General features: G+C 36.3%; 60 protein-coding genes (2 of these 60 only partly in view). 20 read left to right on the top strand and 40 right to left on the bottom strand.

What is annotated here, in order from left to right; genetic code table 11:
* Window positions 1-437: the 3' portion of a peptidylprolyl isomerase gene (locus SFA27_RS19710; RefSeq protein WP_407294399.1), read on the top strand. The gene continues 64 nt to the left of window position 1, outside the view; 437 of the gene's 501 nt are visible here — the last part of the coding sequence; the start codon falls outside the window, past its left edge; it ends in the stop codon at window positions 435-437.
* Window positions 438-642: 205 nt separating this feature from the next.
* Here the strand turns inward: SFA27_RS19710 and SFA27_RS19705 are convergent, their stop codons facing one another.
* Together SFA27_RS19705 and SFA27_RS19700 are read right to left on the bottom strand one after the other, a co-directional pair.
* Window positions 643-1,020, bottom strand: coding sequence for a YchJ family protein (locus tag SFA27_RS19705; RefSeq protein WP_264519187.1), 378 nt, complete (start codon window positions 1,018-1,020; stop codon window positions 643-645).
* Between the two features lie 171 nt (window positions 1,021-1,191).
* A complete protein-coding gene (locus SFA27_RS19700; RefSeq protein WP_047377713.1) occupies window positions 1,192-3,333 on the bottom strand; it encodes a M3 family metallopeptidase in 2,142 nt (713 codons plus the stop codon).
* Window positions 3,334-3,590: 257 nt separating this feature from the next.
* Here SFA27_RS19700 and SFA27_RS19695 point away from each other — a divergent pair, with 257 nt between their 5' ends.
* Window positions 3,591-4,418: a GIN domain-containing protein gene (locus SFA27_RS19695; RefSeq protein ID WP_047377714.1), complete on the top strand. Its 828-nt coding sequence runs from the start codon at window positions 3,591-3,593 to the stop codon at window positions 4,416-4,418.
* Window position 4,419: 1 nt separating this feature from the next.
* On the opposite strand, the gene SFA27_RS19690 is transcribed toward SFA27_RS19695, so the two are convergent.
* The 5 genes from SFA27_RS19690 to SFA27_RS19670 all read right to left on the bottom strand — a co-directional run bounded on the left by SFA27_RS19690 (window position 4,420) and on the right by SFA27_RS19670 (window position 8,864).
* On the bottom strand, window positions 4,420-6,309 hold the full coding sequence (locus SFA27_RS19690) for a monovalent cation:proton antiporter-2 (CPA2) family protein (RefSeq protein ID WP_407294396.1): 1,890 nt from the start codon (window positions 6,307-6,309) through the stop codon (window positions 4,420-4,422).
* A gap of 3 nt (window positions 6,310-6,312) precedes the next feature.
* Window positions 6,313-6,834, bottom strand: a complete 522-nt coding sequence (locus SFA27_RS19685; RefSeq protein ID WP_034693331.1) for an NAD(P)H-dependent oxidoreductase — start codon at window positions 6,832-6,834, stop codon at window positions 6,313-6,315.
* A 196-nt stretch (window positions 6,835-7,030) separates the two neighbouring features.
* Window positions 7,031-7,846 carry a TPM domain-containing protein gene (locus SFA27_RS19680; RefSeq protein ID WP_407294393.1) on the bottom strand — a complete coding sequence of 272 codons (816 nt, stop codon included), beginning with the start codon at window positions 7,844-7,846 and terminating at the stop codon, window positions 7,031-7,033.
* Window positions 7,827-8,255 (bottom strand): TPM domain-containing protein, encoded by a 429-nt coding sequence (locus tag SFA27_RS19675; protein ID WP_185097844.1) that lies wholly within the window; start codon window positions 8,253-8,255, stop codon window positions 7,827-7,829. Before SFA27_RS19675 ends, SFA27_RS19680 begins: the two co-directional genes overlap by 20 nt.
* 3 nt (window positions 8,256-8,258) lie before the next feature.
* Window positions 8,259-8,864, bottom strand: a complete 606-nt coding sequence (locus SFA27_RS19670) for a LemA family protein (RefSeq protein WP_047377718.1) — start codon at window positions 8,862-8,864, stop codon at window positions 8,259-8,261.
* Between the two features lie 73 nt (window positions 8,865-8,937).
* On the opposite strand from SFA27_RS19670, the gene SFA27_RS19665 reads away from it, so the two are divergent.
* The gene (locus SFA27_RS19665) at window positions 8,938-9,435 is read left to right on the top strand and encodes a dihydrofolate reductase (protein WP_047377719.1); all 498 of its coding nucleotides are present in this window, start codon (window positions 8,938-8,940) and stop codon (window positions 9,433-9,435) included.
* A 148-nt stretch (window positions 9,436-9,583) separates the two neighbouring features.
* Entirely contained in the window at window positions 9,584-10,153 is a 570-nt protein-coding gene (locus SFA27_RS19660) for a DUF2892 domain-containing protein (RefSeq protein ID WP_149388540.1), read from the top strand.
* Window positions 10,154-10,218: 65 nt separating this feature from the next.
* Here SFA27_RS19660 and SFA27_RS19655 read toward each other — a convergent pair whose 3' ends face one another.
* The 4 genes from SFA27_RS19655 to SFA27_RS19640 all read right to left on the bottom strand — a co-directional run bounded on the left by SFA27_RS19655 (window position 10,219) and on the right by SFA27_RS19640 (window position 12,846).
* Window positions 10,219-10,851 carry a trimeric intracellular cation channel family protein gene (locus SFA27_RS19655; RefSeq protein ID WP_047377721.1) on the bottom strand — a complete coding sequence of 211 codons (633 nt, stop codon included), beginning with the start codon at window positions 10,849-10,851 and terminating at the stop codon, window positions 10,219-10,221.
* Between the two features lie 183 nt (window positions 10,852-11,034).
* Window positions 11,035-11,283, bottom strand: a complete 249-nt coding sequence (locus SFA27_RS19650; RefSeq protein WP_407294390.1) for a four helix bundle protein — start codon at window positions 11,281-11,283, stop codon at window positions 11,035-11,037.
* A 22-nt stretch (window positions 11,284-11,305) separates the two neighbouring features.
* Complete coding sequence (coaD, locus tag SFA27_RS19645) at window positions 11,306-11,770, bottom strand: pantetheine-phosphate adenylyltransferase (RefSeq protein ID WP_047098871.1); 465 nt, start codon at window positions 11,768-11,770, stop codon at window positions 11,306-11,308.
* Window positions 11,771-11,862: 92 nt separating this feature from the next.
* Window positions 11,863-12,846, bottom strand: coding sequence for a D-alanine--D-alanine ligase (locus SFA27_RS19640; protein WP_047377875.1), 984 nt, complete (start codon window positions 12,844-12,846; stop codon window positions 11,863-11,865).
* Between the two features lie 156 nt (window positions 12,847-13,002).
* On the opposite strand from SFA27_RS19640, the gene SFA27_RS19635 reads away from it, so the two are divergent.
* The 5 genes from SFA27_RS19635 (at window position 13,003) to murI (ending at window position 18,311) form a co-directional block, all read left to right on the top strand.
* The gene (locus SFA27_RS19635) at window positions 13,003-14,094 is read left to right on the top strand and encodes a PASTA domain-containing protein (protein ID WP_407294387.1); all 1,092 of its coding nucleotides are present in this window, start codon (window positions 13,003-13,005) and stop codon (window positions 14,092-14,094) included.
* A gap of 73 nt (window positions 14,095-14,167) precedes the next feature.
* On the top strand, window positions 14,168-15,241 hold the full coding sequence (locus tag SFA27_RS19630; protein WP_047377724.1) for an RluA family pseudouridine synthase: 1,074 nt from the start codon (window positions 14,168-14,170) through the stop codon (window positions 15,239-15,241).
* A gap of 51 nt (window positions 15,242-15,292) precedes the next feature.
* On the top strand, window positions 15,293-16,243 hold the full coding sequence (locus SFA27_RS19625) for a PorP/SprF family type IX secretion system membrane protein (protein WP_047377725.1): 951 nt from the start codon (window positions 15,293-15,295) through the stop codon (window positions 16,241-16,243).
* Between the two features lie 51 nt (window positions 16,244-16,294).
* On the top strand, window positions 16,295-17,419 hold the full coding sequence (gene hemW, locus SFA27_RS19620) for a radical SAM family heme chaperone HemW (protein ID WP_407294384.1): 1,125 nt from the start codon (window positions 16,295-16,297) through the stop codon (window positions 17,417-17,419).
* Window positions 17,420-17,480: 61 nt separating this feature from the next.
* Window positions 17,481-18,311, top strand: coding sequence for a glutamate racemase (murI, locus tag SFA27_RS19615; RefSeq protein WP_047377727.1), 831 nt, complete (start codon window positions 17,481-17,483; stop codon window positions 18,309-18,311).
* Window positions 18,312-18,574: 263 nt separating this feature from the next.
* On the opposite strand, the gene SFA27_RS19610 is transcribed toward murI, so the two are convergent.
* Window positions 18,575-19,174 carry a nitroreductase family protein gene (locus tag SFA27_RS19610; protein ID WP_407294382.1) on the bottom strand — a complete coding sequence of 200 codons (600 nt, stop codon included), beginning with the start codon at window positions 19,172-19,174 and terminating at the stop codon, window positions 18,575-18,577.
* Window positions 19,175-19,258: 84 nt separating this feature from the next.
* On the opposite strand from SFA27_RS19610, the gene SFA27_RS19605 reads away from it, so the two are divergent.
* Entirely contained in the window at window positions 19,259-19,606 is a 348-nt protein-coding gene (locus SFA27_RS19605; RefSeq protein WP_047377729.1) for a helix-turn-helix domain-containing protein, read from the top strand.
* Here SFA27_RS19605 and rsmD read toward each other — a convergent pair.
* From rsmD to SFA27_RS19575, 6 genes are all read right to left on the bottom strand, one after another.
* On the bottom strand, window positions 19,603-20,175 hold the full coding sequence (rsmD, locus tag SFA27_RS19600) for a 16S rRNA (guanine(966)-N(2))-methyltransferase RsmD (RefSeq protein ID WP_407294380.1): 573 nt from the start codon (window positions 20,173-20,175) through the stop codon (window positions 19,603-19,605). The two genes, SFA27_RS19605 and rsmD, sit on opposite strands and share 4 nt — an antisense overlap.
* Window positions 20,176-20,260: 85 nt before the next feature.
* Window positions 20,261-20,977: a DUF3822 family protein gene (locus SFA27_RS19595; protein WP_047377732.1), complete on the bottom strand. Its 717-nt coding sequence runs from the start codon at window positions 20,975-20,977 to the stop codon at window positions 20,261-20,263.
* 18 nt (window positions 20,978-20,995) lie between these two features.
* Complete coding sequence (locus SFA27_RS19590; RefSeq protein WP_213278066.1) at window positions 20,996-21,490, bottom strand: Smr/MutS family protein; 495 nt, start codon at window positions 21,488-21,490, stop codon at window positions 20,996-20,998.
* Between the two features lie 120 nt (window positions 21,491-21,610).
* On the bottom strand, window positions 21,611-22,108 hold the full coding sequence (locus SFA27_RS19585; RefSeq protein WP_264519178.1) for a metallophosphoesterase: 498 nt from the start codon (window positions 22,106-22,108) through the stop codon (window positions 21,611-21,613).
* Window positions 22,108-22,557: a hypothetical protein gene (locus tag SFA27_RS19580; RefSeq protein ID WP_407294377.1), complete on the bottom strand. Its 450-nt coding sequence runs from the start codon at window positions 22,555-22,557 to the stop codon at window positions 22,108-22,110. Before SFA27_RS19580 ends, SFA27_RS19585 begins: the two co-directional genes overlap by 1 nt.
* An 83-nt stretch (window positions 22,558-22,640) precedes the next feature.
* On the bottom strand, window positions 22,641-23,105 hold the full coding sequence (locus SFA27_RS19575) for a hypothetical protein (protein WP_407294375.1): 465 nt from the start codon (window positions 23,103-23,105) through the stop codon (window positions 22,641-22,643).
* 88 nt (window positions 23,106-23,193) lie between these two features.
* Here SFA27_RS19575 and SFA27_RS19570 point away from each other — a divergent pair, with 88 nt between their 5' ends.
* Complete coding sequence (locus SFA27_RS19570) at window positions 23,194-24,738, top strand: serine hydrolase (RefSeq protein WP_407294373.1); 1,545 nt, start codon at window positions 23,194-23,196, stop codon at window positions 24,736-24,738.
* Window positions 24,739-25,017: 279 nt separating this feature from the next.
* Here the strand turns inward: SFA27_RS19570 and SFA27_RS19565 are convergent, their stop codons facing one another.
* Together SFA27_RS19565 and SFA27_RS19560 are read right to left on the bottom strand one after the other, a co-directional pair.
* Window positions 25,018-25,911 (bottom strand): Zn-dependent protease, encoded by an 894-nt coding sequence (locus tag SFA27_RS19565; RefSeq protein ID WP_407294371.1) that lies wholly within the window; start codon window positions 25,909-25,911, stop codon window positions 25,018-25,020.
* Complete coding sequence (locus tag SFA27_RS19560) at window positions 25,892-26,368, bottom strand: histidine phosphatase family protein (protein WP_047377738.1); 477 nt, start codon at window positions 26,366-26,368, stop codon at window positions 25,892-25,894. Before SFA27_RS19560 ends, SFA27_RS19565 begins: the two co-directional genes overlap by 20 nt.
* Window positions 26,369-26,483: 115 nt before the next feature.
* Between SFA27_RS19560 and ruvX the strand changes: the two genes are divergently transcribed.
* The 6 genes from ruvX to SFA27_RS19530 all read left to right on the top strand — a co-directional run bounded on the left by ruvX (window position 26,484) and on the right by SFA27_RS19530 (window position 30,920).
* Entirely contained in the window at window positions 26,484-26,900 is a 417-nt protein-coding gene (gene ruvX / locus SFA27_RS19555) for a Holliday junction resolvase RuvX (RefSeq protein ID WP_407294368.1), read from the top strand.
* On the top strand, window positions 26,897-27,469 hold the full coding sequence (gene def, locus SFA27_RS19550; protein ID WP_047377740.1) for a peptide deformylase: 573 nt from the start codon (window positions 26,897-26,899) through the stop codon (window positions 27,467-27,469). The genes ruvX and def overlap by 4 nt, the downstream gene beginning before the upstream one ends.
* A 75-nt stretch (window positions 27,470-27,544) precedes the next feature.
* On the top strand, window positions 27,545-28,099 hold the full coding sequence (locus tag SFA27_RS19545) for a DUF5606 domain-containing protein (RefSeq protein WP_047377741.1): 555 nt from the start codon (window positions 27,545-27,547) through the stop codon (window positions 28,097-28,099).
* A 254-nt stretch (window positions 28,100-28,353) separates the two neighbouring features.
* Window positions 28,354-29,121 (top strand): nucleoside triphosphate pyrophosphohydrolase, encoded by a 768-nt coding sequence (gene mazG, locus SFA27_RS19540; protein WP_047377742.1) that lies wholly within the window; start codon window positions 28,354-28,356, stop codon window positions 29,119-29,121.
* Between the two features lie 55 nt (window positions 29,122-29,176).
* Window positions 29,177-30,052, top strand: a complete 876-nt coding sequence (locus SFA27_RS19535; protein ID WP_407294365.1) for an SdiA-regulated domain-containing protein — start codon at window positions 29,177-29,179, stop codon at window positions 30,050-30,052.
* Window positions 30,053-30,110: 58 nt separating this feature from the next.
* Window positions 30,111-30,920, top strand: a complete 810-nt coding sequence (locus tag SFA27_RS19530; RefSeq protein WP_407294363.1) for a hypothetical protein — start codon at window positions 30,111-30,113, stop codon at window positions 30,918-30,920.
* Between the two features lie 78 nt (window positions 30,921-30,998).
* Here SFA27_RS19530 and SFA27_RS19525 read toward each other — a convergent pair whose 3' ends face one another.
* Window positions 30,999-31,721 (bottom strand): hypothetical protein, encoded by a 723-nt coding sequence (locus SFA27_RS19525; RefSeq protein ID WP_407294361.1) that lies wholly within the window; start codon window positions 31,719-31,721, stop codon window positions 30,999-31,001.
* A 301-nt stretch (window positions 31,722-32,022) separates the two neighbouring features.
* Entirely contained in the window at window positions 32,023-35,739 is a 3,717-nt protein-coding gene (locus SFA27_RS19520; RefSeq protein WP_407294359.1) for a metallophosphoesterase, read from the bottom strand.
* A 26-nt stretch (window positions 35,740-35,765) separates the two neighbouring features.
* Here SFA27_RS19520 and SFA27_RS19515 point away from each other — a divergent pair, with 26 nt between their 5' ends.
* A complete protein-coding gene (locus SFA27_RS19515) occupies window positions 35,766-36,941 on the top strand; it encodes a Pycsar system effector family protein (RefSeq protein WP_047377747.1) in 1,176 nt (391 codons plus the stop codon).
* Between the two features lie 16 nt (window positions 36,942-36,957).
* The gene (locus SFA27_RS19510) at window positions 36,958-37,881 is read left to right on the top strand and encodes a bestrophin family protein (RefSeq protein ID WP_264519170.1); all 924 of its coding nucleotides are present in this window, start codon (window positions 36,958-36,960) and stop codon (window positions 37,879-37,881) included.
* Between the two features lie 14 nt (window positions 37,882-37,895).
* Here SFA27_RS19510 and SFA27_RS19505 read toward each other — a convergent pair whose 3' ends face one another.
* From SFA27_RS19505 to SFA27_RS19420, 18 genes are all read right to left on the bottom strand, one after another.
* Window positions 37,896-40,208 (bottom strand): GAF domain-containing protein, encoded by a 2,313-nt coding sequence (locus SFA27_RS19505; RefSeq protein ID WP_407294356.1) that lies wholly within the window; start codon window positions 40,206-40,208, stop codon window positions 37,896-37,898.
* Window positions 40,209-40,497: 289 nt separating this feature from the next.
* The gene (locus SFA27_RS19500) at window positions 40,498-41,877 is read right to left on the bottom strand and encodes an NADH-quinone oxidoreductase subunit N (protein WP_047377750.1); all 1,380 of its coding nucleotides are present in this window, start codon (window positions 41,875-41,877) and stop codon (window positions 40,498-40,500) included.
* A gap of 16 nt (window positions 41,878-41,893) precedes the next feature.
* Window positions 41,894-43,387 carry a NuoM family protein gene (locus SFA27_RS19495; RefSeq protein WP_047377751.1) on the bottom strand — a complete coding sequence of 498 codons (1,494 nt, stop codon included), beginning with the start codon at window positions 43,385-43,387 and terminating at the stop codon, window positions 41,894-41,896.
* A 2-nt stretch (window positions 43,388-43,389) separates the two neighbouring features.
* The gene (gene nuoL / locus SFA27_RS19490) at window positions 43,390-45,303 is read right to left on the bottom strand and encodes an NADH-quinone oxidoreductase subunit L (RefSeq protein ID WP_047377752.1); all 1,914 of its coding nucleotides are present in this window, start codon (window positions 45,301-45,303) and stop codon (window positions 43,390-43,392) included.
* Window positions 45,304-45,305: 2 nt separating this feature from the next.
* On the bottom strand, window positions 45,306-45,635 hold the full coding sequence (gene nuoK / locus SFA27_RS19485; RefSeq protein WP_002983557.1) for an NADH-quinone oxidoreductase subunit NuoK: 330 nt from the start codon (window positions 45,633-45,635) through the stop codon (window positions 45,306-45,308).
* Between the two features lie 4 nt (window positions 45,636-45,639).
* On the bottom strand, window positions 45,640-46,137 hold the full coding sequence (locus tag SFA27_RS19480; protein ID WP_264519167.1) for an NADH-quinone oxidoreductase subunit J: 498 nt from the start codon (window positions 46,135-46,137) through the stop codon (window positions 45,640-45,642).
* Entirely contained in the window at window positions 46,137-46,694 is a 558-nt protein-coding gene (locus SFA27_RS19475) for an NADH-quinone oxidoreductase subunit I (RefSeq protein ID WP_040996950.1), read from the bottom strand. The genes SFA27_RS19480 and SFA27_RS19475 overlap by 1 nt, the downstream gene beginning before the upstream one ends.
* 124 nt (window positions 46,695-46,818) lie before the next feature.
* Entirely contained in the window at window positions 46,819-47,883 is a 1,065-nt protein-coding gene (gene nuoH, locus SFA27_RS19470) for an NADH-quinone oxidoreductase subunit NuoH (protein WP_047377754.1), read from the bottom strand.
* 74 nt (window positions 47,884-47,957) lie between these two features.
* A complete protein-coding gene (locus tag SFA27_RS19465) occupies window positions 47,958-48,962 on the bottom strand; it encodes a 2Fe-2S iron-sulfur cluster-binding protein (RefSeq protein ID WP_047377755.1) in 1,005 nt (334 codons plus the stop codon).
* Window positions 48,963-49,003: 41 nt separating this feature from the next.
* Window positions 49,004-49,915, bottom strand: a complete 912-nt coding sequence (locus SFA27_RS19460; protein ID WP_047377756.1) for a hypothetical protein — start codon at window positions 49,913-49,915, stop codon at window positions 49,004-49,006.
* A 5-nt stretch (window positions 49,916-49,920) separates the two neighbouring features.
* On the bottom strand, window positions 49,921-51,279 hold the full coding sequence (nuoF, locus tag SFA27_RS19455; RefSeq protein ID WP_047377757.1) for an NADH-quinone oxidoreductase subunit NuoF: 1,359 nt from the start codon (window positions 51,277-51,279) through the stop codon (window positions 49,921-49,923).
* A 96-nt stretch (window positions 51,280-51,375) separates the two neighbouring features.
* On the bottom strand, window positions 51,376-51,885 hold the full coding sequence (gene nuoE / locus SFA27_RS19450) for an NAD(P)H-dependent oxidoreductase subunit E (RefSeq protein WP_047377758.1): 510 nt from the start codon (window positions 51,883-51,885) through the stop codon (window positions 51,376-51,378).
* Window positions 51,886-51,988: 103 nt separating this feature from the next.
* Window positions 51,989-53,212: an NADH dehydrogenase (quinone) subunit D gene (nuoD, locus tag SFA27_RS19445; protein ID WP_047377759.1), complete on the bottom strand. Its 1,224-nt coding sequence runs from the start codon at window positions 53,210-53,212 to the stop codon at window positions 51,989-51,991.
* Between the two features lie 65 nt (window positions 53,213-53,277).
* Window positions 53,278-53,772, bottom strand: a complete 495-nt coding sequence (locus SFA27_RS19440; protein ID WP_047377760.1) for an NADH-quinone oxidoreductase subunit C — start codon at window positions 53,770-53,772, stop codon at window positions 53,278-53,280.
* Window positions 53,773-53,778: 6 nt separating this feature from the next.
* Window positions 53,779-54,339: an NADH-quinone oxidoreductase subunit B gene (locus tag SFA27_RS19435; protein ID WP_047377761.1), complete on the bottom strand. Its 561-nt coding sequence runs from the start codon at window positions 54,337-54,339 to the stop codon at window positions 53,779-53,781.
* A 99-nt stretch (window positions 54,340-54,438) separates the two neighbouring features.
* A complete protein-coding gene (locus tag SFA27_RS19430; RefSeq protein WP_047377762.1) occupies window positions 54,439-54,810 on the bottom strand; it encodes an NADH-quinone oxidoreductase subunit A in 372 nt (123 codons plus the stop codon).
* A gap of 252 nt (window positions 54,811-55,062) precedes the next feature.
* Window positions 55,063-55,239: a hypothetical protein gene (locus SFA27_RS19425; RefSeq protein ID WP_167510753.1), complete on the bottom strand. Its 177-nt coding sequence runs from the start codon at window positions 55,237-55,239 to the stop codon at window positions 55,063-55,065.
* 220 nt (window positions 55,240-55,459) lie between these two features.
* A complete protein-coding gene (locus SFA27_RS19420) occupies window positions 55,460-56,590 on the bottom strand; it encodes a GNAT family N-acetyltransferase (RefSeq protein WP_047377763.1) in 1,131 nt (376 codons plus the stop codon).
* Window positions 56,591-56,694: 104 nt separating this feature from the next.
* Between SFA27_RS19420 and SFA27_RS19415 the strand changes: the two genes are divergently transcribed.
* A protein-coding gene (locus SFA27_RS19415; RefSeq protein ID WP_185097845.1) for a zinc metallopeptidase crosses the window boundary here: on the top strand, window positions 56,695-57,289 show its 5' portion. Its footprint extends 116 nt past the window's final position; only the first 595 of its 711 coding nucleotides appear in the window; the start codon lies at window positions 56,695-56,697; its stop codon lies off the right edge, out of view.

Genomic DNA, 57,289 nt, shown 5'->3' with positions numbered 1-57,289 from the left:
GAACTAAAGTCCTTGTAGAAGAAACAACAGCAGAAAATCCACTTACATTTTTGTATGGTGTAGGAATGATGATTCCAAAGTTTGAAGAAAATATCTTAGGTTTGAAAGCTGGTGATAAAGCTGATTTTACTATTCAACCTGAAGAAGCTTACGGTGAAAGACAGGCGGATGCTATCGCACAATTGCCGATTGAGATGTTTAAAGAATCAGGAACTCCACCGGTTGGAGCTATTTTACCTTTGTCTGATAACCAGGGGAATAATTTCCAGGCTTTTGTGGTAGAAGTAACACCAGAAGTAGTAATAGCAGATCTTAACCATCCAATGGCAGGAAAAGTTTTAGATTTCCAGGTGGAAGTTCTAAACACTCGCCCGGCAACAGAAGAAGAGTTGGCTCATGGTCATGCTCACGGAATTGACGGAAACGAAGCTCACTAAAAAATAATATAAATGTCCGTTTTTTCGGACATTTTTTAGATAAAAAAATAAGCCACGGATAATTCTGTGGCTTATTTTTATTTATAAGGTTACAATAGTTATTGAATGCTTGGCATTCCCCTCTTCCGGAGGGTAGCAAAAATTCAAAGAAATTTTTGACGGGGTGGTTTTATACACAAAGCATTACATTTTCTATATCCGTTTATTAATCTAAAAATTCTCCTGAAACATAATACCAGCGTTCATGCATTTTCTGGAAAAGAGAAAACTCATGATGAATTTGCGGATGACCATCCTGATCTGTATAATAAGCTTTAAACTCTACGTGATTTAAAGTGGGAGTCCGGATGATTTCCAGTTTTGTCCATTGATTGATTTCTCCCCACTCCTGAAGGTCTTTCTTGTTGTGGTATTTTCTTTTTCCCGGAAGGGTAGTCTCCATCAGATATTCACCATTCGGAATAGCAAAAGCAGAGAACCTTGAACGCATCAGAGCTTCAGCTGTAGGAGCATGTTTTTCTCCGGTATGATAAGGTTTGCAGCATTCTTCGTAGGATTTTCCTGAACAGCATGGACAGTTCATATATTGTATTTTAAATTTTGAACTGCAAAAATAGTAAAATTCAATAGGAACAGGCTATAATCCTGAGTGGAGACGAAGGAAGCCCGTTAAAAAATGAACAAAGAAAAATCCATCGGCCTTAGCCAAAACATAAAAAAGAAGCATTCTGATTAAAGAATGCTTCCCATTGATTTATTTAATAAAACCTCTGTTTCTTAATAAAGGTTTGATATCCGGGTCGTGTCCTGTAAAGTCTCTGAATGCCTGATTCAGGTCTACAGAATTTCCTACGGAAAGGATGTATTTTCTGAAACGGTCACCATTTTCTCTGGTTAATCCACCATTTTTACTGATCCATTCCCATGCATCATTATCCAATGTTTCAGACCATAAATAAGCATAGTATCCTGCAGAATAACCACCTCCCCAAATGTGTGCAAAATAAGGAGTGTGATATCTTGGTGGAACCGTTGCTAAATTAAACCCATGGCTGGCTAGAGACTGCTTTTCAAAATCCAGAACTGGAATAAACTGGCTGTCGTTGCTTACTGTATGCCAATCCATATCAAGCTCGGCGGCAGAAACCAATTCAGTAGTCATGTATCCCTGATTGAAGGTAGATGCTTTTTTGATCTTGTCTACCAAAGCCTGTGGAATAGGTTGCTTAGTCTCATAGTGTACTGCATAATTCTTCAGAACCACAGGATCTAAAGCCCAGTGCTCATTGATCTGAGACGGGAATTCTACAAAATCTCTTGGTACATTTGTTCCTGAAAGAGAAGGATATTTCTGGCTGGCAAACATCCCGTGAATAGAGTGGCCAAATTCATGGAAGATGGTTGAAACATCATCATAACTGATTAATGAAGGTTTGCCAGGAGCCGGTTTCTGGTAGTTGTAGCAGTTAACGATTACAGGTTTTGTTCCTAATAAATAAGACTGCTCAACAAAATTACTCATCCATGCTCCACCGTTTTTAGAATCTCTGGTATAGAAATCTAAATAGTAAATCGCGATAGATTTTCCATCATGATCAAAAACTTCATACGTTACAACATCTGGATGGTAAACAGGAAGGTCCGTTCTCTTTTTGAAAGTCAGTCCGTAGAATTTTTCGGCAGCGAAAAAAACACCTTTTTCAAGAACTGTTGTGATTTCAAAGTAAGGTTTTATTTCACTTTCATCAAGATCAAATTTAGCTTTTCTTACCTGTTCAGCATAGAAGTTCCAGTCCCAAGGCTCTACTTTGAAACCTCCTTTTTGCTGATCGATAAGATCCTGGATATCTTTGGCCTCACGTCTGGCTGTTTCCACTGCCGGAGTTGCAATCTGGTTCATCAGATTAGTAGCGGCCTCAGGTGTTTTTGCCATTTGGTCTTGAAGTTTCCATTCAGCAAAGTTTTTCTTTCCTAAAATCTGAGCTTTTTTCAATCTCAGTTTAGCCAGTTTTTCAATGGTTGATCTCGTATCGTTGGCATCTCCTTTTTCAGCTCTTGTCCATGAAGCTTTGAACAGCTTTTCTCTGGTAGCTCTGTTTTTTAAGTTTTGAAGAAGAGGCTGCTGTGTTGTATTTTGTAAAGCCAGAAGGTATTTTCCGGGCTGTCCTGCCGTTTTAGCATCAGCTGCTGCCGCTGCAATTTCATCAGCAGAAAGTCCGTCCAGTTCTTTTGCATCAGAGAAAAATACACCTCCCTGTTTTCTTGCTTCCAATAATTTATTGGAATACTGTGTAGAAAGGGAAGCCAGTTCCTGATTAAGTTGCTTTAATTTTTCTTTATCAGCTGCAGAAAGATTAGCTCCTGCGATTTCAAAATTCTGCTTATAATATTGTACTAGTCTTTTGCTTTCAGAATCAAGACCATCTTCTTTGATGGCTTGTATTCTTTTATAAAGATTTTCATTCAGGTACAGTTTATCAGAATGTGCAGCAAAAATAGGTGCATATTCTTCATCCAAAGCCTGCAAAGTAGGGTTTGTGTTCGCACTTGTAAGATTAGAGAATACAATTTGTGCTCTTCTTAATACTTCACCACTTTTTTCCAGTGCCACGATTGTATTTTCAAAAGTAGGGGCAGCCGGATTGTTGGCAATTTTTACAATTTCAGCTTCGTGCTGCTTCAAACCATATTCAAAAGCAGGTTTGAAGTGCTCATTTTTGATTTTGTCAAACTCCGGAGCTTCGTACTGAAGCTTGCTTTTCTTCATAAAAGGGTTTGAAGATAAAGAGGGATCAGGTGCAGGAAGCTCCTGTTGAATATCGGTCTGTTTCATTGTAGTACAAGATTGATTGAACGCCAAGGCAGAAATTAATAATACCGATGAAATATTCTTCATAAATATAGTTGTTATTAAAGCATAAAGATATTAAAAACTTGTATCATAGAATCTATTTTGGGAGATGTATTTACTGAAACAGTTTTGTGAGTGATTTTAAAATGAATAAGTTAAGCATTGTGGGGGTATCAGGTTCTTTCTGAAAAATCTGGATTGCAGACAATTGCAGTATTTTTAAATGTAATGTAATATTTTTTATAAATTAGTTGTTATTTAATTAAAGAAATCAAAAAAAATAATTAACAAAAGAAATAAGCATGAAAACAAGGACTTTATTTATTTTTTCAGCCTTAGCGGCATTAGCCTCATGTAATGATAAACATGAGAACAGAAACAGAGATAGAGATGGAGACAGAAGTAACTGGGTAGAGAAAGTGGTGACCAAAGAAAGCGGCCCGATACAGCATAAAGAATTTAACGGAGATTTTGATGAAATTCAGGTTTCCCAGGCGATAGAAGCTGAAATTATAAAATCTGAAACAGAAAAAGTGGAAATATCAGCACCTCAAAGTATCATCAATGAAATTCTTGTAGATAATGATGGCGGAAAGTTGCATATTCATTATAAACCTGGTATCAGAGTAATGAATATCAGTAAAGTGACTGCAAAAATTTATACAAAAGATTTTAATAAACTTCTTGCTGATTCAGCTGCGAGGATTATCATAAAAGATAAATTTACTCAGGAGAAAACAGATGTAGAAGCATCAAGTGCAGGAAGTATTTCCGGAGATCTGGAAGCTAATGATATGGATATCAATATAAGCAGCAGCAGTAGCTTCGATGGTAAAATATGGGCAGTAAACCTAGATATTGAATCTTCATCAGGATCCACTCTGGATATTTCCGGAAAAGCGAAAAAGGCTGATATCAGTGCATCTTCAGGCAGTAGTGTTTCTGCTAAAGGGGTTATCGCTGAGAATGTAGAAGCAGATGCTTCCAGCGGTGCAAGCATTCACATAAGTGCCGTTTCCAGTGTGAAGGCAGGTGCATCATCCGGTGGAAGTGTGGATATCTCTAAAAAAGGAGAGCTTAAGAATGTAAGCAAAGAAGAAAGCAGTGGCGGAAGTGTAAACATCCAATAAACTAATCCCGGGATTCTTCCTCATCTTCTTCATCGGCAGATGAAGAACCCTCCCAATTTTTATTATCAAAATTAAGATTATCATATGCTAATAAATCCTCCTCTCGCTGGAGGATTTCTTTTGTGGTAAACAGGGTAATATCTTCATCATTTTCTTTCATTTTTGCCAGTTTTCTGATGGATGCCTTATCAATAGCCATAAACCTTTGTCCCATACGCCTTGCTGCATATTTTCTCATTCCCGTTTCATGAAGTACATCAACAGCCATATCCACTGCTGTTCCTAATGTTTCACGGTAAATATGATTAACTCCGTTGTTAAGATAATCATACGCATCAATCCTGTTTTTTGCCCTCACAAAAATTTTCACCTCAGGATAATGTTCACGTACCAATTCTGCAATAAATTTATTATCATCCGGATCATCCAGACACAAAACCAAAATTTCAGCATCTTCAATTCCGGCAGCTCTTAAAATAGGAATTCTGGTAGCATCACCATAATAAACTTTAAATCCATAGCTTCTGAGCAGTTTTACACGGTCAGAATCACGATCTAACACAGTAGCTGATATTTTATTGGCCTTTAAAAGACGTCCCACTGTACTTCCAAAGTGCCCAAAACCTACAATAATGATCTTCTTTTGAACAACATCACTGTCGAGAATATTATAATCATGTTCTTCTTCCGGAATTTCTTTGATGAATTTTGGCGTAATAAACTTCTCATTAATGATCAAAAGAATTGGAGTGATACACATAGTGATTGCAGTAACAGCCATCATTTGAGCATTCATTTCGGGTCCTAAAAGATAAAGATCCGATGCATAATTAAGCAGTACAAATGCAAATTCTCCCACCTGAGACAGAGCAAATGCATAAAAAAAACTTTGAGGAGTATCTATCCTGAAAAACTTTCCAATAGTGTATAGAACAATAAATTTTACAGCCAGTACAGCAAAAACAGTACTGAAAATAAATAATGGATCTTTCTGAATAACATTGAAATTGATAGTTGATCCTACACTAACGAAGAAAACGGCTAACAGCAGTCCTTTGAATGGATCGATCTGTGCTTCCAGCTCATGCCGGAATTCACTGTTGGCGAGCATTACACCTGCAAGGAAAGCTCCTAATGCGGGAGAAAGACCAATAACAACCATCAGTTCCGAAACCCCGATAACAAGGAATAGGGAAGAGGCTGTCAACAGTTCTGTCATTCCCGATTTTGAAACATAGCGCAGAAAAGGAACAAAGACATATCTGCCTAATAAAATAAGCAGGACAACTCCGAAAATTACAGTCCCGGCCTGAAGCCACTCCGGTAGTTTCTGGATCAGAATCTGAATTTCATTATCATGGTGCTTGGCTTTATAGTTCGCTACAATAGGCAGTATTGCCAAAATAGGGATTACCGAAATATCCTGAAACAGTAAGGTCGAGAATGAGGCTTCTCCTGCTGTGGTTTTGAGATTATTCTTTTCTTGCAATGTCTGCAGAACAATTGCCGTTGAAGATAATGCAAAACACATGGCAATAGTAATTGCTTTGTCTACCCTCCAGCCTACACTGATGAATATTAAGAAAAGTAATAAAATAGTGAGTGCCATCTGAGAAAGTCCTAAACCCATTATTTTCTTTCGCATTTCCCAGAATTTTCGGGGCTCGAGTTCCAGTCCTACCAGAAATAACAACATGATGACCCCAAACTCGCTGGCATGCATGATGTCATTGACATTGTTTCCAGTAAGTTTAAGTACGTAAGGTCCTATAATAATTCCCCCTAAAATATAGCCGATTACAGAACTTAACCCCAGTTTCCTGGCTAATGGAACCATAATAATAGCTACACCCAGGAAAATTAATGTGTTCATCGCTAAGCTGGATTCCATAGATTATTGATTGAGGAGTTCTGTAAATTCTTTTTTATGTAGGATAATTTCTTTTTTAGACAGCTTGTTGGCTTCGTATACGATCTTGATATGCTTGATATCTGCTTTGAAAACCTTTAAAGAAACAATGAGTCCGCTGATCAGCTCATCTATGGTGTATTGATAGGTGCCGGTTTTGCTGAATGATCTTTCTTTTCCGCCGGTGGTTACCAGGATATAGACTTCTTTTCCTTCCAGGGGATTGTGCTCACCTTCTTTCAGCCAGTCTCTGTCGAAAACTTCATCAATCCATAATCTGAGAAGGGGAGGCATTCCAAACCATATCAGGGGAAACTGGAAAACAAAGCGTTCGTAATTTTTAAGGCGCTTTCTTTCCCGGAAAGCTGCAATATGAAAGTCAGGATATTCTTCGTAAAGATCTCTTAGGGTATAATGCTGGTGGCGAACGTAGAAATTGATGAGCTCTACATTCGAATTGGAGTGCTCCAGATAAGGGTGTGCAAATACTACCAGCGTCTTCTTCATAATCCTGTTTTCAGTAAATATAGTGAAAAATATTGAATAAAAGTTGGGTTTTTGGTGCTTTTGTTAATTTTTTAATATGAAAAGATCAATTTAACATTAAGAAAAGTTAAAGAATCTGTGTTATTTTAGGTTTTTAAATAAAAAATCAGGTCGTGATGACCTGATCTGTTATATATTTGAAAAATGATTGACTGATTTACCATCCGCCGGATGCACCACCGCCTCCAAAACTTCCGCCACCGCCAAAGCCACCGAATCCGCCACCACCGCCGCCGGAACTTCCACCGCCAAAGCCGCCGCCTCCAAAGCTGCCAGGGAATGGGAAGAAACCACCGGGATAATTTCTACGTCCTCTTCTTGTAATGATCACATCATCATCATCATCATTATTTCCACCACGTCCACCTCCTCTGTTACCGAAAAGTATGGCAATAATGATGAAAATAATAAAAGCGATAATAAGAACTTTAAAAGCGCTCCCGTTACCGGAAGGAGCCGTTGTCGCTACAGGTTTGAATTTTCCCTGAACAGCCTCCATAATGGCGGAAGTTCCCCCATTAATTCCATCGTACCAAAGCCCTTTCTTAAAGTTAGGCGTTACAATATAATCTAAAATCTGTCCTGCTACTGAAGCGGTAAGGTATTGTTCTACAGCACGTCCTTGCTGGATAGACATTGTTCTGTCTTCTGTTGCGATAAGGAAAACGACACCGTTGTCCACCCCTTTTTTTCCGATTTTCCATTTCTGGCCAAACATGGTCGCCAGAAAGTTGATATCCTCTCCTTTGGTAGAGCGGATGATCACTACTTCAATTTCCGTTGAGGTAGTATCTGCAAACTTGATCAGTTTATTATTAAGGGCATCTTTTTCCTGCTGAGAAAGCAGATTGGCTTCATCAAAAACAGGATAAAGAACGGCAGGTTTTTCGGGAATAGTATACTGTGCTGATACAAAAGTGTAAAAGCAAAGCAATAAAAATGAAAATACTATTTTAAGAGAACGTAATTTCATTTGAGAGTTGGTTTGGATTTTCTCCTTCTACAGGAAAATGTTTTTTGAGTTCAAGTCCTGTTTCCAGGATAGCACTTTTCAGTGCCTGGTAATAATGTCCTTTGGCAAATTCAGCAGTAATATAGTCGTGAAGGTGATCCCAGTAAGACTGTTTTACCTTTTCATGGATTCCGATATCTCCAATAATGGTTAAATATTTTTGTTCGAAATTGACATGAAAAAGAACAGCATTCCTTTCAGCAGTTTTGTCCATATCGAGTTTTTTGAAAACCTCAAACGCCGTCTTGGCATCACGGCTATCCGTATTGGAATCAATATGTACCCTGATCTCTCCCGTAGAATGATCTTCCGCAGACTGAATCGCTTCCACTAGGGAAGCGATCTGTTGATTTGTTAGGAAATTACCCATTATTTATTTGAATACTTCAGGGGCTTTCTGAGCTCCTGCGTCAGCTTTGAAATAAGGTTTTTCTTTAAAGTTGGTGAAATTCGCCAGAATATTATTTGGGAAAGTCTTGATAGAGGTGTTGTAATCCTGTGCAGCTTCGTTGTAATAAACAGTTTCTGTTCTGATGCTGTTTTCAATAGCGGTATATTCTCTTTGGAAGTTGATATACTGCTGGTCTGCTTTTAAATTAGGATAAGACTCTACTACGGCCATCAATCGGCTCAATGCTCCGGATAGTTCACCCTGTGCTGCCTGAAACTTAGCAATGTCAGCCTCAGTCATGTTTGTAGGGTCAATGTTGATAGAAGTAGCTTTAGAACGTGCTTCCACAACCTGCGTTAAAGTTTCCTGTTCAAATTTTGAATATGATTTTACAGTTCTTTCCAGGTTAGGAATAAGGTTCGCTCTTTTCTGATATACAGTCTCTACGTTTGACCATTTTGTGTTGACTGTCTGTTCTTTGGTTACGAAATTATTATATCCGCTTTTTCCCCAGAAGAATAGAACAGCAACAATGATAAGTAGGGCAATACCAATTGTTCCGGCGCCCAAACATCCTTTATTTTTCATAGTTTATTTTTTTAAATTTTTTGTGCTAACCAAATATACAAATTATGTGCTAATTTTGTAAAAAATTATTTGAATGACAACAATAGTGGTGGCAATGGGAGAGAAAAATGAAATTGGTTTTGATAATCAGTTGCTTTGGCATCTTCCTAAAGATTTAAAACATTTTAAAGATATTACTTCAGGGCATCCGATTATAATGGGAAGAAAAACATATGAAAGTATTGGGAAACCTCTTCCGAATCGTACCAATATTGTTGTGTCAAGAAAAAAAGACTGGTTTGAGGAAGGAATCCTTATTGTAGGAAGCATTAAGGAAGCATTGAAGTTTGCTAAAAAGATTGATGAAGAAGTTTTTGTTATCGGTGGAGGAAATATTTATGAGCAGACTATGGATGTAGTAGATAAACTGGAGGTTACTTTAGTGAAAGCAGATCTTGAAGCAGATACATTCTTTCCGAAAATAGATCCGAAAATCTGGAAAAAAACAAACGAAATCTGTCATGATAAAGATGAAAAGAACGGCTATGATTTCTGCTTCCAGACGTTTGAAAAAATTAAAAAAGAAGCATAAATGTCAATAGTGAATTTTTGCTTCGCAAAGTGAATAGTGAATTTCTCACAGGTACAAAATTAACAAGCGTAGCGAATTGACCATTCACCACTGACTTTTTGAACTTTAAGCTCTAAATTTATTATCTTTGCACTTCTAAAATTTAATAATGAATAAATACATAAAAATTGCAATAGCGGCACTTCTTATCCTGGCAGGACTTTATCTGATGATTTTCACAAGAAATCTTGGATGGGGTATTGTTGTTTTTCTTTTAGCTGCAATCCCGATCTTATTATTCTTTAAAAATGAATATATCCTATTGGCATTCTGGCAACTAAGAAAACAAAATATGGAAAAAGCCGGCGAGTGGTTGTCTAAAATAACTGATTACAAAGGACAGCTTCATAAAACCCAATATGGATATTTTCACTATTTACTAGGACTAACACAAGCTCAGGATCACCCGGCAAAAGTAGAACCTTTCATGAAGAAAGCTTTGGAATATGGTTTGAATATGAAACATGACAGAGCGATGGCTACTTTAAATCTTGCAGCAGCAGCTATTTCTAAAGGAAGAAAACAGGAAGGGCAGAAATTACTGGAAGAAGCCAAAAGATTAGACAGCGCTGGAATGATGACGGATCAGATCAAAATGATGAAAGATCAGCTGAAGATGCCAACCATGCAGAAGCATATGCACAATCCTAATATGAGAAACAGAGGGAAATTCTTCTAATCAGAAAAAAATAAGATAAAAAGCACCTGAAAAAGGTGCTTTTTTTATATCTGTGAAAATATATTTTACATTTCTGAGTTCTGATCATAACCATAAAATTTAGGCATCTGCCAATGGTATTTGACAGCAAATGTTCGGATGGCAACAATCAGTATAATGGTAAAAACCTGTACAAAAGTATAAGAAAGCGGAGTGTATTTGGTCATCAGGAGAAATGCCGCTCCTCCCACAATACATGCTGTAGCATAAATTTCCTTTCTGAATATCAAAGGAATCCTGTTGAGCAATATATCCCGGATAATCCCTCCGAAACAGCCTGTTATGGTTCCTAATGCAATACAGATCATAGGATGTATACCCGCATTTAGACCTTTCTGAACTCCGATAATAGTAAATAATCCAAGACCAAAGCTGTCGAAGATAAACAAGGTTACTTTAAAGTTTTTCTCAAGAGATTTGAATATCATCGAAAAAATGCTGGTCACCAGGATCAGGGTACACATCAGAATATCATGCATCCAGAATACAGGAATATCAAGCAAAAGATCTCTTACAGTTCCACCTCCCACAGAAGTTACAAATGCAATAATAAGCACTCCGAACGGATCAAGCCGTTTCTGCATGGCTGCAAAACTTCCAGACATGGAAAAAGCAATGGTCCCCAGGACTTCTATGGCAAAATTGAACTGTTCGTGCATATCTATTATAAGTATGAATGATAAGTAATGAGCAATGAATAATAAAAATTATGCCATTTAAATTTGAGAAAGTTTAAACTTATATTTAGTCATAACCTTTACAAGTTCTTCACATTCTGCTTTTAAATGTAAAATTTTTTCCGGATTTAAATATTCTAATTCTTCAATAATTTCAAGCCAAAGTTAAGTTTCATCAATTTCTTCGACTACTATGCACATTTTAGCGAATTTTTCTTTCTCTGATCTGGCCCGGGATACCGCTCTGTAATTGGCTGCTACAGAAGTGGCTGATCGGATAATTTGTTTCCTTATTATTGAAATATCGTCCGAATAGGGTAATGAAGAAAGTGTTTTAATGATAGCAATAGAAAAGGTTTTTGTTCTTTCTCTGAAAATCTGGTTAAAATCTATCCTATCAAAATTATTCATCATTTATTGCTCATTACTTATATATTTATCTCTCCACTCTCACCGAGTCAGGAACCATCAGTTCATACTCACCGCCGTGGGTGATAATTTCCCTTACGATGCTGCTGCTGATGAAAGATTTCCCTGAAGAGGTCAGTAAAAATACTGTTTCCAGTTTTTTGTGGGCTAAAGTTCTGTTGGTATGAGCTATCGCTTTTTCAAATTCAAAATCGGCAGGGTTTCTTAACCCTCTGATAATGTATTGGGCATTTTTTTCAAAACAGTAGTCTACCGTTAAGCCTTCAAATGAATCTACTTCCACATTGGGAAATTCTGCTACGGAATTCTGGATAAATTCCATTCTTTTTTCAAGAGGGAACATATATTTCTTTTGAGAATTCTGCCCTATGGCGATGATTAATTTATCAAATAGCGGGGCTGCTCTTTCTATAATATCGTAATGTCCTAGTGTAATCGGGTCAAATGACCCTGGGAAAACAGCAATTTTCATGTTGTACGAGTTATGATTTTGAATTGTAAATTATCCGTTAAAAGCCATGGATTTTGTATCTAACTTCTAACCTCTAATTTCTAACTTCTATATTATTTATTAAGGGCTTTTTCAACTTCATTTCCACAAAGATCCATAATAGAAATTCCATAGTGTTTTGCCTGTTGTGGAAGAATACTTGCAGGAGAGAATCCCGGATTGGTATTCATTTCAAGCATATAAGGAATTCCATTCATTAAAATATATTCACTTCTTGAAAAACCGCTCATTCCTAATGAATTGTATGCTCTTTTAGCAATTTCTTCCACTCTTTTTGTGGTTTCGTCATCAATTCTTGCTGGGGTAATTTCTTCAGAAGCACCTTCATATTTGGCTTCATAATCGAAAAATTCATTGGTAGGAACAATTTCTGTAATTCCCAGAACGATAGTTTCTCCTTTAAAATCAATAACTCCCACAGAAACTTCCATTCCATCTAAGAAACTTTCAATCAGAATTTCATTATCTTCTTTGAATGCAATTTCAGTAGCGGCAATCAGTTCAGATTTTTCTTTTACTTTAGAGATTCCCAGAGAAGATCCGGATTGGTTGGGTTTTACAAATAACGGAAGATTTAATTCTGATACAATCTCATCTACATTGATTTCTTCCCCTTTTCTTAAATAGATGCTTTTCGCGGAAGGAATTCCATACTTTGATAATACGGCAAGAGTATCTTTTTTATTGAAAGTAAGAGCACTCTGGTAAAAATCACACCCTGTATATTTTTGACCTATTGCATCCCAGTATGCCTGAAGAATTCCGTTTTCTCCCGGAGTTCCATGGATGATATTGAAGCAGGCATCAAACTTTAAGGTTTCTCCATTATCTAATGTTACAGAAAAATCCCCCCTGTTGATCTCGTATTTTTTATCATTTTCTCCTAAAAAATACCATTCATCTTTAAGGACTACTACTTTATATACATCATAGAGATTTCTGTCTAAAGAATCATAAATCAATTGTCCGCTTTTTAAAGAAACGACATATTCATCAGAATAGCCTCCCATTACTACGGCAACACTTTTTTTGTTCATAACCATATAGTATCAATTAAGGCAAATTTAAACATTTTATGTAATGCAATATGGGAAATCGGCAAATTTTAAGATCAAAAATGAATTGTGTTAAATAAAAAGTCCATTCTAAAATTATTAGCTATATTTGCGGTTATAATTAAAGTATTTTTAAGTATGCTTAAATCACTTTTCAATTGGAAAGTTTTACTGAATTTAGTAATAGCCATCGGTGTTTTTGCAGGGTTGGTATGGCTCACATTTCGCTGGTTGGAACACCATACAAATCATGGTCAGGAAATACCTGTTCCTAATATTGTTAATAAATCTATACATGACGCTGTTAAAATTTTAGATGATACAGGATTGGAATATGAAGTAGACAGTGCCAACTATAATCCTAAATACAGACCCTTCCAGGTTCTTCAGGTTTATCCTGCACCGGGTTCCCGTGTAAAGGACGGAAGAACAGTACACCTTACAGTAAACCCGAGAACATGGGCTCCGATTGCCGTTCCGGATGTTATCAATAAATATTCAGGGCTGGCATTCCAGAGACTGGATCAGGTGGGTCTTAAAATTGGAGATACCATTTATGAACCGAGTATTCAGAAGGATGCCCTTTTAAGAATTTTATATAAAGGAAATGCTGTAAATCCAGGGGCACGTTTACCTAGATTCTCAGTTATTGATGTAGTAGTAGGATCAGGACCTATGAGAAATATTTCTATTCCAAATGTAGTAGGGCTTACGGTAAAAGAAGCCAGAGCTGTCATTACTAAAAGTATGTTTGAAGTTGGATTGGTAGAGCATGAAGATGGAAGCACAGACGAATCGGATATTATTTATTATCAGGATCCTGCTTCAGGGGATGTTCGTGACCAGGGAATGCAGATTGACCTTTGGGCCAGTAAGAAAACTCCGGCAGAATTAAGAGCAAAAATAGAGCAGCTGAATTCTATTTACCGTATGAAGGTGGATACTTCACTTCCTCCGGTACGATATGAAGAAGTACATAATGAGCCAAGTTATGATGCGCCCGTAGTCCCTGCTCCGGTACCTAGAAGAGAAACTCCAAAACCAGAAGTGCCAAAAACTGAGACTCCTAAGACTCAGACAACGATTTCTAAACCTGCAGCTTCAGGAACAGAGAAGCCTAAAACTTCTACTGCTGCCCCTGCTACAGGACACACAGCTAAACCAGCTGCTTCCACAACGACACAACAGCCTGTTCAAAAGCCAAAAGCTAAGAAGGTAGTCGTAGAATAAGATCAGATTAATATCAAAAATACAGGCTTCAACTGCAAAATGTTGAGGCCTTTTGTGTAAAAAATATAAAACAATGTCAGAAGATAACGAAGATTTTTTAGATGAAGAATTATTAGATTCCAACAGTATTGAAAACATCGATATTGACGAGGAAAATAAGGGATTGTATGAACATCTTAATATCACTGTTGACAGCAAACAGGAGCCATTAAGAATTGATAAGTTCCTTTTGATCTACAGACAGAATTCTTCAAGGAATAAAATTTCACAAACCTGCAGAGCAGGAAACGTTGTAGTGAACGGTACTCCGGTGAAACAGAATTACCGTGTGAAACCGGGAGATCAGATTTCGGTACTGCTTACCCATCCTCCAAGAGAGAATGTCATTATTCCGCAGGATATCCCTGTAAATATTATTTATGAAGATGATGATCTTGTGGTAGTGGATAAAGAAGCCGGAATGGTGGTACACCCGGGATTCGGAAACTGGGACGGAACATTGGTGAATGCGCTGGCTTTCCATTTTGAAAAGAATGGAGCAAAGTCTGATCTTGATAGAGTAGGGCTTGTTCACAGGATTGATAAAGATACATCCGGACTGCTGGTGATCGCCAAGAATGAGTATGCGTTGAGCTTTCTGGCAAAACAATTCTTCAACAGAACAACCAAAAGACTGTACTGGGCTTTTGTATGGGGAAACCCTCAGGATGAAGAAGGTACAATCAGAGGCCATATCGGAAGACATCCTAAAAACAGAATGCAGATGTCTGTTTATGAAGATGGCAGCCAGGGGAAACACGCTGTAACCCATTATAAAGTCCTTGAAAGATTCAAATACATGACATGGGTAGAATGTAAACTTGAAACGGGAAGAACCCATCAGATCAGGGCGCATTTCAGACATATTGGTCATACTTTGTTTAATGATGAAAGATATGAAGGACACACTCCTTTAAGAGGGGTAAATCTTCCTAAATACAAACAATTTATTAAAAATGTTTTTGAAATTTTACCAAGACATGCCCTTCATGCCCATACCCTCGGATTTATACACCCAACGACTAAAAAGGAATTATATTTTGAGAGCCCAATGCCCAAAGATATGGCGGATGCTGTAAAAAAATGGAGAAATTATTTGGAAAACTAAAAATATATTGAGAATTTTTTTATATTTGTTGAATTGAAATCAAGATTTGTTATGAGAAAACTATATGCTATCGTATGTTTAGCTCTTTTGTCAAATGCATACAAAGCACAAGAATCACTACCATACTATCAGCAATATCTTTTGGATGGTGAGTTCCTGTTCAACCCAGCTCAATACGGAAAAACAGATTACGTACAGCTCAACGCCAATTATCAACAACAATTTTCAAAGTTCAACAATTCTCCGAATGTACAGTCAATCGGGATTAATGCGAATATCTTTGATAGAGTAGGTGCTGGTATTTCCGTATTCAGAGATAGTAATGGACCTATTTCTGCAGGGGGAATCACAGCTGGTGCTTCATATTTTATTCCTCTAAGTAGTGAAGGAGATAGAAAAGACCAGTTCTCTTTCGGTACAAGTGTTAACTTCTATAACATGAACTTTGATTATTCTAAAATTAATACTGAAGAAGGAGGCGACCCATTGTTGAGAGGTGAAGAAAGTAATATCTTCATGGTGTATGCAAACTTCGGTTTGGCTGCTACCTACAGAGGGTTATTCGGGGGTGTTTCCGTAAATGATATCGCATTAAGTAATGATGCTTCTATCGTAAACAACTACGAGCCTTCTCCAATTAAATTCTTCTTAAACTTAGGATATAACTGGAATATTGCTGATAATATTACAATTGCACCCTCAGCATTGATCAACCTTAATACAAACTCAACGAGAATGATAGACTGGAACCTTATGGCTACATTCTCTAACGATATCAATGCATTCTCTTTCGGGGTAAGCTACAGAACGGTTCAGAACAGATTTGATAATCAGAACCTGAGTATCTCTCCAATTGTAAAAGTGAGATTCAACAAATTTATGATCGGAGCAACTTATAACCTTGGAATATCTGATATCCAGAGCTATGGTGGAAACAGCTTCATGATTGGTCTTGGTTATAACTTTGACAACTTTATTAATGCTAGAGGATTTAGATACTAATTAATTTAATTTAAATAAATTTGAGCTCTGAAAAATTTCAGAGCTTTTTTTATGATATATATTCACATTCCGTTCTGTAAACAAAAATGCAGTTATTGCAATTTCCACTTTTCAACATCCCTGAATTTCAAGGATGAGATGCTTCGTGCAATGAAAACTGAACTGATGCTCAGAAAAGATGAATTACAGAACAGAACTCTGAAATCCCTGTATTTTGGTGGGGGAACACCTTCTATTCTTTCCGTTGATGAAATCAATTCCTTAATTGATGAGGCGTTACGGTATTTCAGTTTTGAAAAAGATATTGAAATTACGCTGGAAGCCAATCCGGATGATTTAGATAAAAGTTTTTTAAAGCAGCTAGCTGGAACACCAGTGAACAGATTGTCTATTGGTACCCAAAGTTTTTTTGAAGAGGATCTAAAATTAATGAACAGAGCACACACTGCTTCCGAGGCAGAAGGCTCTATCAAACGGGCACAGGATTTTGGCTTTGAAAACCTGAGTATTGATTTGATCTACGGTTCACCAACCTCCAATCTTGAGATCTGGAAAGAAAATCTGAATAAAACAATTGCGTTGGAAGTTCCTCATATTTCGTCTTATGCTTTGACAGTTGAGCCTAAAACAGCTTTGGAAAACTGGATTTCAAAAGGAAAAGTAAAAAGTCCAAAAGAAGAAGAACAGAACAGAGAATTCTATTATTTATCTGACTTTTTAAAAGATAACGGCTTTGAGCACTATGAAGTTTCCAATTTCGCAAAACCGGGATTCTATTCCCGTCATAATTCTTCCTATTGGAAATACCAGGAATATCTGGGAATAGGACCTTCAGCACATTCTTATAACGGCTTTGATGTCAGAAGCTGGAATGTGGCTAATAACCAGCAATACATTAAAAAGCTTAATGATAAATTGTTAGCCAAAGAAGAAGAAATTCTCTCTAAGGAAGATCAGTTCAATGAAATGATCATGATTGGCCTACGTACTATCTGGGGGGTGGATCTTACGAGCTTAAAAAATAAATTTTCAGATCGATTGCTGGAACATTTTCAGACAGAAATCAAAACAAAACTAGAAGAAGGTATTTTAATCGTTGAAAATGATCATTTGAAAATTCCTGAAAAACATTGGTTTATGGCAGACGGAATTGCCTCAGATTTGTTTATTGTATAATGTTTGTATGTATACAGATATGCCATAAAATTCACTATTTTTGTATAAAATTTCAGTTCATTTGAAAACTAAAAAACAAGATTATTCACATCTTTCACCAAGCCAGCCTATCGGAATTTTCGATAGCGGGGTGGGAGGCCTTACCGTTGCCAAAGAAATTAAAAGACTTCTGCCTAACGAAGATCTGATTTACTTTGGAGATACAAAGCACCTTCCTTACGGAGAAAAATCCAAGGAAGCCATTATTGAATATTCTACAAAGATTACCAATTTTCTGCTGGAGCAGAACTGTAAAGCCATTGTGATTGCCTGTAATACGGCAACAGCTAATGCTTTAAACGAAGTAATGCAGTCTGTTGCAGGGAAAGTTCCGGTCATAGACGTTATTAATCCTGTTGCCGAAAAAGTATCTTATGAAATCCATACTAATGTAGGAGTGATTGCTACCAAAGCAACTGTGAATTCAGGGCTTTATAAAAAAAGCATCCGAAAGCATAATAAGTGGATCAAAGTAGATGAATTGGCAACACCATTATTGGTTCCTGCTATTGAAGAAGGATTTAAAAACCATCCTATCACCCATGCTATTATTTATAATTATTTAAGCAACAGTAAATTAAAAAATATTGAAACACTCATCTTGGGTTGTACCCATTATCCTCTTCTCATTGATGAAATCAAGCAGTATTACGGAAACAGAGTTCGTGTTATTGACTCTCCGAATATTGTAGCCAATCATCTGAAGATTATTCTGGATAAATACAATCTTTTAAATGATAACAATCCCAAACCGAATTATCACTTCTACCTTTCCGATCTTACCAAGAATTTTGAAAAGATCTCTAAGAAGTTTTTTGGAAAAACAATAGATTTAGAATTGAAAGTATTATAAAAAAGTCTGCTTCACTATGAGGCAGACTTTTTTATTTGTTACATGTTGCCGTTACAAAATCATGTTTTTAAGGCACGAAGATTTATTTTCGATAAAGCTTTATGCTTCATTTAATTCCCACGGATTTCACAAATCCCACAGATGATAACGCTTTTAGAATTAAAGGGTACCTAGAAATCTGTGTCCTTTATGAAATTCGTAGGAAATAATATTCACTTTTATTTGTGTTCTTAGTGAAATAATTGGTGAAATTTGTGTTTAAATTACGCTTCCACAATTACTTTTTCAGCTTTCAGTCTCGTCTTTGGATTAAACTTTGGCTGATTGGTATCTGTCTCATCTTTCTGTCCGATAGCAACTGCGAATAAGGTTTCATATTTTTCATTATTCAGAATAGCATCATATCCTTCAGGTTCAATTCCTTCCATCGGTGTGGAGTCTATTCCCATAGCAGCACATGCAGAAAGTAGTACTCCTAATGATAAATAAACCTGATGTCCCAACCATGATTTTATTGCATCTTCTCCTTTAGGCTTTACCATAGTCCGGTAATAGTTCACAGATCCTTCCGGAAGATTTTCTTCAATCTGCTTCTCAAAGTTTTCTATGTTTTTGATCACCTGAAAGACAATGACATGGTTGCTGTCCAAAACTTTTCCTTTATTAAAATAAGATTTGTCACCCAATTGCTTTTTTAGTTCCGGATCATTTACAAAGATAAAATTCCATGGCTGGCTGTTAATGGATGATGGGCTCAGATTCAGGATTTCTTTTAGTTCTTCAATCTGTTTTTCACTGATTTTTCCTTGAGGATTATACTTTTTTACAGTATACCTGTTTTTCATTTTGTCTAAAAAGTTCATAATTTTATACTATCATTTTTATAGTTACAAAATTAATTTAAGTTTGTTAACTTTGCAATAACGGTAAAAAAGGATAGTATAAAAATGTATACAATAGATGATAAAACATACCCATGCTGTACGAGTGTTACCATGAGGTTTATAGGTGGAAAATGGAAGGCGGTTATTTTATATCACCTCATAGATGGTGCCAAAAGATATAATGAATTAAGAAAAGTAATCCCTACCATTACGGAAAGGACATTGAGTCTTCAGCTTAAACAGCTTGAAGAAGACAATATTATTGACAGAAAAGTGTTTACAGAAAAACCTCCGTTAATGGTAGAATATACCTTAACTGACTTTGGAAAAACTCTTCTTCCCGTATTGGAAGCGATTACAGATTGGGGAAAAACAGCTCCGGAAAAATCAAAAAAAATAATCAGGAATTAAAGTTCCTGATTATCTTCTTTATTCGGTTCAAAAAAACTGAAACTTACGTTCCCGTATTTTCGGGTATCTATTAGATTGGGATGCTCCAGTTTCATACGGCTTTGGTGTTCTACAATAAGAACTCCGTTTTCTTTCAGGTATTTATTGTTTAAAACCAGAGAAATCAGTTCATAATATTTTTTCTCTTCCATTTCAAAGGGAGCATCTGAGAAAACAATCTCAAATGACTTTTTATTTCTGAATTTTTTAAGCCAGTCAAATACATCACCTCTCTGCACATTGACCTGAAGTGCCATATCAAGCTCAGAAGCGGTAGTGTTGATAAATGCCGTATGCTTTGGATTCATTTCTACAGAAGTAACACTCTTGCATCCTCTGGAAGCAAATTCAAAGGTAATAGAGCCAATTCCTGCAAAAAGATCAAGAACGGAGATCGACTGCATATCGTATTTGTTTTCCAGAATGCTGAATAAAGCCTCTTTCGCAAAATCGGTGGTAGGCCTTACATCAAAGTTTTTAGGAGCGGCAATTTTCTTGGCTTTCCATTTGCCTGATATTATTCTGAACATATTTTTTGTTAGGGTTTAGGTGATAGATTATAGACGGCAGGTGATTATTTGGGGATTCTAATCCCTGTTACCTACAGCCTGCAACCTAATTAAGTATAAAATTCTTGTTTGGAATATTGTCAAAAACAATTTTCAGATTTTTAACAAATTTCTGAAGCTCGGAGATGAATGTTTCATTTTCCGTAGTTTCTCCATAAGCATAAAAGTTTGTCTCGTTGATTCCAAAATTTATCTTGCTCAATGTAAACATAATGAAGTAAAGGAAATCTACTTCTGAGTTGACATCCAGGTTATTATAAAGAATAATTTTTTTATTGTCAATCGCAAAAAACTCACACTGATTATGGTAAAGATTAATGTGAATTTCTTTATTGGTTTTGTTATTGATTGAGCTTAGGAACTTTTCTCCTGAGAAATTAAAATGAACAGGTATGGCCAGCTCTTTTATTTTTTTATAGTAATTCTTCGGGAAAGTATAATAAAACTGAATGTTGAATTTTTTGTTGATAGAAAGCATCAGCTCTTCCTTTTCTCTGTCGGTAGGAGCGTTGAAGGCAATCAGATCAAATCCTGTCTCATGCTCAGAAAAACCTTCCGGCATCAGGGTAAAATGATTAAAAGCCGAAATCACCTGGATCTCGTCATAGCGCTGCTTAATAAGAACTTCATCCAGCTTCTGCTCAATAAGATTGGCTGGTGTTTCTTCAGTAACGAAATAAGACTTTTCTTCCAGAATGCTTTTGTTCTTTACAATCTGGCAGATCAATCCGTCTTTGGTAAAAAGTAAATTAAGTACGTTCATATTTCAATTGCTGCAAATTTAGTGAAATTCTACCATTACCGCACCCGATTGATGGTGAAGTATTTCCTTATTATAAAAATCAATATTAACCTGGCTTTCCAATACATCCCGAACCATCCTCTGTAAGGTCCCATCACCGATACCGTGAACAATCTCAAGTCTCTTCAGGTTGTTCTTTCTGCAAAATTCAATCACTTCAATCAGTTTTTCCTTTTGAATAAACAATCTTTCAAAACTGTCATAGTCATTGGGATTCTTCACCAAATTATGAAAATGCAGGTCTAAAACCAAATGATTTTTCTGGTGTTTCTTAGAAATGATCTTTTTAGGTTCTGCTTTTCTTACTACTCTGATATTTTCATAAAGATCCGAATCCTTGGGAACCAGTTTTTCTTTTGCATACTGGTGAGTGAAACCATATTCATCCTTAAAAACGACAATATTTCCCTTCACGGAAGTAATTACTCCGCTTAAATCTTCATCTACTACCGAAACCTTATCGCCGATCTTCATAATTTTTTAAGACTTGTCTGAACCCAATATTAGTGCAAAGGTAGAAAGTAAAATGTATTGAAGGCAAGCTCCTCTATCCTAAAACTCTAAAACCCTCCAACACTCGTATGCTTTCACTCATCAAACTCTTGGTCCTAATTCAATAATTTCCAGATCTTTGATTTCCTCACCGTCTACCACAAAGCGCATCATTGTTCTTACTTTATGCCAGCCCTGTTTTCCACAGGCACCGGGATTGAGGTGCAGCAGATTATTTTTCTCATCATACATGGCTTTCAAAATATGAGAGTGCCCTGAGATAAATAATTTCGGAGCTTTTTCTGCTATTTCTTTTTTAGTGAGTGGAGTATATTTTCCGGGATAACCTCCGATATGTATCATCAAAACTTCCAGCTTTTCACAAAAGAAACGGTTGACTTCCGGAAACTCAGCCTGAATTTTAGCATCATCAATGTTCCCGTACACTCCCTTCAGTGGTTTTATCTTTTCCAGCTGTTCAATGACATCCAGATTTCCAAAATCTCCGCAGTGCCATATTTCGTCGGCCTGAGAAGCATATTCCAGGATCCGGTCATCAATATAGGAATGGGAATCGGAAAGGAGAAGGATCTTTGTCATTATCTTAGGGTTCTTTCTGTAATATTTTCGTGGTATTTATCTTTGAATATCGCTAAACGGTCAGGATTCAGCTCTCCGTCATGATTGATCACTCTTTCTTTTAATAACCATTTTACCAGCTTTTCCATTCCTTTTTTGGAATTCATAAAATTGGCAATTTTAGCTATATCTGTAGATTCTACTTTTGTTTTTTCAGGCAGAAAATTCAGGATAAAATAATCATCACTTACATAGCTTGGAGTTTCATTATCCATATATCGGTAAAGAAGAATCTCTTCATCATCCTTCATGGAAAAAAATGAATATTGGGCAACGTTGATTTTTTCAGCCTTCAGAATCTGCTTTCCATCCAATAAAACTTTATCATCTTTGATAGTGATGTCCTGAGAAAAATATAAATTACATCCTGCTATCAGTAAGAAGAAAGCCAATAATCTGTTGAATACCATTTTTACTATTTTTTAAGACTGCAAATATAAGAAGCTTTAATAAACTTCTCAGATCTGATTGTTTTCAGAAGTAATCACTATTATCAGTCAGTAATATTTTTCGTTCTTCGGATAGAATCCAGTTTCTTTTCTATAGCTGCATTGAAAACCTTTTTTAGCTTCAGCTGATTCTCCGTAAGCTTTGAAATAACAAAAGTACCGGTCATATTCGTATTGGAAGGAAATACCAAAGTCACTGTAGAATCTGAGGCTTTTTTCCAGCTCCCGATATAACGGTCTGGTTTTTCATTTTTAGTAACAGGGGCTTCCAGGGTATCATATCTTAAGGTAGATTTAATCAGATTCCCTGTGATCTTTCCATTTTTCTGAAACCTTATTCCTTCTCTTCTTGCTTCAAAACCATCCTGCTTTTCGTAGGTATAAATATAAGTATCCATTTTACTGAGATTCCAGGTTTGTAAAAGTAAAGGATTGGCAGTTCTGTCCTGGGCTTTGATGCCACTGATAGCGAAAAGAGAGAAAATACAGATACAAATAGGCTTTTTCATGAATACAACTGATTTATCATAAAGTTTTAACACTGCTAAAATTAGCATCACTTAATATTTAGTAAATTTGGGAAAATTAAAATAAACAATGAAACAGAAACTTTCTTTTTTCATTTTTCTTTTGACCGTAGGATTGGCCAATGCACAGGTTGAAGAAAAAAAGCTGGATGAACTGATCCAAAATACCCTGAAAACCTTTGATGTACCAGGAATGTCCGTAGGAATTGTAAAAGACGGGAAAATGATTTATTCCAAAGGCTTTGGAGTGCGTTCTCTTACCACAAAACAACCTATGGATGATAATACACTGGTGGGTATTGCTTCCAATTCCAAAGGTTTTACATGTACAGCATTAGCCATTTTAGCAGATGAAGGAAAACTGAACTGGGATGATAAAGTTTCAAAATATATTCCTGAATTTCAAATGTATGATCCCTACGTTTCTCAAAATGTAACGATCAAAGATCTTATCACGCACAGAGCAGGATTGGGACTTGGACAGGGAGATTTAATGTTTTTTCCTGAAGGAGGAAGTATGACAGTGAATGATATCGTTCATAATGTGAGATACCTGAAACCTGAAAATCCTTTCAGAACAAAATTAGATTACAATAACATTATGTTTATTGTGGCCGGAGAAGTAATTCACAGGATTTCCGGATTAAGCTGGGCAGAATTTATTGAGCAGAGAATTATGAAACCTGTAGGAATGACTTCAAGTTTCGGAAGCTATAACAGAGCAAAAGCTATAGCCAATAAAATTGATGCACACGCTCCTGTAGACGGAAAAGCTATAGCTGTTCCTCATGACTGGAATGAAACAGGAAATGCTGCAGGGGGAATAATGAGTAACATCAAAGATATGACGACCTGGGCAGAATGTCTGCTAAACAATTTTACTACTAAAGATGGGAAAAAATTAGTTTCAGATAAAAATGTTCAGCAGCTTTGGAGCCTGCAGATTCCAGATAGAGTTGCAGCAAAAAATCCGTATGATACAAGCTTCTATGGATATGGTTTAGGGTGGTTCCTGAGTGATGTTAAAGGCCACAAGCAGGTACAGCATACCGGTGGATTGATCGGAACGGTTACTCAGTTTACTTTAATTCCGGATATGAAACTGGGAATTGTAGTCTTGACGAACCAACAGTCTGGAGCTGCCTTCAATACGATTACCAATACAGTGAAAGATTCTTATCTTGGCGTAGCAGACAGAAACTGGCTGAAAACGTATGGCGACAGAATGTCTAAGATGGAAGCAGATTTTAATAAACAAAAGAAAGATGCCTTTGCAAAATCAGAAGCCTTTAAAAAAGAAAAATCTCTTCAGCCAAAAGCAGAACAGTTTACAGGAACTTATAATGATGTCTGGTTTGGTGATGTAGAAATTTCACAGCAAGGAAATACTTACAGAATTTCATGCAAAAACTCTCCAAGATTAAAAGGAGAACTGCTTCCTTATTCCAACAATTCTTTCATTGTCAAATGGGATGACAGAAGCTATGACGCAGATGCTTATATTATTTTCAGTTATGACGAAAACGGAAAGGCAGAATCTGCAAGATTGAAGGCGATTTCTGATGTGACAGATTTCAGTTTTGATTTTGATGATCTGGACTTAAAGAGAAAATAATAATATTAAAAAAATATTCAATAGGAACGGGCTTAGGTTCGTTCTTTTTTTATTATTTAAACACGAATGACACTAATTTATTCACAGATAACACTAATGTTTAATATAAATTGAAAATGAGTGTTGATACAATTCTATAGGAACGGGCTAAAGCCCGTTTTTTCATTTTTACAATGATAATGGCTTTAGCCGAAACTCACCCCCCGTCAAAAAATAAATTTTTTGCCACCCCTCCGGAGGAGGGGAATGTGTAGTCGGTAAAATATATATAAGTTTAGTTTACTGAAGAAGGTTTAGATCTTGCTGTGCTAATGAAAGTTCCATATTAAGATGTTGCTTTTTAAAGAAATTTTTCAATTCAAGAAGTCTTTTCTTGTTGTCATAATGTATGCTGGAATTCAGTTTTCTCTGACACAATGAGCATGCTCTTGCGAGGTGATAATCTGTTTCTGAAAGTGAATTGGTTCCATTCATCACGCAGTTGGCATTCAGACAATGGCTGATTCCGAACATATGCCCGATCTCGTGGGAACTGATCTTTATTAGTCTTAGAAGGGTCTCATTGAAATTGGAATCCGTTAAATGACCATTGGCAAATCTGTACATAGACGTTACTCCTACACCGTCTTCATAAGATGCAAGCCCGAAAATATAGTTCCATTCCGGTTTTGGAAAAAGGTCTTTTTCTGTAATTCCCATGAGTACTACAGCATCTTTAGGCTTTCTTTTGATCAGAATGCTGTCCAGTATATAACCTGCCAGAACTTGCTTCTGTCCTTCTTTTGAAATTCTTTTGACGTTTTCAGGAAAGATTGTATTAGGCAAAACGGGAAGGATTTTTGTTTCCAGCTGGAAATATATTTTTAAATATTCTGTGGTGAGTGCTATTTCTTTTTTCTGAAGTTCATTAAATTTTCCGATGGGTTGAAGATAAATTGTGTTTTTCCCGGGTTCAGGTTTTATCTTTTTTAATTTCTGAAAATCTTCAAATGTCTGAAAATGCTCATCATGGTTATACCGCCAGCTTCCTGGCCTTGGAGAAGCGGAGAGTTTTATATCATTTAGTGCAACTGATTCAAAATAAGATTTCTTCTGTTTCTGACATGAGAAAAGAAGGATAAGTATTGTGACATAAAAAAATAATGAAATGAAGTTATATTTTCCCTGGTTCATAAAAGAACAGAAGTTTCTTTTTGGCACCATCAAATTCGGACCAGGATTCACAGTCTACTTCAAAACCAGCGACTCCGCAGGTAGGGAAATGAAAAATATCTTCAGAAATAGAATTGGCAAAATTGGAAATTCCATTATTGTGAGAGAAAAAAGCAACTGAATTCAGGGTGTCATCCAGATCATAAATTACAGATTCAAAACTTCTTTCCGAAGGATTATACAATTTTTCATCAGTAGAACAGTTAAGCTGATAAGCCTGATTGAAAATTTTACATGTATTCAGTGCACGTACCGCGGGGCTGGACACAAAGTGATCAATGGAAATGTTATTGTTTTTAAGGAATCTGGACATATGCATAGCGTCTGTCAAACCTTTGTCTGCCAAAGGTCTGTCAAAGTCCTCCGTTTCCTCCGGCCAGTCGCTTTTTGCATGTCTTACGAGGATGAGTTTCTTCATATAATTGTTTTTTGGAAGATTAAAATTATAAAAAAAATAATGGAATAAAACATGATTTATATAAAAAAACTGCGTTATGAATAAAATCAGTAAATTTTACTAAATTTGCAGACTTATGGGACAAATCCTTGCAATAGACTACGGAAAGGCTCGTTGTGGTATCGCAGCAACAGATGATATGCAGATTATAGCCAGCGGGCTGGAGACTGTGGAGAACCGTTTTTTAATGGAATTTTTGAAAAAATATTTCCGTGAAAATAAGGTAGATGAAGTAGTGGTTGGGCTTCCCATAGATTTGAAAGGAAACGTTTCGGAAGTAGAAACCGATATTTTAAGATTCATTGAAGAATTTAAAAAAGAATTTTCGGATATTGCGGTTCATCGTTTTGATGAAAGATTTACGTCCAAAATGGCTTCATTTTTTATTTCTCAAAGTGGAAAAAACAAAAAAAAGAGGCAGGAAAAAGGATTAATAGATAAAGTAAGTGCAACCATCATATTGCAGAATTTTTTAGAACAAAGATTAAGATGATATTACCGATAAGAGCTTTTGGGGATCCTGTTTTGAGAAAAGTGGGAAAAGATATAGACAAAGATTATCCCGAATTACAGGAACTGATAGATAACATGTTTGAAACGATGTACAGCGCAAATGGCATAGGTCTTGCAGCGCCTCAGATCGGTTTGGATATCCGTGTATTTATAATAGATGTGACACCTCTTGCCGAAGATGAGGATTACGAAGATATTAAAGATGAATTGGCAGAGTTCAAGAAAGTATTCATCAATGCCAGAATTCTTGAAGAATCAGGTGAAGAATGGAAGTTCAATGAAGGATGTCTTTCTATTCCGGATGTAAGAGAAGATGTAAAAAGAAAGGGTACAATCGTTATTGAATATTATGACGAAAATTTTGTGAAACATACAGAAACTTTTTCCGATATTAGAGCCCGCGTAATTCAGCATGAATATGACCACATTGAAGGGATACTGTTTACTGACCACCTGAGTGCTCTGAAGAAGAAACTGGTAAAAGGTAAGCTGACAAAAATCTCTCAGGGTGACGTAAACATAGGTTACAAAATGAGATTTCCAAAATAATTTAAACAAGGATAAAAGAAATAATATAAAGCAAAAAGCTTCAGGCTGATTGCAGAATTTACAAAAAATAAAATTATGCTGTTAGAAAAAATAATTTCAATTTCTGGAAAACCAGGACTTTACAAATTAGTTTCTCAATTAAGAAACGGATTCATCATTGAAGATGTTACCAGTAAGAAAAAAGTAAGTATTGGAAACTCAAGCCAGGTAAGTTTGTTGGATAATATTGCCATGTTTACATTTGAGAAAGAAGTTCCTTTGTTTGAAGTATTTGAAAATATTGCTAAAAACAACGACTATAAGGAAACTATTTCTCACAAATCTTCTGATGCAGATCTGAAAGATTTCATGTTGGCATCTCTTCCTAACTATGATACAGAAAGAGTATATTCTTCTGATATCAAGAAATTGGCTCAGTGGTACAATGTTCTTCATAAAGCGGGATATATTACTCCTGAAAGTTTTGTAAAGGCAGAGCCTGAAACTTTGGATGGTGAGCCTGCAGAAGAACTAAATATTGAAAAAGAAGCTAAAAAAGCTCCAAAAGCAGAGAAACCTGCTGCACCAAAAGTAAAAGCTACTTCAGCTGCAAAATCAGCTCCAAAAAGTACGCACAGAAAACAAGGATAATTCATTTCTGAATTAAAGATACAAAGCCTTGTCGGGAATTTCCTGACAAGGCTTTTGGTTTTTTTACGAGGTGGCAGGTGGCAGATAGTAGGGATTAGGGAATTTTCCATTAGGTTCAAGTTTCATCTTTATCTTTAAACATTAAACCTGTAACCCGCATCTCACATCCTGGACCCCGAAACTTTCACCCAGAACCACTACCACAGACCCAAAATAACCCTTACATTTGTATAAGATTGAATTTCCCATTACTTATGAATACGAAACAGGAGAAACTAGAGGCCTTCGGAAGATTACTGGATATCATGGATGATCTGCGTGAAAAATGTCCTTGGGACCAGAAACAGACTTTAGAGTCGCTTCGCCATCTTACCCTTGAAGAAACCTATGAACTTTCAGATGCCATTTTACAGAATGATTTGCAGGAGATAAAAAAAGAACTGGGAGATGTTCTTCTTCACTTAGTTTTTTATGCTAAAATTGGTTCTGAAAAAGAAAGTTTTGATATAGCAGATGTGATCAATTCCCTTAATGAAAAGCTGATTTTCCGTCATCCTCATATCTATGGAGATACCAAAGTGAAAGATGAGGAAGAGGTGAAACAGAATTGGGAAAAATTAAAACTAAAAGAAGGAAATAAGTCCATTTTGGGCGGAGTGCCGAAAAGTTTACCGAGTTTAGTAAAAGCCTACAGAATCCAGGATAAGGTAAAAGGAATAGGTTTTGAATTTCATGATGCGGAAGATGCATGGAAAAAAGTAGATGAAGAGATTCAGGAGTTTCATGCTGAAACTGATCTTGATAAAAAGGAACAGGAGCTGGGTGATGTGTTTTTCTCACTGATCAATTATGCCAGAATCTCTGGAATTAATCCTGACTCTGCTTTGGAAAGAACTAACCTGAAATTTATTTCACGATTTCAAAAGATGGAAGGGCTTGCCGAAGAGCAGGATTTAAAATTGGCAGATATGTCTCTGGAAGAAATGGATGTTCTCTGGGAAAAGGCCAAAAAATTTTCATAATTCCTGATTGGAATAATTAATGCTTCTTATGTTCAGTAAAAAAATAATAATAAATATGTTACGCTTTCTGATTTTACCCGTTTTGTTTTTATTGAGTTGCAATCCCAAAGCTCAGAATTCTCCTGCTAAAGAGGACGAACTTAAAATACAGTTTCCCCTGCCTAAGAAGTTGAAGGAAGTTTCCGGAATTACTTTGTCAAAAGATAAGAAAACAATCTGGGTGATAGAAGACAGAGGAAATAAAAATGCAGTATATGGTCTGAGTGATAAAGGTGATATGCTGGCAAAAGTACCTGTGGAAAACACAGAAAATACAGATTGGGAGGATATTATATCTGATTCTCAGGGCAATATTTATATTGGAGATTTTGGAAATAATGATAATAACCGTACCGATCTTGCGATTTTAAAAACGGATCTTACCAGCACTGCACAGACAACGACAAAAGTTGTTCAGACTACAAAATTCCATTATCAGGGGCAGACGGAATTTCCACCGAAAAAATCTAACCTGTTATATGATTGTGAAGCTTTTGTGGAGATGGATGGTAACTTTTACTTATTCACCAAAAACAGAAGCAAAGGTTTTGACGGAACTTTTCTTGTATTCCAGGTGCCTAATAAAGAAGGGGATTTTGAAGCAAAATTAATAGGAACATTAAAACTTCAGGGCGGTTACAATGATGCTGCTATCACATCTGCGACAATCAACAGTACGAAAGATAAAATTGTGTTGTTAACCCATAAAAATGTACATGTTCTTACCGGATTTACTACAGATAATTTTAATTCAGCAAAAATTCAGAAAATCCCATTAAATCATAATTCGCAAAAAGAAGCTATTGTTTTTCTTGATGATAAAACATTAATGATTGCAGATGAGAAAGGAAAAGATGAAGGTGGAAATGTGTATACGTTTTCTTTAAAATAAATTATATTTTTTATAAAAAATAAACTAACTAACTAACTAACTAACTAACTAACTAACCATGAAAAAATTGTTTTACCTTTCACTCGCATTAAGTCTGTTTTCATGCAGCAGTAATGACGATATTCCAGCAGACACTCCACCACCGCCTCCGGTTATACAGACAGAAAAAGCTTACGCATATTGTTCAGATGGTGCTGGAACTCTTAATCCTAAAGAGTTTTATGAATTTACATTTGAAAATGATAAGTTAACTAATATTAAAGGCAGATTTTATCCACTATATGTACAATTTGAAAATTTGTTTTTTGCTGATCATATTACTAAATTATCTTATACTAATAATAAAGTAGTGGTAAGTCAATTGGATGTGGCAAATGCTGTAGGGCATAACGAATATCATTATATAATGGATAATAATAGACCTTCAAAGCAAGAACATTATTATGTAAATAATAGTACTGGTATAAGTTCTCTATCTTTTGAAAGAACTTATACTTATGAACAGGATAAATTAAAAAGTGTCCATTTGGTATTTCCTGGTCCTGGAAACTACGAATATTTCACAACCTATTATTATAACAGCAACAATCTTACTAAAAGCGAGTATTTGGAAAGAATAAATGGAGTAGATAATAAGATGACCACCACTATATATTCTGATTTTGATAATGCTCCAAATCCATTTAAAAAACTTTATCTGATCAATGATACTTTTTTTGAGAAAAGTTTATCCGTTAATAATTTCAGAAAAAAAGAAACTACTGTTGTAAACTTAGTTCTTAATATTCCTCCAAAAACATCAACAAAAACATGGAATTATAAATATGATGCTAACGGACAAGTATTATTATATTTTCCGGTACCATAAAAGACCTAATAAACCCCACAGAGAAATCTGTGGGGTTTTTGAATATATGAATGTTATGAAGTGATTGACGTTTATTGCTTATGGAGTAAGGTAAGATATATGAATATTACCACTTGACAATCGGAAATCCTGGGTATAACGGCATCGTATCCTGAAGGTTTCTCCTGTATTGAAAAAGTTAATAGATGACAGATTATGATTCAATCCTGTAGTGCGTTCTCCATGTCCTGTAGATATGCCTGCAAGCGTGGTAAGTGCCGGAGACATTTTTTGGATATAAGAATTAGCTGTTCCTGCAGTTTGTCCAGATGGATTTAAATTGAGATCGTAGGTCGCATAAGGAACTATATTGTAGAATCCAGGTTTTACTACCGTGAAAAGGCCTGTTGTTGAGTTATAAGTCAAGTAAGCGGTATCAATCTTATTACTTATATTGAAGATATAAGTTTGTGAGTAACTCTCATGCGTATTAACCGGAGTAGAATGTGTTCCTGTATAGCTGCCGTTAGATGGACTGATATCTGTCTTGTTTCCGACATACACTACTTTTAAGAAGTTTTCAGATTCAATCGTTTTCCATACCGGAGTATTTCCGGCCCCGTTTGACATTAATACTTCACCTTTGTTACCTGAATTTCCCTTTGTTCTGTCATCTCCACCTACATTAAGATCTTTAACAACCTGAAGGGAACCATTGACGTGTAAAGTATTTTGAGGAGTTGATGTTTTAATCCCTATCTGCGCATGTACGTGTGTAAACATGATAAATAATGCCATATACAATAGCTTCTTTTTCATCATTTGTTGATTTTTTGTTGCAGCAAATATAAAATGTTTTTTAAATGTCCATTTTTTAAAGAATTGATAAGTATATTGAACTATGTTTGATTTTGACTTATATAGCTGAAAATATGGCTTTTATTTAAAAGCCATATTAAAAAATGCGAGTAAAAAATTTGAAATATTAAATTTTATTTAAATTGGTTTTTTTTGAAAATTCAATTTAATGAGTTGATAGACTGCTAAACAGTATTTTGTATTTGCTCTGAAATTTCAATGCTAATTACAAAAATGAAGGATAATTTATTTTGAATGGAAAAGCTTAAAACTTCATTCCTATCCCTGCAGAAAGTCTTCCGCCATCTGAGCCATAGAAATAATTCAGTCTTGCAGACATCATTTCTACAATACTTAACCAAACACCTGCACCGGCAGATTGGTGCCATTTTCTGGAATTTTCATTGTCATTCCATACACGGCCAATATCATATCCGATAAGGATTCCCATATTTGCAGGAATAATATTGTTTCTTACTCTCCCAAAATCCCATCGTATTTCTGAGTTATTGGTAAAATAAGATCTTCCTGAGAATCTCTCATTTCTGAAAGCTCTCATACCATTATTCCCTCCAATAGCCGCTGCCTGATAGAATTCAAAATTGTTATTATTAATCCACATTACGTTACTGGAATTGGCAAAAACAAATTTTCCTTTCTTATCAATTCTATGATCAATGGCAAGCTTTCCTTTTACAGTCAGGAAGTTTCTGTTAAAATCAGAAAGAGTTGCTTTCCAATCAGCATTAAGCATAAATTCCAGCCCAAGAGTAGGGAAAGCTGTATTATCAGCATTTTTATAGCCAAATGTATAATTGGCTCCTACAAACTGCTGGCTGTCAAATACGCCTGGTCTTACGTCCGGTGACTGGTTGATGAAACGGTCAGCTTTTCGCTGGACTTTATTATCTTCAAAAGTTAATTGAAACTGATGACTCAGATTCATCCAGCTCTTCTGAGAGATAGAAGGCGCAAAGTTGAATTTTGAAATTCTGGCTCTGTTGTATTCTCTTTCTGTAGTTTCTTCGTCATATTCACTTTCATTGGACAATCCAAAGAAATTTTGAGAAAATCTTGGAGTAGTATAAAATGCATCCAGATTGAAATCCCAACCTGAGATTGCCTTTTTAAATATTCCTTTATATGTAAGGCTAAATCCTGCAGTAGCAGTATAAAAATTGGCTTTTAAGCTGTGTCTTTGGGTATAAGGATCACGGATAAAATTATTAACTGTATAATTGGCCAGAACACCTACAATGACACCATCATCCGGGTTGTAGTCCAAATTTGGATATCCTGCAAAAGAATTGTATTTCGGGTGTTTATAATTATAGCTGTTAATGTCATAATCATCCGTAATGTTTTTGGTTGCATTGCCGGCATTATAAGTGTTCTTCTGAGATTTAAAATCATAAATCTTTACTTTCCTTCCATCTGCAACATTATAAGTATCATGATTATATCCACCAATCAGCCGGATGTTCATCTTTGGATTTCCCGTTCCTGTTACTTCGTAGACGTCATCATCTTCAAGTCCGTATATCCATAGTTCTTTTGTTTTTGAATCATGATAGTTTTTTTCAAAAACCAGTTCATTCTGATCTTTATTTTTGCCCAGTTTATATTGTTGTACCAGCACTGAATGCCCGTTTTTGGTGATGACAAACTTATCAGGATTTACAGTTCCTGCCAGAGATACTTTTTTCTGTAATACATCATAGTATTGAGCGGCGTAGCTCTGAAGTTTTGTTTTTCTTACTTTCAGTTTTCTCTGAATTTCAGCAATGGTATCATCCTGTACCTCTTTTGGAAGATTATGGAAAGCATCATCAATATCTGCATCAGTAAGGTGTTCCTGAATATATTTTGCCTGTGTTTCCCATTCTGTCTGATCTGACCCTTTTAAAAAGACCAGATCCATTGGATAGGGTTCCATAGCAAGCCACTTGACACTGCTGATGTCTTCTGTAAAGGTTTTCATATGGCGGATTGCCGGAACATTCATAATAAGCTTAAATGCAGCTCCGTCATATTTGCTGAATGCCTGATCTCTGTCTTTAGGGATAGGTTTGTAGACTACCTTATCACCCATTTCATATTCTGCCCATTTCCACTGATCTGAGTGTCTGTCCCAGTCTCCGATAAGCATATCAAATAATCTGGCTCTGATGTAGGATTCTCTGTCAACAGAATATTTGCTGCTTTTGCTGAGGTTCTTTAATACATCATCTGTAGAAACAATATCTTTTGCATTGCCGAGATAAGCCAATGTTTTGGGATCAGAAGAAAAACGTTCTTCGATCATATACATTTCATCTCCGTAATTCTCGTTATATCTTCCCAAAGCCTGCTGCTTAGGAATGTAATACAGTTTTGGATTACTGTGGAAAATACCCAGTTTTTCTGACATATTTCCAATCGTAAACGGAGTAAACGGATGATTGGTGGTATAAAAATCCAATAGGAATTTTTCGGGAAAAGTATCCGTGAGTTCTTCACCCAATGTACTTTTTGTAAAAGCCATATTGTTAAGAAAACGGATAGCGCTTTTTTTCACTCCACGCATCACAAATTCCTGTCCATCTGTAGATTTCAAACGTAAACTGTTAGATTGGTTTCCTCCACCTTCTCTGAAAGGGATATATCCGCCGTTTAATTCAGAAAGATTGGCGGTCGGAGCTTCAATCGGAATTCCGTAATAGTTTCTGTAATGATCTCCCCAAAGCCAGCGGTAAAATTTTCTTTTTTGAGTAAGCTGTACCGGGTAGATGGTGGAAGAGAATGTCTGTGGAAAAGAATTTGGAAAATTATTCACAAATACATCCGGTTTAGAAATTACTGAAATATGGGTCAGTTTTTGAAGCTGTGCATCTTTTGTAGAAAAATACTCAACATCTGTACTTTCGTCTTTTCTGAAATTTAAAATAGCAAAACCGCTTCCTCCGTAAGAAAAATCTGTTTTTTCTATAATGGTAGACGGGTCTGTTTTGGAACCTGCACCACTGATGATCTGTCTTAAGTTTCCATCTTCGTGATATTGAAGATTATGATCATGTCCGGAAACGAAAATAATGTTTTCCTTATCCTGAACAATGCTTTTCAGTCTGTTGGCCAGATCTGCATAATGCTGGTTATTGATGTCTTCAGGACTGGCTCCGGAAGAACTCCTTAATATATTGATTAAACTTGCAACACCGGGAACAGGAATCTTACTTTTTAAAGGAAAAAGATGTGATTTTGCAGAATTAAAGCCTGCATGGGTTCCGCTGCTGATAATAGGGTGGTGTAAAGCAACAATGATTTTTTTACCCTGATTTTTAATGATAAGATCTTTAAACTCTGTGAAAAAATCCTCACGGGTTTTGATATTACAGTTTTTATTGATTCCGGGGTAATTGTCCCAGTTTGCAATAATCCATTCCGTATCTACAGCAATAAGCTTAATGTCTTTAGAAACGTTGATATCATCAATTGGACATCCATTTTTAGGCAGAAAGGCTTTTTTGTCGTCAAGGTATTTTTTTACCAGCCCTTCCTGGGTGTTCAATCCTTCCAGTCCGTTGTACCAGTCATGATTTCCGGGAATTACCAATGTTTTTCCCTTGAAATTCTTGGTTATGGCAAGTTGATTTTCCAGTTTGTCTTTAGCTGAGGCATATTCTTTATCTGTTTCTTTGGGCATACCATTTGGGTAGATATTGTCTCCCAAAAAGATCAGCATAGAGTTGCTGTCTGCAGAATCCAGTTTGCTTTTCAGTAAACTCAGTGTTTTTTGAGCCTGAGGTTCATCTGCGTTTCCTGCATCTCCAATGAGAAAAAGTTTAAAATCGTTTTCAGATTTTATCTCAGAATCTTTTACTTCAAATAAGTTTTTGCCCTTTTGTACGTTATAGGTAGCACAGGAATAAAGGACTCCTGCGGACATTACGGTTCGAAGAACAATAGAAGTATTTTTTAGATGAGTTTTAAAGGATAAATTCATAAATTTACATTAACAAAAATTCAGGAATGAGCATTCTACAAAAAGCTAAAAATTATGTTGAAATCTTATTCAAAGATAAGTTATCTTCGGTATATTTTTACCATAATTTTATCCATACTGCCTATACGGTCAATAAGGCTGAGGAAATCATGAAAAATACTCCTGTCTCAGAAGAGGATCAGGAGAAAGTACTCGTAGCATTATGGTTTCATGATACCGGGTATATAGAGTGTGCCCTGAACCATGAAGAGAGGAGTGTGGAGGTGATGAAAGCCTTTCTACAGCAGGAAAATTATCCCGAAAATTATATCGCGGATGTTGAAAAACTGATTCTGGCGACGAAAATACATTATGAACCTCAGAATTTGCTTGAAAAGATTGTAAAAGATGCTGATTTCAGTCATTTTGCAGGTCACGATTATAGCGATATTTCCGATGCTTTGAGAAAAGAATGGGAACTTACCAATGTAAAATGTTTTTCTAATGAAGAATGGAATGCCGGAAATCTGGATATGCTGAAAAACAAGCATACTTTTTATACGGATTATGCTAAAGAAAACTGGGAACCTCTGAAAAAGAAAAACATTAAAAAGATAGAAAAGAAGCTGGAGAAAGAAGAAGAAAAAAAAGAGAATAAAAAGGAAAACTCAGAAGGCAAAAAGGAAAAAGAAAAATCAGACAGAAGTGTAGATACTTTGTTCAGAGTAACACTTAACAACCATACCAGACTGAGTGATATTGCAGACAGTAAGGCCAATATCCTTTTATCTGTAAATGCAATCATTATTTCCGTTTGTCTTTCTGTATTGGTTCCGAAGTTAGATGCTCCTAAAAATTCACATCTGATTCTTCCGAGTTTCATATTGCTGTTATCAAGTGTATTTACCATTATATTTGCTATTTTGTCTACAAAACCCAATGTAACCAAAACAACATTTACAGCTCAGGATATTGTGAACAGAAAAGTAAACCTGCTGTTCTTTGGAAACTTTCAGCAGATGTTGTTTGATGACTATCACAATGCGATGAAAGACCTTATCAAAGACAGAGACTATATTTATGATTCTATGGTAAAAGACCTGTATTATCTTGGGAAAGTTCTGGACAGGAAGTACAAGCTTTTATCCATCACTTATAAGATCTTTATGGCAGGGATTATTATTTCCGTTTTATCTTTTGGGTATGCATTTCTTAGTCTTTAATTAAAAATATACACAAATGATAGTCAGACAGCGAACGAATTGGCTGAAAATGTTATTTATATGGAGAGGTTCTGTATTAAAGAAAATTGTTGTTCAGCTTAGTATCATTACGCTGTTTTCCCTGGCTATCTATATTTTCAAAGGGAGAATCTTTGATTATAAAGTGCATCTGAATCCTACGATTTTTACATTGATAGGATTGGCTCTTGCTATATTTATGGGGTTCTGTAATTCTGCGAGCTACGATCGTTTCTGGGAAGGGCGGAAGCTTTGGGGATTACTTGTCATTGAAACCAGATCTTTGACGAGACAGATTTTATCCTTAGTGAATGATTCTTCTCCCGGAGCTCAGGAAGAAAAACAGAAAATCATTAAGCTTATCTCTGCATTTTCCTGGTCACTGAACTTTCAGCTAAGAGATAAATCCGGAACAGAACACCTTGAGAGACTTCTTTCTCCTGAACAATTGGGACAGGTGAAGAATAAAAAATTTATTCCCAGTATTATTCTTGGATTTATTGCAGACTGGCTGAACGAACAGAATAAAAAAGGAAATATTGATACCATTGTAATGACCTCTATGGATCATCAGCTGAACCAGTTTTCTAATATTTCCGGAGGATGTGAGAGAATTTATAACACTCCGTTACCATTTGCTTACAGCGTCCTTCTGCATCGTACTGTATATCTTTACTGCTTTTGGCTTCCTTTCGGATTAGTAGATTCTTTGGGGTGGATGATGCCTTTAATTGTTTTGTTGATCAGTTATACCTTTATAGCTCTGGATGCCATTATTCAGGAGATTGGTGAACCTTTTGGTGAAGAAGAAAATGACCTTGCCCTGAACAGTATTTGCCGCACAATTGAGTTTTCTATTTTTGAACAGGCAGGAATTCCTCAAGGAGAGCTGAAGAAGCCGGATACTTATTTTGTGGATTAGAAATTGTTTTTATTCTATTCCTCAGGAAGTGTAAAAGAAACCCTCAGCGCCAGCAATCCGGTAATTCCCTGGAGATCCTCTACTTTCAAAAATTCTATATCATACTGTAATACTCCTTTCTTCTGAAGTTTTGAAATGTAGTCGAGGTATTCTTTCTGATTTTCCATTCCGAAATATACAATGGTGATTTTTCCGGGAGCAGTGATGCGTTCTGAAGAGTCTTTCACATGTGCTTTATCCAGACGTTTTTTGATAATCTCGTAATAGGAATTGTAAGCTCCATCTACATCAAATCGTTTTTCATCCATTCTGAAACGAATGTCTATTTTTTCATTATACACAAAGATCAATGAAGCAATATCCAGCTGTACAGGAAGATTTCTTTTGAACAACTGGAACTCAAGTTCCATTTTACAGATGGTTTTCAGCTGCCAGTATCTCAGTTTGTGGACAACTTTTGAGGTATAATGCAGTTCAGGAGCAATAGTATGACCAATGTACAGATTATGCTCCACACCATCAGACTTAAATCTCTCATAATAGTGCGGGAAAATTTCCTGCGCTTTTATCTGGCTTTCATCCAGTAAATCTGCCAGTTTTCGGTTGACCAGAGTGATAGAATCATCCAGGTTTTTTCTGTGATGATAAAACAGATCTGTAGGGGCAAAGATGTGTGAAAAATAATCTTTGATCTTTGCTTTTATTTCTCTGGAGGTTCTTACTTCCAGTTTCCCCTGTAAAAAAGGATGAATTTCTTCCCTTAATAATCTTTGAAAACGCTGTTCCGTATCCGCTTTGATTTCATTGTTTAATTCATTCTCAAAAATATCCAGTGCCAGTAAGAATTTTTCTGAATCGGAATTGGTGAGTAGAAAAATCTCATTCAGCCATTCAATCTGCTGATTAAGATCCTGCAGCATCAGATTAAAACGCTTCTCTGAAGAAGAACGGATATCAGAAACCCCGAATAGAGGAGTAAGATTTTTAAAAGCAATCTGCTTTAAAGTATATATTTTTTTCCCCAGTGATGCAGTGAAGTATTTTTCAGCTTCATTCCTGAACTTCCACACCACACTATCGTGAATGGTAGTATATTCACGCTGGATAATAGCTTCTATCTGATAATTTTTCTCAAAGTAGAATCTGCTTAAAGAAAAAAGAACCATATCGGTAAAAAACTCTAATTTTTTGAGCTTTAAACCATTGAAACTGCCGGCAATAGGAGAGGTGAATTCCATGATCGCAAGGAGCTCGCCATCTTTCATGATAGGAATTACCATGAAGCTGTTGACATTATTGTCCTTCAAAATACTGAAGGAAGGAAGCAGTTTGACATTTTCGTCCAGGTTATTTACATTTGAAACAACTACTGGTTTTGAATTATGATTTAAATTATTAAAAGTGTTCTTACGGGTTTCTTCATCAAAAGCATTGATCCAGAAATCGAGGATATGATTGGTCAGAAGACTGTCGTAAATTGGAAGTTTATCCAGTTTCTGTTCTTTTTTGTTGAAAGTCATCAGTCCGAAGCTGAGTTCCGGAACATCAAAATAGGATTTGAAAATTTCAGTCAGATTTTCATTGGGATTCAAATCTTCGGGATCAATCTCAATCATGCTTGATTTCAGGTCAGAAAGGGCTACTTCAGACGTACAGTCTACCAGTGAAATAATGGTAAATCCTTTTAGTATCCAGGATTGCGATGGGAAATGTTTTTTCCAGAGTTTAAAATCATCCAGGTTTTCCAACAGCATATCCAGAACATCATCAGATGGGATTTTAGCATCTTCTGTAGGGGCAATTTCCGTAAAATCTGAATTGACTGTAATCTTATAATGTTTCATAATCCCCTGCTTGTTGGGGATATCATAATAGAAAGGAATTGTACTTTTAATATCTTTTTTGAAATAGCTCTGGAGAATAAGGCAGCAGCAAAATACATAAAACTCATTATCTGAAATATTTCTGAGTTCTATTTCGAAGTCTTTTCCTGCATCTTTGAGAATATCTTTAAACCTTTCGGTGTAATTGAAAGTGATATTTGAAAGAGGAATACTTGCCGCTTTTATCTCATTTTTGGTAAGCCCGGTTGGGAAAAGATCTGCAAGAAGCACCCTGATGAGGTCTTCATGTTTTTCAAGAAGGGCAGTATCCTGAAACCCTTCTCTGAGCTCTTTAAAATTTCTGATGCTTTCGATCAAAGATTCTGCATAGTTGACTCTATATTCCAGTCTGTCGTTATGTCGGATATGCTCCAGAACATCCAAATATTTTTTGAATGAAATATAAACCTGAAAAGGAGAGTCTTTTTTATAGAGATTAGCCAAAGCTGAAATTTAAAGTAAAGTTATGAAAAAAGGAGAATATCGGCAGGGTGAAAATTTTATTTTATTGTATATAATTTACTTGTGCCTTCGGAAATTTTGCAATGTATTTTATAATTTATTGATATTTTTTGGTAAGACAGATTATTGGATTACTGATTAATAAATTTTATCATCAGTAGGATGAATCAAATCAATCTTCCTGTTTCGTTTTTATTTGAATATGAAAAGTATTAACCATAAAAAAGCACAACTGAAAAGTTGTGCTTTTTTATATCTTAAAATTCAGATTTTACAATCCGAACATTCTTGCAAACAGATCCGGGAAAACCCCAAGGATGATAATCAGAGCAATTATTATTACTGCAATGATGTTGTAAGTCAATGTTACTTTTTCTGATGATTTGAATGTAGATTCTTTAAAGAAGAACATTGCGATAATCAGTCTTAAATAGTAAGCGATAGACAGGGCAGACCCTAATACAGCCACCAATACTAAGAAAGCTGCACCGTTCATAGCCTGGGAGAATAAAGCAAATTTCCCCATGAAACCAGCTGTTAGCGGAACTCCTGCCATTGAAAGCATAGAGATTGCTGCTGCTGTTGCTAATAAAGGTTCAGTTTTCGCCAATCCTTTGAATGCTCCGAAAGATGTTTCTCTCTTTAACTTTTCTACCCAGATCAGGCACATGAAAACACCTACTGTAGATAAAGAATAAGCAAATAAATAGAATGCAAGGTTATAAGTAGAAAGGCTTGTCATTCCGAAGAATACCAATCCGATATATCCTGCATGAGAAACTGAAGAGTAAGCCAACATTCTTTTTGCATTCGTCTGAGCAAGACCCATAACGTTTGCCAAAAGTAAAGTAATGATTAAGAATACACCTAAAACATTGATCCACTCGTGAGTTACCCCAGCGAAGCCAAGCGTCATCAATCTGAATAGCGCAAAGAATCCTGAGATCTTTACTACACTCGCCATGAAAGCTGTGATTAATGAAGGAGAACCTGCATATACATCAGGGCTCCACATGTGGAAAGGTGCTAAAGCAACTTTGAATGCCAATGCACAAAGAATCAGTAATACTCCTAAAATGAACATTACATTCCCTGAATTAGCTACTCCAAAATCATGAATCTTGTATAGATCAAAACTTCCTGCACTTCCATAGATAAACGCAATCCCGAACAGTAAAAAACCTGTTGCAAACGCACCCATAAGGAAATATTTAATAGAAGCTTCGTTGGATCTCAGATCAGTTTTGTTAGCTCCAGCCATTACATATAATGGAATAGAAAGGATTTCAACTCCCAAGAACATCGTCACCAGGTTCTGGTATCCGAAAAGGATGATCCCTCCACACAATGCGAATAGCATCAATGCGTATAATTCTGACTGGTGGCTTCTGTGATTGCTGAAAGCAAAACCTCCCAGGAAGAATAACAATAAAGTTGTTACGATTGATATTTTAGTGAATAATGCGGTATTGTCACTGTATTCATACATATGCTTGTAATGATCGAAGAACGAACATTCCGGCATAAAACTTACATACAATGCAATGATTAATCCCAAAATCCCAATGTATCTTGCGAATTTTCCTTGTTCAAAAACTCCTGAAAATAACGCAATAACTGCCGTTAGGAAAACAATAATTAAAACACTCATTTCTTAAAATATCAAATTAACTTACCATTGATTGGTAGATAAACTTCACCGAACTACTCACCATGTCGATTACCGGTTGTGGGAAAATACCTAGTAAAATCACAAAAACCGCTAAACTTGCCAATACAGAAAATTCTACTCCTGACAAATCTTTTGCTGTACTTAAAACTGCTTGATCTCCTTCTCCAAACATTGCTTTTCCATAGAATCTCAATAAATATACAGCACAAAGAATTACCGTAAGACCAGCAATTACTGCTGCTGTTCCGTTAAAATCATAAACAGATTTCAACAAAATAAATTCCCCGATGAATCCATTGGTTAATGGAACTCCCATTGAACCTAATATAATGATCAAGAACAACACAGCAAACTTAGGAGCTACTTTAGCTAAACCACCCATTTGTCTGATGTCTCTTGATTTAAATCTTTTGTATAAAATATCACAACAGTAGAATAAACCTACTACGTTGATACCGTGGGCAAAAGTCTGTACCAAAGCTCCTTCAGCACCTTCTACATTGAAAGTTCCTCTAAGAGTAACTACTGCAGAAGCAAAAATCCCTGCTACCATCAATCCTACGTGAGAGAAAGATGAATAGGCAATGATTCTCTTCATATCCGTCTGGATAATAGCGATCAATGCACCGTGAACAATTCCTACAATGGCAAGAATAATTACGATCTGTCCTGAAATTCCTGCTATCGGAAGGGGAGTAATTGGAAGCAAATAACGCATTACACCATATACTGCCATCTTCAGCATGATCCCTGATAATAACATGGATCCCTGAGTAGGAGAGTAGGTATAAGTGTCAGGCTGCCATGTATGGAAAGGGAATACCGGTAATTTCACTGCAAATGCAAAGAAAATAAACCAGAATACCACAGTCTGCTGTACTTCATTCAGCTGAGCATTATATAAATCTGTTAAAGCGAATGATGCAGAGTGGTTGTACACATAGATCAATCCGGCTAACATAAATAATGATCCAACGAATGTATATACGAAGAATTTCGTAGTAAACTCGAACCTTTTATTCTCTTGTCCCCAAAGTCCGGCAATGAACCAAATTGGAATCAAAGTTACTTCCCAGAAAATGTAGAATAACAATCCGTCTAAAGAAGTGAACACTCCTACAAGACCAAACTGCATCAACAGAATCAGTCCGTAGAACGTATTTCTGTAGTTTACACTTTCATTGAAAGATGATAAAATAATGATTGGAGCCAGAATGTTGGTCAATAATAAAAGAAGCATACTCATCCCATCGATACCGAAGTGAAGAGAGCTCTTCATAAATTGTGACCATGGATAATTGATCTCATGCTGCAATACGCTGTCTACTGTCGGAGTAAAATCAAAATCCGAAAGTATATAAAACGTAAGGAGCATTTGTACCAATGCGATTCCAAGCGCCAAATATTTGCTGGAATTACTCTTCCACGCAAAAACTAATCCCGAACCTACTAGAGGTAATAGTAATAATGTTAATAATAAACAAGACATTATTATTGTAATAAAAAGTTAACAATTAATATAATTCCCACAGCTAAAGACATGATAAGGATATATGTCTCTACATTTCCGTTCTGTACACGCTTCATAGCTTTTCCGCTGTCTTCAGCACCATCACCTACAAAGTTTACAAAACGGTCTAAGATACCCTTATCAAACATTTTTCCTCCGCGTCCTAATCCTTCAACAGTTTTTACAATCAATGCGTTGTAAAGTTCGTCAACGTATAATTTCTTAGCAGAAAGCTTTTCCCATCCGGTATAGTTTTCCTCTGCAACAGCCATCTTTTTCTTACTTACATAAGTATTTCTAACGATGAACCATACAGTGAAGAACATAAGTACTGTAGCTGCTAATAAGATCATTTCAGTATTGAAAGGTACTCCTGAAAGAGTAGCTTCCATCTGGCTGTAGCTTTGTTCTGTAAGAACTGGCTTTAACCATTCCATCAGTTTAGCATAGTGGCCGTGACCGATGAAGTGTGGCAGGTTGATAAAACCTCCGATTACAGAAAGGATAGCCAATACGATCAATGGTAATGTCATATTAGACGGGCTTTCGTGTAAGTGGTGTTTCTGTTCTTCAGTACCTCTGAATTCTCCGTGGAATGTCAGGTAGTACAGTCTGAACATATACGTTGCAGTCATTGCCGCTAAAACAAATAAGATTACCCAGTAGATTGGATTTTTAGCGAAAGCTGCTACTAAAATTTCATCTTTAGAAATCATCCCTGATAATAAAGGGAAACCTGAGATTGCCAGTGTTCCGATAAGGAATGTAGCGTGCGTAAGAGGAATGTATTTTTTAAGACCTCCCATGAAACGCATATCCTGTTCGTTGCTCATAGCGTGGATTACAGAACCTGCACCTAAGAATAATAAAGCTTTAAAGAATGCATGTGTCATTACGTGGAACATAGCCGTTGTATAAGCTCCAAGACCTAAAGCAATGAACATAAATCCAAGCTGTGAAACGGTAGAGTATGCCAATACTTTTTTGATGTCGTTCTGACGTAGTGCATAGAATCCTGCCAAAGCAGCCGTTAAGAACCCGATGAATAAAATTCCTCCCTGTACTGTAGGTGCTAAAGTAAATAAGAAGTTTGATCTTACTACCAAATAGATCCCTGCAGTTACCATCGTTGCTGCGTGGATCAACGCTGATACAGGAGTAGGTCCGGCCATCGCATCCGGTAACCATGTATATAAAGGAACCTGAGCAGATTTACCGGTAGCACCGATGAATAAACTCGCTGTGATAAAGATAATCACTGTTCCATCTAATTCAAATTTTGAAGCGTTTTCTGCTACAGAAAGATAATCTACAGCATTGGTCTGAGAAGCAATCATGAAGATACCGATCAATAACGCAAGGTCACCAATTCTGTTCATGATGAAAGCTTTTCTTGCTGCTTTACCGTATTCTTCGTTGGTATACCAGAATCCGATCAACAGGTAAGAACAAAGACCTACACCTTCCCATCCGATGAATAAGATAAGGTAGTTGCTTCCCATTACTAAAAGTAACATAGAGAAGATGAAAAGATTCAGGTAAGTAAAGAACTTATAGAACCCTTTATCATGACTCATATATCCGATAGAGTATAAGTGGATCAGTGAACCGATACCCGTGATGATCATTACCATCATTAAAGAAAGCTGATCAATCTGGAATCCAAAATTGATTTGAACCCCATTTACTCTAAACCATTCAAAAGCTTTTACGATTACAGGCTGGCTTTCAGAATTGAAATTCATGAAAAGACTTACAGCGATACAGAATGATCCGAAAACCATTGCCGTAGCCAAAGATCCAACCAATATTTTTGGAAGATTTTTTCCGAATAAACCGTTAATAAGAAACCCTAAAAGTGGTAAAAGTACTATTGCATATACTAGATTCTCCATTCTTATCCTCTTAATTTATTAAATATACTCACATCTACAGAACGGGTATTTCTATACAGCATAGCAATAATTGCCAAACCTACTGCTACTTCTGCAGCAGCCACTACCATAATGAAGAAAACTAAAAGCTGTCCGTCGCCGTTGCCTTTATACGCTGAAAAAGCTGCCAATAAAAGGTTTACAGAATTCAGCATAAGCTCTACACAGCCCAGAATCACAATAGCATTTTTTCTAAGCAATACTCCCATTACTCCCAAACAGAACAATACTGATGAAAGAATGATGAAGTAGTCCAAAGGGATGCTTTGTATAAATGTATTTACTTCTCCCATAATTTTATAAATCTTTTTTACCGATTAATACCGCGCCTACAATACCTGCCAAAATTAGGATGGAAGCAAGCTCAAACGGTAAAACATATTCATTAAACAAAAGTCTACCCAGATTTTTCGTAAGACCAATACCTCTGTCTACATTTTCAACAACAATGTGGTTGTCCTGTACTCCTCTGAAAACTCCAAGCACACCTACTAAAAGAAGTCCAGCTGTAAAAACTCCAACAAACTTTAAAGTATTGTTCTTCTTACTTTCGTCTCCTTTATTAAGGTTAAGCATCATTAAGATGTAAAGGAAAAGTACCATGATAGCACCTGCGTACACTATAATCTGGATAATTGCAAGGAACTGTGCATTTAAAAGAATGTACATACCTGCAATTGAAAACATCGTAACAATCAATGACAAAATAGCATAGAGAGGATTCCTGGCAAATACAAAGTAAACTGCACTTGCTACTGCTAAAAACGCCACCAAGAAAAATAAAAACTGATCCATTATTTTACCGCATTTTTTTGTTTCTCGGATTGTCTTGTCGTGATATCAATCCTTTCATTTATTTTTTCAACTAATTTATCTTTTCCGTAAATGAAAGAACCTCTGTTGGTTTCCACGTCTACCAATCTGTCAGTAAGGTAGATTGCAGATTTAGGACAAGCTTCTTCACACATACCACAGAAAATACATCTTAGCATATTGATTTCATATACTGAAGCGTACTTCTCTTCTCTGTAAAGACCTTTTTCCTCTTTAGTTCTTTCAGCAGCAGTCATCGTAATGGCTTCTGCAGGACAAGCTACCGCACAAAGTCCACAAGCTGTACATCTTTCTCTGCCTTCTTCATCTCTTTTCAAAACGTGCTGGCCTCTCCAGATGGTGGTTCTTGGTTTCTGTACTTCCGGATACGAATATACTGCGGGAGCACCCTTTATCACGGTTCTTACAGCATGCTTAAATGTAATCCCCATCCCTGTAAAGATTGCAGGAAGGTAGATTTTTTCAGCAAGGGTCATTTCTTTATTGGAAACAACTTTTGATCTGTTTGTAAGTTTCATTTAATTATAGATATTAGATGTTAGACACCAGATTTTAGACTAATCTTGTCTGTTATCTTAATTTTTAATATTCAATATTTACACAAACCTAACAGGTTTTTAAAACCTGTTAGGTTTAGATAATTTAATTTCCAAACGCTAAAATTACAGCTCCTGTAATTAATAGGTTTACCAATGCCATTGGGATTAAAGTTTTCCATCCTAAGTGCATTAACTGGTCATATCTGAATCTTGGAAGTGTCCATCTGATCCACATGAAGATCAGAATTCCGATTACAGTTTTTGTTAAGAATGCTACTATACTCAAGATTCCTGCAGTGTTCTCACCCCAGTTTTGAGTTACCCATTCAATACCAGGATAATTGTATCCTCCGAAGAAAAGAACTACCATGAATGCATTAGAAATAAACATGTTCACATATTCTCCGAACATATATAAACCTAATTTCATAGAAGAGTATTCTGTAGAATATCCTGTTACCAATTCAGATTCACACTCAGGTAAATCGAATGGGTGTCTGTTGGTTTCTGCTAATGCTGCTACAAAGAAAACAAGGAAAGCTATTGGTTGGTAGAAAATATTCCAGTTCAACCCTGAAACCCAAGGAATAACTCCCCATAATTTCCCAGTGGTCTGGCTTTCTGTAATTTCTTTTAAATCTAAACTTCCTGTCATCATAATGATAGAAAGAAGTGCTAATCCCATTGCCAATTCATAAGAAATCATCTGAGAAGAAGCACGGATAGCACCTAGTAATGAATATTTGTTATTCGAAGCCCAACCTCCGATCATAATTCCGTAAACCCCGATTGAAGCCATTCCGATGATGAAAAGCACACCAACATCAATGTTAGCAACCTGAAGATCAAAAGAAGTACCTGCAATATTTAAACTTTTACCCCAAGGAATAACAGCTCCCGTAATCAATGAAATAAACATTACCAAAGCAGGTCCTAATACGAAAAGGAATTTTTCTGCATTGGCCGGCGTAAAGTCTTCTTTGAAGAAAAACTTTCCACCATCAGCAAGAGGCTGCAGCAATCCGAAAGGTCCGGCTCTGTTGGGACCAATTCTATCCTGCATGATAGAGGCTACTTTTCTTTCTGCCCAGGTAGAGTAGGCTGCAATCGTAAGCGATAGCAGGAAAAGTGCTAGTACAAGTATAAGTTTAAATGTAAGTAAATCCATCCTGAATTTTAGATTTTAGATTTTAAATTATAGATTTTAAATGAATGCAAAATCTATAATTTAAAATTTATAATTTATGATAATTTTTCGTCTTTTTCACTGATTTCTTTAGCCATAGGATTGTCTAAAACTCTTAGCTCATCCTTAGGTTTTTCGTAGTGGTTCAATGAAATGACAGAGTGTCTGTCGATATGTCTAGGACCTTCGATGTTCCAGTCTGATAATGCTTTTCTTTCGAAACGACATGTATCACAGATGAATTCTTCCACTTCACCCCATTGGTCTTTTCTTGCAGTTACTCTTACAACTTCGTCACCTTTCATCCATACTACAGTCTTTCCGGAGCACTTATCACATTTACAAGAAGCGTTCATTGGTTTTGTAAACCATACTCTGCTTGCAAAACGAGCTGTTCTGTCTGTTAATGCTCCTACCGGACAAACGTCGATAACGTTTCCGATGAAGTCATTGTCTAAAGCTTTATTTAGATAGGTTGAAATTTCAGCGTGATCTCCTCTGAAAAGAATACCGTGTTCTCTTGTTTCTGTAAGCTGGTTGGCTGTCAATACACATCTTGCGCAAAGAATACAACGGTTCATGTTCAATTTGATGTTCGGTCCAAGATCATCAGCTTCGTAAGTATTTCTTTCAAATTCTGTTCTTGTACTGTCTACACCATGCTCATATCCTAAGTCCTGAAGATGACATTCTCCTGCCTGGTCACAGATAGGGCAGTCCAGCGGGTGGTTTACCAATAAGAACTCGGTAACCGCTTTTCTTCCTTCCTGAGCTTTCTCAGAAGTAAGGTTTTTTACTTCCATCCCATCCATTACATTCGTTCTGCAGCTTGCTACCAATTTCGGCATAGGACGCGGATCTGCTTCAGATCCTTTAGAAACTTCTACCAGACATGTTCTACATCTTCCTCCACTGGTTTCCAACTTGCTGTAGTAGCACATAGCGGGAGGTACAGATTTTCCACCGATTTGTCTTGCAGCTTCCAGAATGGAAGTACCAGGCATCACTTCAGTAGTCTGTCCGTCTATAGTTATTTTGAATTTTTTAACTTCTTCGCTCATATGATATGCTTTAAGCTTTATGCGTTAAGCAATAGGCTTTGTTATTTATATTTCTTTGTATTAAATGTATATCCAATTCCTCCCAGAACCTGTCCGAAAACAAAGTCCTGACGTGCTTTGTCCGGTTTATTGTTCAATGTGGTTTTGATATCCCACATATTGATGTATCCTGCTTTTCCTTCTAATCTCAGCATCCAGTTTTTCCAGAAAACCAAGTTAAGACTGGATCTGATATCGGTTCCCATACCTGCAACGTGAAAACGGTCACTTCTTTCATTACCAAAAAGCTTTACATTACTTTTTGGAAACATAAATCCGATTCCGGCTCCATAAGACCATACTAAATCTATATTTTTCTTGTGAACAAGATTTTTGTATTTCTCAAGACCTAAGTTTTCATAATTAAGTCCATCTGTATGTTCAAAAGTAAGGAACTTCTCATCTGCAAGATTCACTTGCCCGTTCTGAACCATTGCTGCATATTCAGGATCTGAAATATGTCCTTTGAAACCTACAGTCTGGTTCTGATCCATTACATATTTCATATGGTCTATCCCAAGTACCAGTGCTAAATTGTCTTTAATGAAATATCCTATTCTGAAATTATACTGTGTTACAGTAAACCAGCTTGGATCAAAATAGACAATTCCAAATTTTGTAGGTCTGTCTTGTGCAGTTACATTATTCAATTGAAAATCGTACCCGTTTCCGGTAAAATGGATATCAGAATTACTATAAGCAGCTCTGTTCCATCCATAAAATACGAAAACCTGACCTTTTTTGCTTAATGGTAAAGGCTTTTCCTTTTTTTCAGCTTTAATCTGTTGTTTCTCACTTGCTACATATGACAAATCCTCTTCAACGGATCTGTTATAAGTTGCTGTATCACTCTTCTTGTTCTGTGCAAATACAAGATTCGACATCATTAAGCCGACAACCAATAATTTTTTCATCTTATCTACGCATTCTTTTCAACAGCCGGGATAGGATCTGCATAATGTGCCAATCCATAGTTTTGTGTCTGAGACAATTCCGGGTTTTTCACGTGCCACTCAAATTCATCTCTGAAGTGACGGATCGCTGCTGCAACCGGCCAAGCTGCTGCATCACCCAACGGACAAATCGTATTTCCTTCGATTTTTCTCTGGATATCCCAAAGTAGATCGATATCTTCCATTTTTCCTTCTCCTTTCTCGATTTTCTTTAAAATCTTGTACATCCATCCTGTTCCTTCACGGCAAGGAGTACATTGTCCACAGCTTTCGTGATTGTAGAATCTTGCCAACGTCATGGTATGATCTACAATACACTGGTCTTCATCCAATACGATGAAACCTCCTGAACCCATCATTGTTCCGGTAGCAAAACCACCATCAGCTAATGATTCATAGTTCATATATCTTGGCTCTCCATTCACTGTTCTTAACAATAAATTAGCTGGAACAATCGGAACAGAACTTCCTCCAGGAATACAAGCCTTTAATCTTTTACCGTCTTTAATACCACCGCAATATTCATCAGAATAGATGAATTCTTCTACAGTGATCGTCATATCAATTTCGTATACACCCGGTTTGTTGATGTTTCCACAAGCAGAAATCAATTTTGTTCCTGTAGATCTTCCTACACCTATTTTAGCGTATTCAGCACCAGTAATATCAATGATTGGAACTATTGCAGCAATAGATTCAACATTATTTACTACCGTTGGTCTTTCCCAAAGTCCTTTTACAGCCGGGAATGGTGGTTTTAATCTTGGGTTACCTCTTTTTCCTTCTAGGGATTCAAGCAATGCAGTTTCTTCACCGCAGATGTATGCTCCACCACCTCTCTGAACATAAATTTCACAATCGAAACCTGTTCCCAGGATGTTTTTACCTAAAAACCCTGCTGCTTTAGCTTCTTCAATAGCTTCTTCAAGGATATCCGGAATCCATGAATATTCTCCACGGATGTAGATATAAGAAGTATTGGAACCTAAACAGTAAGAAGAAATCAGCATTCCCTCAATCAATAAATGAGGAAGGAACTCCATCAGATATCTGTCCTTGAATGTTCCAGGCTCAGATTCATCCGCATTGACAACAAGGTGTCTTGGAACACCTTCCGGCTTTGCCAAAAAGCTCCATTTCATTCCTGTTGGGAATCCGGCTCCACCACGTCCTCTTAATCCTGAAGCTTTTACTTCTTCAAGAATTTCGTCAGGAGTCATTTTCAAGGCTTTTTCAGCTGCTGTATAACCTCCCTGTTTACGGTAAGTTTCAAAGTAGCGAATACCTTCTATATGTGCGTCTTTAAGTAAAAGTTTTTTACTCATTGTTTATTATGCTTTTAGCTATTGGTTGGTCGCCGTTAGCTTTTTATAATTATTTTAAAAATTAACTGATTTTAAATCCGGGATTCAAAATCTTTATTAGTCTAAAGCAAGTTGTCCCTGTCTGCAAAGTTCAAGGATTTCGTCTACTTTCTCTATTGTTAAATTTTCATGAAAGAATTTTCCTAACTGCAGCATTGGTGCATATCCGCATGCTCCAAGACATTCAGCAGGCTTTAATGTAAACATGCCGTCTTCAGTAGTTTCTCCATCCTTAATATTCAGTTTGGTTCTGATATGGTCAAGGATTTTTTCGCTTCCACAAACCATACAAGGTCCTGTTCTGCAAACTTCCAAAACATATTTACCTACCGGCTTCATATTAAACATGGTATAGAAAGTAGCCACCTCATATACTTCAATGGGTTGGATACTTAATAGTTCGGCAACATAATCCATCACAGGAACATCTAACCATCCTCCGAATTCTTTCTGTGCTAAGTGAAGTACAGGAAGAAGAGCAGATTTCTGTCTTCCTTCAGGATATCTTGCGATAATTTTATGTACCTGTGCTAAACTTTCCGGTTTAAAAGCTATTGTTTCGCTCATTTTTTTTAATGTATTATTGTACAATGTACAATGTACTAATGACTTATTTATTTGATCATTGTAAAATCATGAATACATTTTACAATGGTACTTTTTACAATTATTATGCGTCTAATTCTCCCGCAATAATATTCATACTACACATCGTTACAATGGCATCTGAAATTACAGAGCCTGTAATCATTTCAGGATATGCCTGATAGTAGATGAAACATGGTCTTCTGAAGTGAAGTCTGTAAGGGCTTCTTCCTCCGTCGCTCACAAGATAGAATCCTAATTCTCCGTTTCCACCTTCTACAGCGTGGTACACTTCTCCTTTCGGTACATCAGTTTCTCCCATTACAATTTTGAAATGGTAGATCAATGCTTCCATTTTCTGATATACATCTGCCTTTTCAGGAAGATAGAAGTCTGGAACATCCGCATGGAATGGTCCTTCCGGAAGATTTTCGTATGCTTGTTTGATGATTTTTATTGATTCCCAGATTTCCTGCTGACGAACCATGAAACGGTCGTAAGTATCTCCTGAAGTTCCTACAGGAATAATAAAGTCGAAATCTTCATAGGAAGAGTAAGGCTGTGCAACTCTTACATCATAATCTACTCCTGCTGCACGTAAGTTTGGACCTGTGAAACCGTAGCTTAATGCTCTTTCGGCAGAAATTGCTCCAGTACCGATGGTTCTGTCCATGAAAATTCTGTTTCTTTCCAATAGGGTACAGAATTCTTTGAATCTTGGTGGGAACGTTTTTAAGAAGTCTTTTAATAACTCATGAAACTTAGGTGTGAAATCTCTTTCAAAACCTCCGATTCTTCCCATATTGGTTGTCATCCTTGCTCCACAGATCTGCTCATACATATCATAGATACGTTCTCTTTCGATGAACATATAAGTAAGACCTGTAATAGCTCCTGAGTCCATTCCGGTTACCCCGTTACAAATCAGGTGGTCACCGATTCTTGCCAGTTCCATTAAGATAACACGCATATAGTCTACACGCTTTGGAACTTTAATACCAATCAGTTTTTCTACTGTCATATGCCAACCTAAGTTGTTGATTGGTGCAGAACAGTAATTCATACGGTCAGTAAGGGTAGTGATCTGAGAGTAGTTTCTTCTTTCAGAAATTTTCTCAAATGCTCTGTGGATATATCCTACCGTTTGCTCAGCGTGAAGAATTCTCTCTCCGTCCATCGTTAAGATATTCTGGAAAATCCCGTGAGTAGCAGGGTGGGTAGGTCCTAAATTGAGGGTATATAATTGTCCGTCAATCTGTTCCTTACTTTCGTATTGGTTTAGTATATTAGATAATGAGTTATCTTTCATAATATATAATTAATTGATAAACGACAATTGATTATGAACCAATCATCAGTAATCATTTATATTTTTTATCTTCCGAACATATTATCGTCCTTATCGGTTCTGGTACCGTCTTCAAGGCGATATTCTTTCAACATGGGGTGGTATCCAAGATCTTCCATATTCAAAATAGGTCTAAGATCCGGGTGTCCTTTAAATTTAATCCCATAGAAGTCATACGTTTCTCTTTCCATCCAGTTAGCTCCGGCATAGAGTTCAGTAAGAGAATCTACTTCGATATTTTCTCTGGACATGAATATTTTCAGGCGTAATCTGAAATTGGCCATCATATTATGCAAATGGTATACAACGCCTATTTCCTTTTCAGGGAATTCAGGGTAATGAATACCACAGATATCCGTAAGGAAATTAAATTCCAATGATGAATCTTTAAGATAGTGAATGATTTTCTTAATATCTTCTTTCTTCACCTCAATTGTCAGCATTTCGTAAGGTTCTGAGCTTGAAATGACAGATTCCGGAAATTCTCTTGTGATTGCTTCTAATACAAATTCGTTTGTCATTTCCGTTTAGTTGCTTATGTTGTAAGAATCTAATAACTTCTGATATTCAGGCATGTCTCTTCTTCTGATGCTTTCGCTTTCTGCAAGAGCCTGTACCTGCATTACCCCTTCAATGATCTGTTCAGGTCTTGGAGGACATCCAGGAACATAAACGTCTACCGGAATAATTTTATCAATTCCCTGAAGCACAGAATATGAATCGAAAATACCACCGCTGGAAGCACAAGCTCCAACTGCTACTACCCATTTCGGCTCTGCCATTTGAGTATAAACTTCTTTCAGGACTGGTCCTAATTTCTTTGATATAGTTCCGCAAACCATCAGCATATCTGCTTGTCTTGGAGAGAAAGAGTTTCTTTCCATACCAAATCTTGAAGCATCATACGTTGGGTTTAGGGTAGCCATAAACTCAATACCACAACAAGAGGTAGCAAATGGTAACGGCCAAAGTGAAAACTTTCTTGCCATCCCGATTACACTGCTCAGTTTTGTTGCGAAAAACCCCTCTCCTTCATATCCTTCGGGAGCAGGTGCATCTGTTCTTATTACTGGTTTTTTATCTGACATTTTTAGTAAATATTTAAAGATTAAAATATTTAAAGATTAAAACAAGACCTTTACAATCTTTAAATTACTTAAATAAATTCAATCTTTTAATGTTAAAATTTATTTATCCCAATCCAGCGCACCGCGTTTCCAAACATAGAAAAACGCTACGAAGAAGATTGCAACGAACGTAAGTACAGCAAGAAATCCTTCCATGCCGAATTCTCTAAAGTTTACTGCGTAAGGATAAAAGAATACGATTTCAATATCGAATAGTACGAACAATACCGCAGTCAGGAAGTACTTGATAGAAAACGGTGTTCTAGCATTTCCTTCTACAGGAATCCCGCATTCCCAGCTTTGGTTTTTTACAGAGTTTCCTTTTTTCTGCTGTGGCCCCAAGAAATGTGCCCCAAGCAAAGAAACAGCTACAAATCCTACTGCTACACCAGCCTGGATAAGGATTGGAATATAACTTTCAGGTAAATTCATTTTTGCATTATTATCTCAATTTGCAAATTTAGCGAATAAACAAGAAAGCATGAAATTTATCAGCTTAAAAGTCGGATGAAAATGAGCTAAATCGGTAATTTAGAATCAATAAAAATTAGATCTTAATGATTGTTTTTTTTGATGTGTTTTTCTCCTTTTTTTGTCCCTGCATCACAAAAATAGATCTCATCGTATGTATTGGAGATATTTTAACTTAATGATATGCAGATTTAATAAAAATTGGTTTTGTATTTATTTCTTCATTTTCCTTAGAACAGAATATGCCATAAAAGAGATGTATCCGAAAAGAATACTGGCAAAAAGGATGTTGATGACGGTATTCGTTCTATCATCCTGTGACTGAAAAAAGAAGTTATAACTGATAAATCCAGCGATTAAAATAGCGAAAATGATAAGCTGCGGTTTCATTATGTAAAGATAGGGATTTATAGGTTTTAGGTAACAGGTTATAGGAGGCAGGTAGCAAGTAAATGGAGTTGTGAATTTGGTTTAAAGGTACGAGAGTAAAGACTGAGAGTTTAAAAATTCAATGTTTAAAGTTCCAAGTCAATAACTGATAACTGGCATTCGGTTATTCGTTTTTTTCTCCTATGTCTGGATTCGGTTATTACTTATACAAAATACAATATCACTTATTTACTTCCATAGAATAGGTTCTTCTTCTCTTATGATTTACCGGATTATAATCCTGCCATAAGAGCTGAACACTTTTATTTTCTTCAAGTTCAGGGTTGGTTTCTGCAAAATTAATTCCCATGCTGGTAAACCGTACAAAAATTTCTTTGAAAATAATAGCCGTTACGCCGCGTCTTTGATATTCAGGATGAATCCCGATAAGGTAAAAATTGGCTCTGTCATTCTTTTTGCCGGCTTGTAAGAAATGCCACCATCCGAAAGGAAATAATTTTCCTTTTGATTTTTGCAGGGCTTTAGAATAAGAAGGCATTGTAATTGCGAAAGAAACCAGCTGTTGATTTTCATCCACAACACAAATCACATAATTTTTATCGATGAATGGGAAATATTTCTCTTTGTATGTTTTGATCTGTTCATCAGAAATTGGAGTATAAGTAGAAAGATGCTTATAGGTCTCATCCAATAACTTGAACATTGGTTCTACATAAGGGAGAATTTCTTCCTTTGATTTAAATTTAAGAACGCTGAGCTTATATTTTTGAGCGATCAGGCCACTGAATTTTTCTACTTTTTCAGGAAGAACTTTCGGGAAGTTCATCTCATATTCTACCCATTCTTTTTCTTTGGCTAGTCCAAGATTTTCAAGATGTTTAGGGTAGTAAGCATGATTGTAAATTCCAATCATTGTTGCCAGCTTGTCAAAACCCATTGTTAGCATTCCTGCCTTGTCAAGATTTGTGAATCCCATGGGTCCTTCAATTTTATTGATATTATGTTCTTTGGCATAATCAATGGCAGTCTGAATCAACGCTTTGGAAACCTCAGTGTCATCTATGAAGTCTATCCAGCCAAAACGTACTTTTTTGATGTCTAATTCTTTCTCTTCCTTATGGTTAATAATTACGGCAATTCTACCCACTACTTTACTGTCTTTTACGGCCAGAAACTGCTTGGATTCGGAATAGTGGAACGCCGGATTTTCATTTGCATCCCAGATTTTCATTTCGTCTTTGATAAAGGATGGAACATAGTACGGATTATTTTTGTACAGATCCATCGGAAATTTTACGAATTGCTTGAGTTGACCGGCTGTTTTTACTTCAATAATTGAAACCTTAGACATAATTTTTGATGGTAATTTAAGGACAAATATAAATAATAATATCTTATACTTTGGCACAGTTTTTATATCATTATGGGTAAAATTAAACACAAAATTTATATAAAATGGTGGGTTATTATATCATTATTGGTATTTCAATGTTGGTGAGCTGGTGGGTTTCGTCCAGATTGAAATCGAAATTTGAATATTATTCCAATGTACACCTTCGAAATGGCCTTTCGGGGAAAGAAGTAGCGGAAAAGATGTTGAGAGATAACGGGATAAATGATGTTCAGGTAATATCAGTACCCGGGCAGTTGACGGACCACTATAATCCGGCAGATAAAACAGTAAACCTTTCTGAAGGAGTTTATATGCAGAGAAATGCAGCGGCGGCGGCAGTAGCAGCTCATGAATGCGGACATGCAGTACAACATGCGGTAGGATATTCTATGCTGAATTTACGTTCAAAGCTGGTTCCTATTGTTAATATAAGTTCCAATCTGATGCAATTTGTCCTTATTGCGGGTATCGCGGTAATGGCTGCATCAAGAACGATAGAAAACCCTAATGGAAATACAACCGTTCTTGCTATTGGAGTTGCAATGTTTGCGGTGACAACACTCTTTGCCTTTGTAACGCTTCCTGTGGAATATGATGCAAGTAATAGAGCGATGAAATGGCTTAAAGATACAGGAACTGTAACTGCAGAAGAATTTG

This window comes from Chryseobacterium sp. HR92, from assembly GCF_045689405.1.
In the GTDB taxonomy this organism is placed as follows: domain Bacteria; phylum Bacteroidota; class Bacteroidia; order Flavobacteriales; family Weeksellaceae; genus Chryseobacterium; species Chryseobacterium viscerum_A.
Note: the sequence above shows the minus strand (reverse complement) of the source record. Positions and strands in the feature narration are given on the sequence as shown.

Coding starts and splice junctions, on each gene's coding strand:
- SFA27_RS19475 (WP_040996950.1), bottom strand. CDS start 46,694: ATGAAACTTACAAACAGATCAAAAGTTGTTTCCAATAAAGAAATGACC.
- SFA27_RS19605 (WP_047377729.1), top strand. CDS start 19,259: ATGTATACAATAGATGATAAAACATACCCATGCTGTACGAGTGTTACC.
- SFA27_RS19595 (WP_047377732.1), bottom strand. CDS start 20,977: ATGAACGTACTTAATTTACTTTTTACCAAAGACGGATTGATCTGCCAG.
- SFA27_RS19685 (WP_034693331.1), bottom strand. CDS start 6,834: ATGAAGAAGACGCTGGTAGTATTTGCACACCCTTATCTGGAGCACTCC.
- SFA27_RS19650 (WP_407294390.1), bottom strand. CDS start 11,283: ATGATGAATAATTTTGATAGGATAGATTTTAACCAGATTTTCAGAGAA.
- SFA27_RS19510 (WP_264519170.1), top strand. CDS start 36,958: ATGATAGTCAGACAGCGAACGAATTGGCTGAAAATGTTATTTATATGG.
- nuoF (WP_047377757.1), bottom strand. CDS start 51,279: ATGAGTAAAAAACTTTTACTTAAAGACGCACATATAGAAGGTATTCGC.
- SFA27_RS19460 (WP_047377756.1), bottom strand. CDS start 49,915: ATGAAAAAATTATTGGTTGTCGGCTTAATGATGTCGAATCTTGTATTT.
- SFA27_RS19585 (WP_264519178.1), bottom strand. CDS start 22,108: ATGACAAAGATCCTTCTCCTTTCCGATTCCCATTCCTATATTGATGAC.
- SFA27_RS19480 (WP_264519167.1), bottom strand. CDS start 46,137: ATGGATCAGTTTTTATTTTTCTTGGTGGCGTTTTTAGCAGTAGCAAGT.
- SFA27_RS19425 (WP_167510753.1), bottom strand. CDS start 55,239: ATGAAACCGCAGCTTATCATTTTCGCTATTTTAATCGCTGGATTTATC.
- SFA27_RS19665 (WP_047377719.1), top strand. CDS start 8,938: ATGACAACAATAGTGGTGGCAATGGGAGAGAAAAATGAAATTGGTTTT.
- SFA27_RS19690 (WP_407294396.1), bottom strand. CDS start 6,309: ATGGAATCCAGCTTAGCGATGAACACATTAATTTTCCTGGGTGTAGCT.
- SFA27_RS19545 (WP_047377741.1), top strand. CDS start 27,545: ATGCTGTTAGAAAAAATAATTTCAATTTCTGGAAAACCAGGACTTTAC.
- SFA27_RS19680 (WP_407294393.1), bottom strand. CDS start 7,846: ATGAAATTACGTTCTCTTAAAATAGTATTTTCATTTTTATTGCTTTGC.
- SFA27_RS19630 (WP_047377724.1), top strand. CDS start 14,168: ATGTCAGAAGATAACGAAGATTTTTTAGATGAAGAATTATTAGATTCC.
- nuoK (WP_002983557.1), bottom strand. CDS start 45,635: ATGGGAGAAGTAAATACATTTATACAAAGCATCCCTTTGGACTACTTC.
- nuoH (WP_047377754.1), bottom strand. CDS start 47,883: ATGGATTTACTTACATTTAAACTTATACTTGTACTAGCACTTTTCCTG.
- SFA27_RS19495 (WP_047377751.1), bottom strand. CDS start 43,387: ATGTCTTGTTTATTATTAACATTATTACTATTACCTCTAGTAGGTTCG.
- SFA27_RS19610 (WP_407294382.1), bottom strand. CDS start 19,174: ATGAACTTTTTAGACAAAATGAAAAACAGGTATACTGTAAAAAAGTAT.
- SFA27_RS19575 (WP_407294375.1), bottom strand. CDS start 23,105: ATGAAAAAGCCTATTTGTATCTGTATTTTCTCTCTTTTCGCTATCAGT.
- SFA27_RS19660 (WP_149388540.1), top strand. CDS start 9,584: ATGAATAAATACATAAAAATTGCAATAGCGGCACTTCTTATCCTGGCA.
- mazG (WP_047377742.1), top strand. CDS start 28,354: ATGAATACGAAACAGGAGAAACTAGAGGCCTTCGGAAGATTACTGGAT.
- SFA27_RS19570 (WP_407294373.1), top strand. CDS start 23,194: ATGAAACAGAAACTTTCTTTTTTCATTTTTCTTTTGACCGTAGGATTG.
- SFA27_RS19565 (WP_407294371.1), bottom strand. CDS start 25,911: ATGAACCAGGGAAAATATAACTTCATTTCATTATTTTTTTATGTCACA.
- SFA27_RS19635 (WP_407294387.1), top strand. CDS start 13,003: ATGCTTAAATCACTTTTCAATTGGAAAGTTTTACTGAATTTAGTAATA.
- SFA27_RS19440 (WP_047377760.1), bottom strand. CDS start 53,772: ATGACAAACGAATTTGTATTAGAAGCAATCACAAGAGAATTTCCGGAA.
- SFA27_RS19500 (WP_047377750.1), bottom strand. CDS start 41,877: ATGAGTGTTTTAATTATTGTTTTCCTAACGGCAGTTATTGCGTTATTT.
- SFA27_RS19560 (WP_047377738.1), bottom strand. CDS start 26,368: ATGAAGAAACTCATCCTCGTAAGACATGCAAAAAGCGACTGGCCGGAG.
- SFA27_RS19535 (WP_407294365.1), top strand. CDS start 29,177: ATGTTACGCTTTCTGATTTTACCCGTTTTGTTTTTATTGAGTTGCAAT.
- SFA27_RS19655 (WP_047377721.1), bottom strand. CDS start 10,851: ATGCACGAACAGTTCAATTTTGCCATAGAAGTCCTGGGGACCATTGCT.
- SFA27_RS19580 (WP_407294377.1), bottom strand. CDS start 22,557: ATGGTATTCAACAGATTATTGGCTTTCTTCTTACTGATAGCAGGATGT.
- SFA27_RS19670 (WP_047377718.1), bottom strand. CDS start 8,864: ATGAAAAATAAAGGATGTTTGGGCGCCGGAACAATTGGTATTGCCCTA.
- SFA27_RS19695 (WP_047377714.1), top strand. CDS start 3,591: ATGAAAACAAGGACTTTATTTATTTTTTCAGCCTTAGCGGCATTAGCC.
- SFA27_RS19520 (WP_407294359.1), bottom strand. CDS start 35,739: ATGAATTTATCCTTTAAAACTCATCTAAAAAATACTTCTATTGTTCTT.
- SFA27_RS19420 (WP_047377763.1), bottom strand. CDS start 56,590: ATGTCTAAGGTTTCAATTATTGAAGTAAAAACAGCCGGTCAACTCAAG.
- def (WP_047377740.1), top strand. CDS start 26,897: ATGATATTACCGATAAGAGCTTTTGGGGATCCTGTTTTGAGAAAAGTG.
- SFA27_RS19430 (WP_047377762.1), bottom strand. CDS start 54,810: ATGAATTTACCTGAAAGTTATATTCCAATCCTTATCCAGGCTGGTGTA.
- SFA27_RS19435 (WP_047377761.1), bottom strand. CDS start 54,339: ATGTCAGATAAAAAACCAGTAATAAGAACAGATGCACCTGCTCCCGAA.
- SFA27_RS19525 (WP_407294361.1), bottom strand. CDS start 31,721: ATGATGAAAAAGAAGCTATTGTATATGGCATTATTTATCATGTTTACA.
- ruvX (WP_407294368.1), top strand. CDS start 26,484: ATGGGACAAATCCTTGCAATAGACTACGGAAAGGCTCGTTGTGGTATC.
- SFA27_RS19515 (WP_047377747.1), top strand. CDS start 35,766: ATGAGCATTCTACAAAAAGCTAAAAATTATGTTGAAATCTTATTCAAA.
- nuoD (WP_047377759.1), bottom strand. CDS start 53,212: ATGAAAGATAACTCATTATCTAATATACTAAACCAATACGAAAGTAAG.
- SFA27_RS19675 (WP_185097844.1), bottom strand. CDS start 8,255: ATGGGTAATTTCCTAACAAATCAACAGATCGCTTCCCTAGTGGAAGCG.
- SFA27_RS19625 (WP_047377725.1), top strand. CDS start 15,293: ATGAGAAAACTATATGCTATCGTATGTTTAGCTCTTTTGTCAAATGCA.
- SFA27_RS19640 (WP_047377875.1), bottom strand. CDS start 12,846: ATGAACAAAAAAAGTGTTGCCGTAGTAATGGGAGGCTATTCTGATGAA.
- rsmD (WP_407294380.1), bottom strand. CDS start 20,175: ATGTTCAGAATAATATCAGGCAAATGGAAAGCCAAGAAAATTGCCGCT.
- SFA27_RS19465 (WP_047377755.1), bottom strand. CDS start 48,962: ATGAGCGAAGAAGTTAAAAAATTCAAAATAACTATAGACGGACAGACT.
- SFA27_RS19590 (WP_213278066.1), bottom strand. CDS start 21,490: ATGAAGATCGGCGATAAGGTTTCGGTAGTAGATGAAGATTTAAGCGGA.
- nuoL (WP_047377752.1), bottom strand. CDS start 45,303: ATGGAGAATCTAGTATATGCAATAGTACTTTTACCACTTTTAGGGTTT.
- SFA27_RS19530 (WP_407294363.1), top strand. CDS start 30,111: ATGAAAAAATTGTTTTACCTTTCACTCGCATTAAGTCTGTTTTCATGC.
- SFA27_RS19700 (WP_047377713.1), bottom strand. CDS start 3,333: ATGAAGAATATTTCATCGGTATTATTAATTTCTGCCTTGGCGTTCAAT.
- hemW (WP_407294384.1), top strand. CDS start 16,295: ATGATATATATTCACATTCCGTTCTGTAAACAAAAATGCAGTTATTGC.
- SFA27_RS19705 (WP_264519187.1), bottom strand. CDS start 1,020: ATGAACTGTCCATGCTGTTCAGGAAAATCCTACGAAGAATGCTGCAAA.
- coaD (WP_047098871.1), bottom strand. CDS start 11,770: ATGAAAATTGCTGTTTTCCCAGGGTCATTTGACCCGATTACACTAGGA.
- nuoE (WP_047377758.1), bottom strand. CDS start 51,885: ATGAGCGAAACAATAGCTTTTAAACCGGAAAGTTTAGCACAGGTACAT.